Annotated in this window: 55 protein-coding genes (1 of these 55 running past the window's edge); 30 read left to right on the forward strand and 25 right to left on the reverse strand. The window is 69.4% G+C overall.

Annotation, left to right across the window (positions count from 1 at the left end):
• The coding region (locus ACFDTH_RS01705) for a MotA/TolQ/ExbB proton channel family protein (RefSeq protein WP_375285771.1) at nt 1–646 on the reverse strand (646 nt) is incomplete at its 3' end.
• Nucleotides 647–734: 88 nt separating this feature from the next.
• On the reverse strand, nt 735–1,406 hold the full coding sequence (locus tag ACFDTH_RS01710; RefSeq protein WP_375285772.1) for an energy transducer TonB: 672 nt from the start codon (nt 1,404–1,406) through the stop codon (nt 735–737).
• Between the two features lie 224 nt (nt 1,407–1,630).
• Between ACFDTH_RS01710 and ACFDTH_RS01715 the strand changes: the two genes are divergently transcribed.
• Nucleotides 1,631–2,485: a hypothetical protein gene (locus ACFDTH_RS01715; protein ID WP_375285773.1), complete on the forward strand. Its 855-nt coding sequence runs from the start codon at nt 1,631–1,633 to the stop codon at nt 2,483–2,485.
• A 7-nt stretch (nt 2,486–2,492) separates the two neighbouring features.
• Here ACFDTH_RS01715 and ACFDTH_RS01720 read toward each other — a convergent pair whose 3' ends face one another.
• Complete coding sequence (locus ACFDTH_RS01720) at nt 2,493–2,912, reverse strand: hypothetical protein (RefSeq protein WP_375285774.1); 420 nt, start codon at nt 2,910–2,912, stop codon at nt 2,493–2,495.
• Nucleotides 2,913–3,032: 120 nt separating this feature from the next.
• Between ACFDTH_RS01720 and ACFDTH_RS01725 the strand changes: the two genes are divergently transcribed.
• The 7 genes from ACFDTH_RS01725 to lexA are packed head-to-tail and all read left to right on the forward strand — an operon-like array spanning nt 3,033 to nt 8,676.
• The gene (locus tag ACFDTH_RS01725; protein WP_375285775.1) at nt 3,033–3,614 is read left to right on the forward strand and encodes an anthranilate synthase component II; all 582 of its coding nucleotides are present in this window, start codon (nt 3,033–3,035) and stop codon (nt 3,612–3,614) included.
• On the forward strand, nt 3,611–4,600 hold the full coding sequence (gene trpD / locus ACFDTH_RS01730) for an anthranilate phosphoribosyltransferase (RefSeq protein ID WP_375285776.1): 990 nt from the start codon (nt 3,611–3,613) through the stop codon (nt 4,598–4,600). The genes ACFDTH_RS01725 and trpD overlap by 4 nt, the downstream gene beginning before the upstream one ends.
• The gene (trpC, locus tag ACFDTH_RS01735) at nt 4,597–5,373 is read left to right on the forward strand and encodes an indole-3-glycerol phosphate synthase TrpC (RefSeq protein WP_375285777.1); all 777 of its coding nucleotides are present in this window, start codon (nt 4,597–4,599) and stop codon (nt 5,371–5,373) included. Before trpD ends, trpC begins: the two co-directional genes overlap by 4 nt.
• Complete coding sequence (moaC, locus tag ACFDTH_RS01740) at nt 5,370–5,855, forward strand: cyclic pyranopterin monophosphate synthase MoaC (RefSeq protein WP_375285778.1); 486 nt, start codon at nt 5,370–5,372, stop codon at nt 5,853–5,855. Before trpC ends, moaC begins: the two co-directional genes overlap by 4 nt.
• Complete coding sequence (locus tag ACFDTH_RS01745) at nt 5,848–6,780, forward strand: DUF5655 domain-containing protein (protein WP_375285779.1); 933 nt, start codon at nt 5,848–5,850, stop codon at nt 6,778–6,780. Before moaC ends, ACFDTH_RS01745 begins: the two co-directional genes overlap by 8 nt.
• Nucleotides 6,767–7,957 (forward strand): molybdopterin molybdotransferase MoeA, encoded by a 1,191-nt coding sequence (locus ACFDTH_RS01750; RefSeq protein ID WP_375285780.1) that lies wholly within the window; start codon nt 6,767–6,769, stop codon nt 7,955–7,957. Before ACFDTH_RS01745 ends, ACFDTH_RS01750 begins: the two co-directional genes overlap by 14 nt.
• Nucleotides 7,958–8,013: 56 nt before the next feature.
• A complete protein-coding gene (gene lexA, locus ACFDTH_RS01755; protein ID WP_375285781.1) occupies nt 8,014–8,676 on the forward strand; it encodes a transcriptional repressor LexA in 663 nt (220 codons plus the stop codon).
• Here the strand turns inward: lexA and ACFDTH_RS01760 are convergent.
• Nucleotides 8,648–10,876: a ComEC/Rec2 family competence protein gene (locus tag ACFDTH_RS01760; protein WP_375285782.1), complete on the reverse strand. Its 2,229-nt coding sequence runs from the start codon at nt 10,874–10,876 to the stop codon at nt 8,648–8,650. The genes lexA and ACFDTH_RS01760 overlap by 29 nt on opposite strands.
• A 26-nt stretch (nt 10,877–10,902) precedes the next feature.
• Here ACFDTH_RS01760 and gltX point away from each other — a divergent pair, with 26 nt between their 5' ends.
• Together gltX and ACFDTH_RS01770 are read left to right on the forward strand one after the other, a co-directional pair.
• The gene (gene gltX, locus ACFDTH_RS01765) at nt 10,903–12,327 is read left to right on the forward strand and encodes a glutamate--tRNA ligase (RefSeq protein ID WP_375285783.1); all 1,425 of its coding nucleotides are present in this window, start codon (nt 10,903–10,905) and stop codon (nt 12,325–12,327) included.
• Nucleotides 12,324–13,607, forward strand: a complete 1,284-nt coding sequence (locus ACFDTH_RS01770; RefSeq protein WP_375285784.1) for a citrate synthase — start codon at nt 12,324–12,326, stop codon at nt 13,605–13,607. Before gltX ends, ACFDTH_RS01770 begins: the two co-directional genes overlap by 4 nt.
• Nucleotides 13,608–13,655: 48 nt before the next feature.
• Here ACFDTH_RS01770 and ACFDTH_RS01775 read toward each other — a convergent pair whose 3' ends face one another.
• Genes ACFDTH_RS01775 through ACFDTH_RS01785 form a run of 3 tightly spaced genes read right to left on the reverse strand, consistent with a single transcriptional unit; the run spans nt 13,656 to nt 17,221 of the window.
• Entirely contained in the window at nt 13,656–14,963 is a 1,308-nt protein-coding gene (locus ACFDTH_RS01775; RefSeq protein ID WP_375285785.1) for a sensor histidine kinase, read from the reverse strand.
• Nucleotides 14,960–15,985, reverse strand: coding sequence for a hypothetical protein (locus ACFDTH_RS01780; RefSeq protein ID WP_375285786.1), 1,026 nt, complete (start codon nt 15,983–15,985; stop codon nt 14,960–14,962). The genes ACFDTH_RS01775 and ACFDTH_RS01780 overlap by 4 nt, the downstream gene beginning before the upstream one ends.
• Before the next feature lie 36 nt (nt 15,986–16,021).
• Nucleotides 16,022–17,221, reverse strand: coding sequence for a hypothetical protein (locus ACFDTH_RS01785; protein ID WP_375285787.1), 1,200 nt, complete (start codon nt 17,219–17,221; stop codon nt 16,022–16,024).
• Between the two features lie 53 nt (nt 17,222–17,274).
• Here ACFDTH_RS01785 and ACFDTH_RS01790 point away from each other — a divergent pair, with 53 nt between their 5' ends.
• From ACFDTH_RS01790 to ACFDTH_RS01820, 7 genes are all read left to right on the forward strand, one after another.
• A complete protein-coding gene (locus ACFDTH_RS01790) occupies nt 17,275–17,502 on the forward strand; it encodes a hypothetical protein (protein WP_375285788.1) in 228 nt (75 codons plus the stop codon).
• 39 nt (nt 17,503–17,541) lie between these two features.
• Nucleotides 17,542–18,171, forward strand: a complete 630-nt coding sequence (locus ACFDTH_RS01795) for a phosphoribosylanthranilate isomerase (RefSeq protein WP_375285789.1) — start codon at nt 17,542–17,544, stop codon at nt 18,169–18,171.
• Nucleotides 18,168–19,397 (forward strand): tryptophan synthase subunit beta, encoded by a 1,230-nt coding sequence (gene trpB, locus ACFDTH_RS01800; protein WP_375285790.1) that lies wholly within the window; start codon nt 18,168–18,170, stop codon nt 19,395–19,397. The genes ACFDTH_RS01795 and trpB overlap by 4 nt, the downstream gene beginning before the upstream one ends.
• A 238-nt stretch (nt 19,398–19,635) precedes the next feature.
• Nucleotides 19,636–20,421, forward strand: a complete 786-nt coding sequence (gene trpA, locus ACFDTH_RS01805; protein ID WP_375285791.1) for a tryptophan synthase subunit alpha — start codon at nt 19,636–19,638, stop codon at nt 20,419–20,421.
• Between the two features lie 2 nt (nt 20,422–20,423).
• Nucleotides 20,424–21,284, forward strand: a complete 861-nt coding sequence (gene accD / locus ACFDTH_RS01810) for an acetyl-CoA carboxylase, carboxyltransferase subunit beta (RefSeq protein ID WP_375285792.1) — start codon at nt 20,424–20,426, stop codon at nt 21,282–21,284.
• A 10-nt stretch (nt 21,285–21,294) separates the two neighbouring features.
• Nucleotides 21,295–22,638 carry a bifunctional folylpolyglutamate synthase/dihydrofolate synthase gene (locus tag ACFDTH_RS01815; RefSeq protein WP_375285793.1) on the forward strand — a complete coding sequence of 448 codons (1,344 nt, stop codon included), beginning with the start codon at nt 21,295–21,297 and terminating at the stop codon, nt 22,636–22,638.
• A 72-nt stretch (nt 22,639–22,710) separates the two neighbouring features.
• Nucleotides 22,711–23,148: a DUF6628 family protein gene (locus ACFDTH_RS01820; RefSeq protein ID WP_375285794.1), complete on the forward strand. Its 438-nt coding sequence runs from the start codon at nt 22,711–22,713 to the stop codon at nt 23,146–23,148.
• On the opposite strand, the gene ACFDTH_RS01825 is transcribed toward ACFDTH_RS01820, so the two are convergent.
• Nucleotides 23,145–24,443, reverse strand: coding sequence for an MFS transporter (locus tag ACFDTH_RS01825; RefSeq protein WP_375285795.1), 1,299 nt, complete (start codon nt 24,441–24,443; stop codon nt 23,145–23,147). The two genes, ACFDTH_RS01820 and ACFDTH_RS01825, sit on opposite strands and share 4 nt — an antisense overlap.
• A gap of 64 nt (nt 24,444–24,507) precedes the next feature.
• Between ACFDTH_RS01825 and ACFDTH_RS01830 the strand changes: the two genes are divergently transcribed.
• The gene (locus tag ACFDTH_RS01830) at nt 24,508–25,650 is read left to right on the forward strand and encodes an aromatic ring-hydroxylating dioxygenase subunit alpha (RefSeq protein WP_375285796.1); all 1,143 of its coding nucleotides are present in this window, start codon (nt 24,508–24,510) and stop codon (nt 25,648–25,650) included.
• Here the strand turns inward: ACFDTH_RS01830 and ACFDTH_RS01835 are convergent.
• A complete protein-coding gene (locus ACFDTH_RS01835; protein WP_375285797.1) occupies nt 25,647–26,075 on the reverse strand; it encodes a response regulator in 429 nt (142 codons plus the stop codon). The two genes, ACFDTH_RS01830 and ACFDTH_RS01835, sit on opposite strands and share 4 nt — an antisense overlap.
• A gap of 100 nt (nt 26,076–26,175) precedes the next feature.
• On the opposite strand from ACFDTH_RS01835, the gene ACFDTH_RS01840 reads away from it, so the two are divergent.
• Genes ACFDTH_RS01840 through ACFDTH_RS01850 form a run of 3 tightly spaced genes read left to right on the forward strand, consistent with a single transcriptional unit; the run spans nt 26,176 to nt 27,982 of the window.
• Complete coding sequence (locus ACFDTH_RS01840) at nt 26,176–27,135, forward strand: pseudouridine synthase (RefSeq protein ID WP_375285798.1); 960 nt, start codon at nt 26,176–26,178, stop codon at nt 27,133–27,135.
• Entirely contained in the window at nt 27,135–27,674 is a 540-nt protein-coding gene (rsmD, locus tag ACFDTH_RS01845; RefSeq protein WP_375285799.1) for a 16S rRNA (guanine(966)-N(2))-methyltransferase RsmD, read from the forward strand. Before ACFDTH_RS01840 ends, rsmD begins: the two co-directional genes overlap by 1 nt.
• Nucleotides 27,675–27,718: 44 nt before the next feature.
• The gene (locus ACFDTH_RS01850) at nt 27,719–27,982 is read left to right on the forward strand and encodes a hypothetical protein (RefSeq protein WP_375285800.1); all 264 of its coding nucleotides are present in this window, start codon (nt 27,719–27,721) and stop codon (nt 27,980–27,982) included.
• A gap of 4 nt (nt 27,983–27,986) precedes the next feature.
• Here the strand turns inward: ACFDTH_RS01850 and ACFDTH_RS01855 are convergent, their stop codons facing one another.
• The 5 genes from ACFDTH_RS01855 to ACFDTH_RS01875 all read right to left on the reverse strand — a co-directional run bounded on the left by ACFDTH_RS01855 (nt 27,987) and on the right by ACFDTH_RS01875 (nt 34,921).
• Complete coding sequence (locus tag ACFDTH_RS01855) at nt 27,987–29,273, reverse strand: MFS transporter (protein ID WP_375285801.1); 1,287 nt, start codon at nt 29,271–29,273, stop codon at nt 27,987–27,989.
• Nucleotides 29,274–29,479: 206 nt separating this feature from the next.
• Nucleotides 29,480–30,931, reverse strand: a complete 1,452-nt coding sequence (locus ACFDTH_RS01860; RefSeq protein ID WP_375285802.1) for a Ppx/GppA family phosphatase — start codon at nt 30,929–30,931, stop codon at nt 29,480–29,482.
• A complete protein-coding gene (locus ACFDTH_RS01865; RefSeq protein WP_375285803.1) occupies nt 30,928–33,099 on the reverse strand; it encodes an RNA degradosome polyphosphate kinase in 2,172 nt (723 codons plus the stop codon). The genes ACFDTH_RS01860 and ACFDTH_RS01865 overlap by 4 nt, the downstream gene beginning before the upstream one ends.
• On the reverse strand, nt 33,096–33,704 hold the full coding sequence (locus ACFDTH_RS01870) for a chromosomal replication initiator DnaA (RefSeq protein WP_375285804.1): 609 nt from the start codon (nt 33,702–33,704) through the stop codon (nt 33,096–33,098). The genes ACFDTH_RS01865 and ACFDTH_RS01870 overlap by 4 nt, the downstream gene beginning before the upstream one ends.
• On the reverse strand, nt 33,701–34,921 hold the full coding sequence (locus tag ACFDTH_RS01875; RefSeq protein ID WP_375285805.1) for a heavy-metal-associated domain-containing protein: 1,221 nt from the start codon (nt 34,919–34,921) through the stop codon (nt 33,701–33,703). Before ACFDTH_RS01875 ends, ACFDTH_RS01870 begins: the two co-directional genes overlap by 4 nt.
• A 64-nt stretch (nt 34,922–34,985) precedes the next feature.
• Here ACFDTH_RS01875 and purM point away from each other — a divergent pair, with 64 nt between their 5' ends.
• The 4 genes from purM (at nt 34,986) to ACFDTH_RS01895 (ending at nt 37,645) form a co-directional block, all read left to right on the forward strand.
• Nucleotides 34,986–36,068, forward strand: coding sequence for a phosphoribosylformylglycinamidine cyclo-ligase (purM, locus tag ACFDTH_RS01880; protein ID WP_375285806.1), 1,083 nt, complete (start codon nt 34,986–34,988; stop codon nt 36,066–36,068).
• A gap of 109 nt (nt 36,069–36,177) precedes the next feature.
• The gene (gene purN / locus ACFDTH_RS01885) at nt 36,178–36,699 is read left to right on the forward strand and encodes a phosphoribosylglycinamide formyltransferase (RefSeq protein ID WP_375285807.1); all 522 of its coding nucleotides are present in this window, start codon (nt 36,178–36,180) and stop codon (nt 36,697–36,699) included.
• On the forward strand, nt 36,696–37,064 hold the full coding sequence (locus tag ACFDTH_RS01890; RefSeq protein WP_375285808.1) for an MmcQ/YjbR family DNA-binding protein: 369 nt from the start codon (nt 36,696–36,698) through the stop codon (nt 37,062–37,064). Before purN ends, ACFDTH_RS01890 begins: the two co-directional genes overlap by 4 nt.
• Nucleotides 37,061–37,645, forward strand: a complete 585-nt coding sequence (locus ACFDTH_RS01895; RefSeq protein WP_375285809.1) for a hypothetical protein — start codon at nt 37,061–37,063, stop codon at nt 37,643–37,645. The genes ACFDTH_RS01890 and ACFDTH_RS01895 overlap by 4 nt, the downstream gene beginning before the upstream one ends.
• 102 nt (nt 37,646–37,747) lie before the next feature.
• Here the strand turns inward: ACFDTH_RS01895 and ndk are convergent, their stop codons facing one another.
• From ndk to ACFDTH_RS01915, 4 genes are all read right to left on the reverse strand, one after another.
• Nucleotides 37,748–38,170 carry a nucleoside-diphosphate kinase gene (gene ndk / locus ACFDTH_RS01900; protein ID WP_375285810.1) on the reverse strand — a complete coding sequence of 141 codons (423 nt, stop codon included), beginning with the start codon at nt 38,168–38,170 and terminating at the stop codon, nt 37,748–37,750.
• A 76-nt stretch (nt 38,171–38,246) separates the two neighbouring features.
• Nucleotides 38,247–38,687 (reverse strand): DNA polymerase III subunit chi, encoded by a 441-nt coding sequence (locus tag ACFDTH_RS01905; protein ID WP_375285811.1) that lies wholly within the window; start codon nt 38,685–38,687, stop codon nt 38,247–38,249.
• Between the two features lies 1 nt (nt 38,688).
• Entirely contained in the window at nt 38,689–39,012 is a 324-nt protein-coding gene (locus ACFDTH_RS01910; RefSeq protein ID WP_375285812.1) for a DMT family transporter, read from the reverse strand.
• Nucleotides 39,009–40,460 (reverse strand): leucyl aminopeptidase, encoded by a 1,452-nt coding sequence (locus ACFDTH_RS01915; protein ID WP_375285813.1) that lies wholly within the window; start codon nt 40,458–40,460, stop codon nt 39,009–39,011. The genes ACFDTH_RS01910 and ACFDTH_RS01915 overlap by 4 nt, the downstream gene beginning before the upstream one ends.
• 147 nt (nt 40,461–40,607) lie before the next feature.
• Between ACFDTH_RS01915 and ACFDTH_RS01920 the strand changes: the two genes are divergently transcribed.
• The 4 genes from ACFDTH_RS01920 (at nt 40,608) to rsmA (ending at nt 46,113) form a co-directional block, all read left to right on the forward strand.
• A complete protein-coding gene (locus ACFDTH_RS01920; protein WP_375285814.1) occupies nt 40,608–42,839 on the forward strand; it encodes an LPS-assembly protein LptD in 2,232 nt (743 codons plus the stop codon).
• Between the two features lie 85 nt (nt 42,840–42,924).
• Nucleotides 42,925–44,271, forward strand: coding sequence for a peptidylprolyl isomerase (locus tag ACFDTH_RS01925; RefSeq protein WP_375285815.1), 1,347 nt, complete (start codon nt 42,925–42,927; stop codon nt 44,269–44,271).
• Nucleotides 44,272–44,275: 4 nt separating this feature from the next.
• Nucleotides 44,276–45,265 (forward strand): 4-hydroxythreonine-4-phosphate dehydrogenase PdxA, encoded by a 990-nt coding sequence (gene pdxA / locus ACFDTH_RS01930; RefSeq protein ID WP_375285816.1) that lies wholly within the window; start codon nt 44,276–44,278, stop codon nt 45,263–45,265.
• Nucleotides 45,262–46,113: a 16S rRNA (adenine(1518)-N(6)/adenine(1519)-N(6))-dimethyltransferase RsmA gene (gene rsmA, locus ACFDTH_RS01935; protein ID WP_375285817.1), complete on the forward strand. Its 852-nt coding sequence runs from the start codon at nt 45,262–45,264 to the stop codon at nt 46,111–46,113. The genes pdxA and rsmA overlap by 4 nt, the downstream gene beginning before the upstream one ends.
• On the opposite strand, the gene ACFDTH_RS01940 is transcribed toward rsmA, so the two are convergent.
• Together ACFDTH_RS01940 and ACFDTH_RS01945 are read right to left on the reverse strand one after the other, a co-directional pair.
• Nucleotides 46,074–46,577, reverse strand: coding sequence for a tetratricopeptide repeat protein (locus tag ACFDTH_RS01940; protein WP_375285818.1), 504 nt, complete (start codon nt 46,575–46,577; stop codon nt 46,074–46,076). The two genes, rsmA and ACFDTH_RS01940, sit on opposite strands and share 40 nt — an antisense overlap.
• Before the next feature lie 34 nt (nt 46,578–46,611).
• Nucleotides 46,612–47,787: an RsmB/NOP family class I SAM-dependent RNA methyltransferase gene (locus tag ACFDTH_RS01945; RefSeq protein ID WP_375285819.1), complete on the reverse strand. Its 1,176-nt coding sequence runs from the start codon at nt 47,785–47,787 to the stop codon at nt 46,612–46,614.
• A 231-nt stretch (nt 47,788–48,018) separates the two neighbouring features.
• On the opposite strand from ACFDTH_RS01945, the gene ACFDTH_RS01950 reads away from it, so the two are divergent.
• The gene (locus ACFDTH_RS01950; protein ID WP_375285820.1) at nt 48,019–49,905 is read left to right on the forward strand and encodes an ABC transporter ATP-binding protein; all 1,887 of its coding nucleotides are present in this window, start codon (nt 48,019–48,021) and stop codon (nt 49,903–49,905) included.
• Nucleotides 49,906–50,010: 105 nt separating this feature from the next.
• On the opposite strand, the gene ACFDTH_RS01955 is transcribed toward ACFDTH_RS01950, so the two are convergent.
• The 5 genes in view from ACFDTH_RS01955 to ctaD are tightly spaced (at most 17 nt apart) and all read right to left on the reverse strand, a layout consistent with a single transcriptional unit that may run on beyond the window.
• Nucleotides 50,011–50,610, reverse strand: a complete 600-nt coding sequence (locus ACFDTH_RS01955) for an exopolysaccharide biosynthesis protein (RefSeq protein ID WP_375285821.1) — start codon at nt 50,608–50,610, stop codon at nt 50,011–50,013.
• Between the two features lie 17 nt (nt 50,611–50,627).
• Nucleotides 50,628–51,710, reverse strand: coding sequence for a c-type cytochrome (locus tag ACFDTH_RS01960; protein WP_375285822.1), 1,083 nt, complete (start codon nt 51,708–51,710; stop codon nt 50,628–50,630).
• Nucleotides 51,707–52,279, reverse strand: coding sequence for a cytochrome c oxidase assembly protein (locus tag ACFDTH_RS01965; RefSeq protein WP_375285823.1), 573 nt, complete (start codon nt 52,277–52,279; stop codon nt 51,707–51,709). Before ACFDTH_RS01965 ends, ACFDTH_RS01960 begins: the two co-directional genes overlap by 4 nt.
• Nucleotides 52,276–52,653 carry a hypothetical protein gene (locus ACFDTH_RS01970; protein WP_375285824.1) on the reverse strand — a complete coding sequence of 126 codons (378 nt, stop codon included), beginning with the start codon at nt 52,651–52,653 and terminating at the stop codon, nt 52,276–52,278. The genes ACFDTH_RS01965 and ACFDTH_RS01970 overlap by 4 nt, the downstream gene beginning before the upstream one ends.
• Nucleotides 52,650–54,938, reverse strand: partial view of a cytochrome c oxidase subunit I gene (ctaD, locus tag ACFDTH_RS01975; RefSeq protein WP_375285825.1) — the 3' portion only. 231 nt of this gene lie beyond the right edge of the window; the window shows 2,289 of its 2,520 coding nt (coding positions 232–2,520); the start codon falls outside the window, past its right edge — the gene reads right to left on this strand; its stop codon occupies nt 52,650–52,652. Before ctaD ends, ACFDTH_RS01970 begins: the two co-directional genes overlap by 4 nt.

Here is a 54,938-nt window from a genome sequence, read left to right on the forward strand (position 1 = left end):
ACAGGTCCTCCGCGATCGACTTGTTGCGGCGCTGCAGCCAGTTGTAGGCGAGCACAGCCGGAACCGCGACGACCAGGCCGAGCGCGGTCATGATCAGCGCCTCACCGACCGGACCGGCGACCGCGTCGATCGACGCCTGACCAGCCGCGCCGATCTTGATCAGCGCGCGATAGATGCCGATCACGGTGCCGAACAGGCCGATGAACGGCGCGGTCGCGCCGACCGTGGCGAGGAACGCCAGGCCCGAGTTGAGCTGCGAGTTGATCGACGCCTCCGACCGGGCGAGCGAGCCGTGCAGCCAGTCGTGCGCCTCGACCGGATCGGTCAGCTTGGTGTGCTGCTCCTGCGCGGCGAGACCGTCGTCGACGATCTGCTTGTACGCGGAGTTCTTCTCCAGCTTGGCCGAGCCCTCGCGCAGGCTGTTCGACGACCAGAAGGTGGCGCCAACGCGCTTGCCCTGCGCGATCACCTTCTGCTGCTCGAACAGCTTGGTGAACAGGATGTAGAGCGAGACGAACAGCATCAGCACGAGGATCGCGAAGACGGTCTGCGAGATGAGGCCGCCTTCCTTGAGCGCCGGGATGAGGCCGTACGGGTTTTCCCCCTTGGCCGCCGCGGGCGCCGCCGCGAGGATGGTGGTCAGCATGATCGGTTTCTTCCCTTCAGATAGGCTTCAATGACGTTTGAACTTGGAGGTCGAGCGGGTGGCCGGGGGGCGAGCCCTCCGGCAGCCATCAATCTTCCGGCAACACCCAGCGGACCGGTAGCGTGTAGGTGGACGTGATCGCGTTGCCCGCCTCGTCCTTGGCCGGAGTGAAGCGCACCCGGCTCCGGGCGATCCGACAAGTCGTACTGTCCAGATCCGAGTTGCCGCTGCCCGTAGTGATGGAGCAGTCGCTCACGCGACCATCGGTGCCGATGGTGAGACGCGCCACCACACGGCCCTGAGCGCCGGCGCGCTGCGCCGCGGGCGGATAGGCGTCCGGCCCGAAATACTGGCCCGGATTGCCCTTCGCCTTGGCCGCCTGCGAGACGCGCGGCGGGGCCGGCGGCGCGGGCGGGGCCGGGGGCGCCGGGGGCGCGACCACCGGGGTCGGGATATAGACCGGCGGGGGCGTCTGCACCGTCGCGATCGGCGGCGGCGGCGTCGGAGTCCGCACGATCGGCGGCGGCGCCACGACCGGCGGCGGCGTCATCGGCTGATCCGGCGGCGGGGGTGGCGGCTCTTCGGGAGGCGGGGGTGGCGGTTCCTCGATCTCGATCACATTGAGATCTTCCGCGGCCTTCTTGACGTACTGGTACGCCAGGCCGGTCACAAAGGCATAACCGACAGCCGCGAGGATGATCGCCACGACGACGATCGCCACCATTCGGCTGCCAGTTGTGTCACGATCAGCGTAAGCCATTCAGCAACCAAACTCCTTAAACTGCCTGGGTCCGGAAAATGCGCCCTGCCGTAGCGTCGTACGGCCAGGCCCCTCCGGAGCGGATGAATCCGCATGCCTGCCCCAGTGTGATATCGTTGCCTTACAAACGACGCAAACGCTTTGTCGGGCGCAACAAACGAACAATCGCCTTGCTTTCGATTTAATTCTGTAATCGGGTACGCTGTTGGGGTAGCGGTCACGCCATGACGTCACGCCTTAAATCGCTGCCGCTCGTGCTGTTTGCATTGGGCGCGCAGGCTCTTCCGCAAGGTGCCTCAGCCCAGTCCGAAGTGTCAGCGGCGGCAAGCCTCCCCTATGCGGATCGTGCCGATCTGGTCCTCGCCAGCCCGGTGATCGTTGATGGCATGATCCGCTCCGCGGCGAGGATAAAAGGAGCCGAGGCGGTCGGCTTGGCGCCGGGGCTGGCGCGATTCTACGTCGAGACGGACGTGCTGGCGCTGCTGCGCAGCCCGGGCGCGCTGCCGCAACGGATCGGCTATCTGCTGGACGTCGCGCCGGATGCCTCCGGCCGCCTGCCCAAGCTGCGCAAGATGCGCGTGCTGGTGTTCGCGCGACAGGTTCCCGGCAGTGCGGGACAGTTGCAACTGGTGTCGCCGGCGGGACAGCAGGCCTGGTCGCCCGCTCTTGACGCCTCGGTCCGGGCAATCGCCGCCGAGGCGGTGAGCCGTGACGCGCCCCCGCAGGTGACCGGAGTAGGCAATGCCTTCCACGTCGCCGGCTCGCTTCCCGGCGAGGGCGAGACGCAGATCTTCCTTCAGACTGCGGACAATCGACCGGTTTCGCTTTCGGTGCTGCGGCGCCCGGGCGAGCAGCCGCGGTGGGCGGTAGCGCTGAGCGAGATCGTCGACGATGCCGCCGCCCCGCCCCGGCGCGAGACCCTGCTCTGGTATCGGCTCGCCTGCGCGCTGCCTCGCGAACTGCCGTCGCGCAGCACCGCGCAGATGGAAGGCAATGACGCGGACATCGCGCGGGAGGATTACCGCTTTGTGCTCGCGCGGCTGGGTGCCTGCGAGCGAACGCTTCCGCCGATTCAGTGACCGGCGGCTATTCGCCGCCGCCGGGCACCATTGCGGCCTCTTCATCAGCCTGCCGGCGCTCGGCGGCATAGAGGCGGTTCCATAGCTGGGTGCAGCCGGTCTGGCCGCCGGTGCCGACGGGCGAGCAGGTGTTGGGCAGACCGCCCGCCACGCGGCTGACCTGGTCCACGGTCGCGGCCCGATTTACCCAGCTGCCGCGATTGGCGGGCACCTCCGCCCGGTTCCGCATCTCCTTGGGAATACGGTATTGCTCGTCCGGTTCGATCCGGCTGCACACCACCACTTCCTCCGCGGTCGATTCGGGGCATTTCTGATCGCCGGTGATGGTCACGCTGCGCACCCGATCGGGCGAGCGGCCTTCCTCGGCCTGGGCGAGCGCGGTGGCTGGCGCGAGTGCCAGCGCGGCGGCAAGGAACGGGCGGAACATGGGGCGACCTCCTGTGTGCAGGATCAACGTCCTTGCAGGCGCTTCTATCCTCCGCGTTGCAGCGGATGTCGATGCGGCAACGGTTGCGGGGCACGGCGCTTCGGCTATGGCGGGCGGCGCATGATCCTGGTCATCGACAATTACGACAGCTTCACCTGGAACCTGGTCCATTATCTTATGGAGCTGGGCGTGGAAGTGCGGGTGGAGCGCAACGACGCGATCTCGGCGGGGCAGGCGCTCTCCAGCGGCGCCGAGGCGTTCCTGATCTCTCCCGGCCCCTGCACGCCCAATGAGGCCGGCGTCAGCCTGGACTTGGTCGCCGCCTGCGCCGATGCGGGCCGGCCGCTGCTGGGCGTGTGCCTGGGACACCAGGCGATCGGCCAGCATTTCGGGGGATCGGTGGTGCGCGGCGGGCTGATGCACGGCAAGACCTCTCCGGTGGAGCATGACGGCAGCGGCGTCTTCGCCGACCTCCCCTCCCCCTTCACCGCGACGCGCTATCACAGCCTGGTAGTCGAGGACGTGCCCGATGCGCTGCGGGTCAATGCCAGCGTGGACGGGCGGGTGATGGGACTGCGCCACGCGACCCTGCCGATCCACGGCGTGCAGTTCCACCCGGAGAGCATCGCCACCGAACATGGCCATGCCCTCCTCGCCAATTTCCTGCGACTGGCGGGGATCGAGGTTCGCAAACCCGCATGACCACCTTTGCGCTTCTTCCCGATCCCGCCACGCCCTTGTCGCGCGAGAGCGCGGCGCAGGCGTTTGCAGACATCCTCGACGGGCGCACCAGCGAGGCGGCAATCGCGGACTTCCTGATCCGCCTCTCCGGCCGCGGCGAGACCTCGATCGAGATCGCCGAGGCGGCGCGGGCGCTGCGCGAACGACTGATTCCCATTGAGGCGCCGGCTGGCGCGATCGATGTATGCGGCACCGGCGGCGACGGGCACCACACGCTCAACGTCTCCACCGCGGTTAGCCTGGTGGTCGCCGCCTGCGGCGTGCCGGTCGCCAAGCACGGCAACCGCGCCGCTTCCTCGAAGGCGGGCGCCGCCGACACGCTGGAGGCACTGGGCCTCGACATGGATCGCGCCGGCGCGCGGGCGGAGGAGACGCTGGCGGAGATCGGCATCTGCTTCCTGTTCGCCGCCAACCATCACCCCGCCATGCGGCGGATCACCCCGATCCGGCGGCAGATCGGGCGGCGGACGATCTTCAACCTGATGGGGCCGCTCGCCAATCCGGCGCGAGTGACACGCCAGCTGATCGGCATCGCCCGGCCCGATTATGCGCCGGTCTATGCCGAGGCGCTGGCGCAGCTGGGCAGCGAGGCGGCGTTGGTGGTGTCGGGCGAGGAAGGGCTGGACGAGGTGTCAGGCGCCGGGCCGACAGTGGTGGAGGCGATCGGCGACGCGCACCTGCCGCGGACGATCACGCCCGAGGACGCCGGCCTGCCGCGCCAGCCCATCGAGGCGATCCGCGGCGGCGACCCGGCGTACAATGCACTGGCGCTGCGCCGGCTGCTCCGTGGCGAGGCGGGCGCCTATCGTGATGCGGTGCTGCTCAACGCCGCGGTGGCGCTGACCTTGGCGGGCGAGACGCTGACCGGGGGCGTGGGGCGGGCGGCGGAGGCGATCGATTCGGGTGCCGCCGATGCGCTGCTCGACAAGTGGATCGCCTGGGGATGACGGTCCTCGACACCATCCTCGCCACCAAGCGCGCCGAGGTGGCGGATCGCTCCGCCTGCCGGACTATGGGCGATCTCGATGTGGCGGCACGGGCGCAGTCGGCTCCGCGGGGCTTTCGCGCGGCGCTCGACCGGGCGCCCGGCTTCGGGCTTGTTGCCGAGATCAAGAAGGCGTCACCGTCGAAGGGGCTGATCCGGGCCGACTTCGATCCCCCAGCGCACGCGCGCGCTTATGCCGCGGGCGGGGCGGCGTGCCTGTCGGTGCTGACCGATGCCGATTATTTCCAGGGGCATGAGGAGTATCTGGTCGCCGCGCGCGGCGCCTGTGATCTGCCGATACTGCGCAAGGACTTCACCGTCGATCCGTGGCAGGTCGCCGAGGCGCGCGCGATCGGGGCCGATGCGGTGCTGGTGATCATGGCGGCGCTCGACGATGGCGCCGCGGCCGAGATCGAGGCGGCGGCGATCGAGCGCGGCATGGACGTGCTGGTCGAGGTGCATGACGCGGACGAGCTGGAGCGGGCGCTGCGGCTCCGGTCCCGGCTGATCGGCGTCAACAACCGCGACCTGCGCGACTTCTCGGTCGATTTCGCGCGCACCTATGAACTGGTCGGCCGCGCGCCGGCGGGATGCACCTTCGTCGCGGAGAGCGGGCTCACCTCGCGCGCTGACCTCGACGCAATGGCCGAACACGGCGTGCGTTGCTTCCTGATCGGCGAATCGCTGATGCGGCAGGCGGATGTCGAGGCGGCGACGCGGGCGCTGCTCGGGTGAGCGGGCTCACCCACATCGACGCGGCGGGTGCGGCACGGATGGTGGACGTCGGCGGCAAGGCGAGCACGGTACGCGAGGCGGTCGCCACCGGTCAGATCGCGATGTCGAAAAAGGCGGCGCGCGCGATCGCCGAAGGCGCGGTCGCCAAGGGCGACGTGCTGGCGGTGGCGCGGGTCGCCGGAATCATGGCGGCGAAACGGACCAGTGACCTGGTCCCGCTCTGCCACCCCCTCCCCCTCACCCGCGCCTCGATCGAGCTGGAGGTGGACGCGGGAGGCGTCACCGCGACCGCCACTGTCTCCACCGCCGGGCAGACCGGGGTGGAGATGGAGGCGCTGACCGCCGTTTCGGTGGCGCTGCTCACGATCTACGACATGGCCAAAGCACTCGACAAAGCCATGACGATCGGCGGCGTCCGGCTGTTGCGTAAGACGGGCGGCAAGTCCGGCGACTGGTCGGCCGAGGCTGTCGCCGGTGAGTGATCTCAAGCTGTTCCGAATTTCGGACGCGGGTGCGGACGAGCTGACGCCCCAGGCCTTGCAGGTCGAACGTTCACTCCAGCGGACGTTCGAGGCAAGCCTGCCGACGCTGCTGGGCGTACGCTTTCTCGCCACCGAATACAGCACCGGCCCGGTTCATGGCGGGCGTATCGACACGCTGGGCATCGACGAGAACAACACACCCGTCATCATCGAGTATAAGCGCGCGCTCAACGAGAACGTGATCAACCAGGGGCTGTTCTATCTCGATTGGCTGCTGGATCATCGTCGCGAGTTTCAGTGGCTGGTGCTGGAGGTGCTGGGCAAGGAGATCGCGGATGCGGTAGACTGGACCGCACCGCGGCTGGTGTGCGTGGCGGGCGATTTCACGCGGTATGACAATCATGCGGTCAAGCAGATCAATCGCTCGATCGAGCTGATCCGCTATCGTCGATTCGGCGAGGACCTGCTGGCGATCGAACTGGTTCACGTGCCGCAAAGCAAGCGCGCGGTGGCCGCCGTCGCGGACCCGCTCCCCCAGCGCTCGGATGTCATCGCCGATCCGTATCTCACCCAGCGGATCGACTATCGCCTGCAGCAGGCCACGCCCGACCTGCGCGATCTGTGGGACAGCGTGGTCGCCACGATCATGGCATTCGGCGACGATGTGCAGCACAAGGAACTGAAGCTGTACCACGCCTTCAAGCGGCTGAAGAACTTCGTGTGTCTGGAACTCTACACCTCCAACAAGGTCGTGCTGGCCTCTCTGAAGTTGGACCCTGACACCGTTGCTCTGGAACCCGGCTTCACCCGTGACATGCGCGGGGTCGGCCATTTCGGGACCGGCGACCTTCAGGTCACGATCGCCTCGGCCGAGGACATCGCACGGGCGCACCATCTGCTTCAGCGCGCGTATGAGTCGAACTGACCTCCTCCCCGTTGCCGAGGCGCAGGCGCGGCTGGTTGCGGCGGCGCGGCCGGTGAGTGTGGAAACGGTGCCGTTGGGCGAGGCGCTCGGCCGCTGGGCAGCGGCACCAGCGGTGGCGCGGCGGACGCAGCCGGCTTCGGACCTGTCGGCAATGGACGGTTATGCGATCCGCTTCGCCGATTTGCCCGGCCCGTGGACTGTGATCGGGGAGAGCGCGGCGGGCCGGGCGTTCGAAGGCCTAGTCGGCGCGGGCGAGGCAGTGCGAATCTTCACCGGTGCGGCAATGCCGGCGGGCGCCAATTCGGTGCTGGTCCAGGAGGAAGCGGCGCGTGACGGCGCGCGGCTGACGCTCGCGGGCGAGGGCCCGCCGCACCTCGGGCGCAACGTGCGGCCCCGCGGTCTGGATTTCGATGAAGGCCAGCCCCTCATCGCCGCGGGCGAGCGGCTGACGCCGGCGCGGCTCGCGGTGGCGGCGACCGGCGGCGTGTATGAGGTGCCGGTCCGGCGCCGGGTACGGGTGGCGATCGCCTCCACCGGCGACGAACTGGTCGAGCCCGGTCCGGGGTTGCCGCCCGATCGCCTGCCCGAATCGAACCGGCTACTGCTGCGGTCGCTACTTGCCGACTTGCCGGTCGAGATCGTCGACCTCGGCATCCTGCCCGACCGGCTGGAGACCATCCGCGATGCCTTCGCCAGGGTGCGCTGCGACCTGCTGGTCACCACTGGCGGCGCCTCGGTGGGCGATCACGACCTCGTCCGCCCCGCGCTGGAGGCGGCGGGCGCGACGATCGACTTCTGGCGGATCGCGCTCCGCCCCGGCAAGCCGATGATGGCGGGGCGGCTGGGCGATGCGCAGGTGCTGGGGCTGCCGGGCAATCCCGTATCTGCCTTCGTGACCACCCTGCTGTTTGTGAAGCCGGTGATCGCGGCGCTGGCCGGCGCGGCCGATCCGCTGCCGCGCACCACCCGCGGCGTGCTGGGCGAGGACCTCGCCGCCAACGGCGCACGCACCGACTACCTGCGCGCCGAACTGCGCGACGGGCGCCTCCATGCCGCTGCGATCCAGGACAGTTCGATGCTGCTGACGCTGGCGCGAGCGAACTGCCTGATCGTGCGCGAGGCCCATGCCCCACCCGCGCGGGTGGGCGATGCGGCGGAGATCCTGATGATCGCTTGACGGCAGCACGAACGTTCCGTATTGGTTCGCCGTCTGTTCGCCAGGGAGCGCCCGCCATGCTGACGCGCAAGCAACACGAGCTCATCTGCTTCATCAACGATCGCTTGGGCGAGACCGGCGTGTCGCCTTCGTTCGAGGAGATGAAGGAAGCGCTGGAGCTCAAGTCCAAGTCCGGCGTCCACCGGCTGATCTCGGCGCTGGAGGAGCGCGGCTTCCTGCGACGCCTGCCCAATCGGGCGCGCGCGCTGGAAGTGATCCGCATGCCGGAGCGGACCGAGCCCAAGCGCCCTGCCGCGCCGCGTGCCCCTGCCCGCGCCATCCCTGAACCCGCCAATGACGTGGTCGAGGTGCCGCTGCACGGCCGGATCGCCGCCGGCGTGCCGATCGAGGCGATCGAGGGCACGTCGACCTTGTCGGTGCCCGCGGCGCTGCTCGGCTCGGGCGAACATTATGCGCTGGAGGTGTCGGGCGACTCGATGGTCGAGGCGGGCATCCTCGACGGCGATTACGCGCTGATCCGCCGCCAGGAGGTCGCGCGCGACGGCGAGATCGTGGTGGCGCTGGTCGACGAGGCCGAAGCGACGCTCAAATATTTCCGCCGCGAGGGCGCGATGATCCGCCTTGATCCCGCCAACCGCGCCTATGATCCCCAGCGCTACGCCCCGGCGCAGGTGCGGGTGCAGGGCAAGCTTACCGGACTGCTCCGTCGCTACGATTGACGCGGTCGGGTCTCGGGTCGGACCGGCGTTTCCGGTCGCGTGGCCACCGATTCCGGCGGAACTGGTCTTCCGCTTCTGCTGAGCGCGCAGCCGCCACACGCCAGGGATGCGTATCCTCGGATGACAGCACCGTCCGTACCGTTCCGATGCTGAGCGTGACGGCGACACCGCCGCTTCGGGCGAGCACCAGGCGGTCGAGGCGCAGCCAGCGAGGGCGGCAGCGCTTGGGTAAGCGGCGCTCGCTGACGACGATGTCGGCCTTTTCACAGGCGCGGACCAGTTCGCCGGCCGGGACCAGATAGGCCGAGCGGGTCGCGAGGATCGTCCACCGGCGGCCGCTTTCCTCGGGCATGACCATGCACAGATCGCGGCTGCACCGCGCCTCCGGGCGCTCGGCCAACCAGCCGGGCTCGCCATCGAGCCCGCCATTCTCCGCCAGCATGTCGCGGACATAGTCGCCTGCCCGGTCGCGGAGCAGCGCCATCGTGCCGCCGGTGCGGATCGCCAGGTGCCGGCCGTCACCGGTGACCAGCAGGTCGGGCGCGGGTGTCGCCAGCGCCCAGGTCGCCCCGACCAGGATCGGCAGCAATCCGGCGACCCGCCATCGTGTTCGCCACAAGGCCAGCCACAGCCCGCCCGCGACGATCAGCGCGAAGGCCCCGCCCGGCATCGCGGGCAGAGCGGTGACCGCACCGGGCGCGGTCGCCACCCGATGCGCCAGCCAGAGCAGCAGCGCGAGGCCGCGCTCCACCAGCCACCACACCGGCCAACCGAGGCCGATCGCATCGAGCGCCAACGCCAGCGCCTCCAGCGGCATGATCACGAAGGTCGTGAACGGGATCGCGACGATGTTGGCCAGCGCGCCGTACAACCCGGCCTTGTGGAAGTGATACACCGCCACCGGCATCAGCGCGGCTTCCACCACCAGGCCGGTGAGCAGCAGCGAGCCGCCGGCGCGGGCGAGGCGCGCCACCTGCCCCTCTTCCCGCCGCTCGAAGCAGCGCCGGACGAAGGGCGCCTCGTGTAGCGCGACGATCGCGGTGATCGCGGCGAAGGACAGCTGGAAGCTTGGCCCGACCAGCGATTCGGGCCAGAGCACCAGCACCACCAAGGCGCCCACCGCCACCAGCCGCAGCGTGATCGCCTCGCGCCCCGCCGCCATCGCGCCGAGCACCAGCAAGGCGGCGATGCACGAGCGCACCGTCGGCACCTCCGAGCCGGCCAACATGGTGTAACCGACCGCCGTCAGCGCGGCGGCGCCCGCCGCAACCAGCGGCAGTCTCAGGCGCAGTGCGAGCCAGGGGCTGAGTGCCAGCACGCGGAGCACCACCATCATGGTAATCCCCACCACCGCGGTAAGGTGCAACCCGCTGACCGAGAGCAGGTGCGCGAGGCCGGCACGACGCATCGCCTCGGCATCAGGCTCGCCGATCGCACCGGTGTCGCCGGTCACCAGCGCCGCTGCGATCCCGCCGGCGCTTCCCGGCGCCTGCGCCTGGATGTGCCGGGTCAGACGCGCGCGCGTCGCCTCGGCCTGGCCGGGCGCCAGCACCTCGACCGGCGCGAAGGCACGGCCGGTGGCACCGATGCCGGCGAACCAGGCGACGCGCGCGAAATCATAGGCGCCGGGCACGGCGGGGCCGGGCGGCGGCATCAGGCGGGCGCGCAGCCGCACCTGCGCGCCGCGGGCGAGGTCGGCCGGCGCGTCCGCCTCCGCGACATTGACGCGCACCACCGGCGGTACCGGCACCGGCGCCTCGATCACCCGCACCGTACGCAGCCGCAGCCGGACCAGTTCGCGCGCGGCCAGCCGGTCGATCCGCTCGACTTGCGCCTCGATCCGCACGATCGCGGGCCGCGCCAGCACCGGTGCCCGGACCTGCTCTGCCCGCCACCAGGCCAGCGCCACGCCGGCGGTGATCGCCAGCGCCCCGCTCGCGACCGCCACACCGGCCCGGCCGCCGCGCCAGCATGCCAGCGCCAGCGCCGCCATCGCGAGGGCAAGCGCCATGACGCTGAGCCACGCGCGCGCGCTATCCAGCCCGAACCACGTCGCCACTCCCGCCCCCAGGCAGACCGGCAGCCAGAGCACCAGCTGGTCGCGTTCCGCCTCCAGCAATCGTTCGACACCGGCACGCAGTCGCGCGGGCGTTTGTAGCCGCCCGTCGAAGATGCTAGCGCGCGCGGCAAGATCGGCCATCGGCCGCAGCCTGGGAGCAAGCGCGCGTGGGCGCAACCGACAACACCGCACCGACCATCGTCACCCGATTCGCCCCCTCCCCCACCGGATTCCTGCACATCGGCGGCGCGCGCACCGCCTTGTTCAACCTGCTGTTCGCGCGGCACCACGGTGGCCGTTTCCTGTTGCGTATCGAGGATACCGATCGCGCGCGCTCCACCCAGCCGGCGATCGACGCGATCCTTTCCGGCATGCGCTGGTTGGGGCTCGACTGGGACGGTGACGCGGTATTCCAGTTCGCGCGCGCCGATCGCCATGCCGAGGTGGCGCAGGCGATGGTCGAGTCGGGTCATGCCTATCGCTGCTACATGACCGCGGAGGAGATCGACGCGATGCGCGCCGAGGCGCAGGCGGCGAAGCAGCCGCTGCGCATCCGCTCGCCCTGGCGCGACCGCACCGACCATCCCGAGGGTCAGCCCTTCGTCGTGCGCCTCCGCGCACCGACCGAAGGCGCGACCACGATCCACGACCGGGTGCAGGGCGAGGTCACCGTCCAGAATGCCGAGCTGGACGATCTGGTCCTGCTCCGCTCCGATGGCACCCCCACCTACATGCTCGCGGTGGTGGTCGACGATCACGACATGGGGGTGACGCACGTCATTCGCGGCGACGACCATCTCAACAACGCCTTCCGCCAGCTACCGATCTACCGCGCGATGGAATGGCCCGAGCCGGTCTATGCCCACATCCCGCTGATCCACGGCAGCGATGGCGCCAAGCTCTCCAAGCGGCACGGCGCGGTCGGGATCGAGGCCTATCGCGACGAGCTCGGCATCCTGCCCGAGGCGCTCGACAACTACCTGCTCCGGCTCGGCTGGGGGCATGGCGATGCGGAGATCATCAGCCGCGCGCAGGCGATCGAATGGTTCGACATCGACGCGGTCGGCAAGGGCCCGTCGCGATTCGATCTCAAGAAGCTCGAGCATTTGAACGGTCACTACATCCGCGAGGCGGACGATTCGCGGCTCGCCGCGCTGGTGTCGGAGAAGCTCGGCCTCGACGCCGCAGACCCGCATCGCGCGCTGCTCGAAGCGGCCATGCCCGCGCTCAAGCCGCGGGCCGCCAACCTTAACGAACTGACCGAGGCCACCGCCTTCCTGTTCGCCACACGACCGCTGCCGATCGCGGTCGATGCGGCCCCGCTCCTCGCTGGCGAGGCGCCGCGGCTCCTCGCCCGGCTGCACGCCGCCCTTGACGCGGTGCAGCATTGGAATACGGAGAGTCTCGAAGACGCGGTACGGCAGGTTGCCGAGGCCGAGGGCGTCAAGCTCGGCCAGGTCGCCCAGCCGCTCCGTGCCGCCCTTACCGGACGCAGAACCTCGCCCGGCATCTTCGACGTCCTGGTGTTGTTGGGACGCGACGAAAGCCTGGCCCGGATCTCCGACCAGACCGCTCTACAGGAGAACGCATGACCGACACCGCCAAGCTGACGCTGCAGGGCAAGGAATTCGACTATCCGGTGCTGTCCGGCACTGTCGGACCCGACGTGGTCGACATCCGCAAACTCTACGGCCAGACCGACGCCTTCACCTACGATCCCGGCTTCACCTCCACCGCGAGCTGCCGGTCGGAACTGACCTATATCGATGGTGACAAGGGCGTGCTGCTTCACCGCGGCTATCCGATCGGCGAGCTGGCCGAACAGTCCAGCTTCATGGAAGTCGCCTATCTGCTGCTCAACGGCGAACTGCCCAAAGCCGACGAGTTGGGCACCTTCACCAACACCATCACCCGCCACACGATGGTGCACGAGCAGCTGGCGAACTTCTATCGCGGCTTCCGGCGCGATGCGCACCCGATGGCGATCATGTGCGGCGTGGTCGGCGCGCTCTCGGCCTTCTACCACGATTCGACCGACATCCACGATCCCGAGCAGCGCACCATCGCCAGCCACCGGCTGATCGCCAAGATGCCGACGATCGCGGCGATGGCCTACAAGTACAGCGTCGGGCAGCCGTTCCTCTATCCGGACAATTCGCTGTCCTACACGGGCAACTTCCTGCGCATGACCTTCGGCGTGCCGGCCGAACCCTATGTGGTGAACCCGGTGGTCGAGAAGGCGATGGACCGAATCTTCATCCTCCACGCCGATCACGAGCAGAATGCGTCCACCTCGACCGTGCGGCTTGCCGGCTCGTCCGGCGCCAACCCATTCGCGTGCATCGCGGCAGGCATCGCGTGCCTGTGGGGCCCGGCCCATGGCGGCGCCAACGAGGCGGCGCTCAACATGCTGCGCGAGATCGGCCGGCCCGAGCGCATCCCGGAATATATCGCCCGCGCCAAGGACAAGAACGATCCGTTCCGCCTGATGGGCTTCGGCCACCGCGTGTACAAGAACTACGATCCGCGCGCGACCGTGATGCAGAAGACCGTGCGCGAGGTGTTCGAGAGCCTCAAGGTCTCCGATCCCGTGTTCGAGACCGCGCTGCGCCTGGAGGAACTGGCGCTTTCCGACGATTATTTCGCGGAGAAGAAGCTGTTCCCGAACGTGGACTTCTACTCGGGAATCATCCTATCGGCGATCGGCTTCCCGACCAGCATGTTCACCGCCCTGTTCGCGCTCGCCCGCACCGTCGGCTGGGTGGCGCAGTGGAACGAGATGATCACCGATCCCGACCAGAAGATCGGCCGCCCGCGTCAGCTCTACACGGGGCCGACCGAGCGCAGCTACGTTCCCGCCGACAAGCGCTGACGCGCAGCGCTCCAGAGACCCGGCCGCCGCGAACGGCCGGGTCGCCGGTTACCGCGACGGCAGGGAGAAGGTGAAGCGCGCGCCGGCACCGGGCGCGCTTTCCACCGTCAGGTCTCCACCCATCGCGCGGGCGAGCCGCCGGGCGATGTAGAGCCCCAGGCCGCTGCCGCTGGGCTCGGCCGGATCGATGCGGACGAACTTGTCGAAGATCCGTGCCTGGTCTTCTTCCGCAATCCCCCGCCCCTCATCGGCTACGATCGCCATCGCGCGGTCCTGCTGCCGGGACACGGATACCACCACGGTGGCGCCGCGCGGTGAGTAGCGCACCGCATTGCCGACCAGGTTCACGAGGATCTGGAGCGTGCGCCTGAACTCGCCCGTGGCGGGCACGTGCTCCTCGGGCTCAGGCCGGGCGATCCGTACCTCGGCATCGGCCGCACGCACCACCAGCAGACCCGCGGCGCGACGGGCAACGTCCGCAAGGTCGATCGGCTCCGCCGCGACCGTGAAGTCCGGCCGCTCGATTGCCTGGAGGTCTGCGAGATCGTCAATCAGCCCGAGGAGATGCCTCCCGGCGCTCGCGATGTCCGCGGCATAGTCCACATATTGCGGGTCGAGCGGGCCTTCCACCTGCGCGTTCATCGCGTCGGCGCGACCGACGATCCGCCCGATCGCCGGCCGAAGCGCCTGGTCCAGCTGGGTCACGAAGGTCTCGCTCAGCGCCGGTTCCTCGGCGTCGCGGGCGACGGCGACACCGCCGACGAAGCCGGCAAAGTCCCCGGCGGCATCATGACGCGCCAGGGCGGTGAGCAGCACCGGCGTGCCGCGCGGCTCCAGCCGCACCGGCAGGGCGCTCACATCCTCCCGGGCTGACAGCACCTGATCCAGCGATGCGCTCTCGGTGGCGAAGAGACGCGCGAGCGGCTGCGCCAGCATTGCGGATATGTCCACGCCTGCGTGCGCGGCACGCGGATCGATCATGGTAAGGCGGAGGTGTGGATCCGCTTCCCACGTCCAGTCGGCCGCGCCGGGGGGCAGCATGCGCGTCCGTCCACCCCGTCGCTCGCCGGCGGCCCGCTCCTGCATGTCGGAAAGGTCAAGCGCGATCCCGCGTTCGTCAGGTCGCCCGCGAACCCAGCAGTCGAGGTCCGCATCGCCATCGGCCAGCGTCACCCGCCGCGCCACCGGGATGCCCAGGCGGCGGACCAGCCGCGCCACGGTAGCGAGCGGCGGCAGCGCGAGCAGCGCCCCGCGCTCCCCGCCGGCCTGCGCGTTGAGCGCCAGGAACTCCGCATCGCCGTCGACCAGGCGGCCCTCCGCGTCCAGCCGCGCGGCGAGGATCGGCGACCCGCTCACGACTGCGCCGAACGGGCCAGGTTGCGCTGCGCGCTGCGAAACTCAGGGGGCAGCCGGAGCGAACTCATGGCCGCCTCCGCGGCATCCGGATCGATCCCCATGATCGTGTCCAGCTGCTCGGCAAAGGCTTCCACGTCGCGCCGGGGATCGCCTTCGCACAGCAGCAGCCCGATTCGTGCGATCGTCGCGCGATCGAGACCCAATGCGCGCAGCACCACCCACAGGCGGTCGCCCGACGGATCGAGGGCGATCATCAGCGCGTCGGCGGGGGCGAGGCGCGCGGCATGCGTCAGCGCGGCGACGAACAGCACCGGCCGCGCATCCGCCAAGGCCTCGATCAGCAGACCGCCCAACTCTTCCGGCCGCGCATCGATGGCGACGACCAGGCGGTGAGCCAGCGCCCGCACCGTGGTCGCCTCGTCATGCGCAGCCAGGCTGCGGGTAGCGCCCTCGACCAGCGCGCGCGCGCCTTCGGGAGACCGCTCGTGCAGCGCCGCGGCCACCCACCATGCGAGCCGGGCATGGACGGCGGCGGGCAATGCATCCGCGCCGTCGGATCGCGCGCGATTGATCGCGGCAAGCAGCGCGGATGCGGCGGACGCCACCACGCCGTCCCGCACCGAGCACAGCCGCACCAGCAGGTCCGACCGTTCGGACTGCGGCACGCCGACCGCGAGCGCCGCGGCCATCACGTCCAGCCGCGCCACGCCGATCAGGTGCTCGCCAAGGTCATGATCGCGCAGCAGCCCGGATTCGACCAATCGGTCATGGACCCCGCCGGGCGGCGCTGTCCCGGTCTGGCGCGCGGCATAGGCGAGGATCGCCTGCTCGATCCCCTCGACCGCGCCGGCAAGCAGCGTCGCCATCCGCACGCGAACACGGTCGTCCAGCCGGTCGTCCTCGCCCAGGAAGAAGTCCGCGATTGCGGCCTCGATGCGGAACGCGTCCTGCGCCAGCGCGCGCGCAAGACGCGTGGACAGGGCGTCGGAGGGGCGAGCCTGGCTTTCCGGAACGGACGACATCGCGACGCGCCTAGCGCACGCCTTCTTAAAACGCCGCTAAATCCCGCCGCGCCGCCGCTCGATCATCGCCGCCAGCGTCACCGCCGCATATCCGCCTGCGATCATCAGCGCCACGCTCGGTGCCTGCGCCAGCGCTCCCAACGCCACCAGCACCAGCGCCCCGCCAGTGCCGCCATGCCAAAGCGGCGGCGCCTCATCGCGTGTCGCCTGTTCGGCCAGCGCCACCGCTACCGACAGGGCAACTGCCGTCACCAATCCGGCATCGCCTGCGGTTGCCTGATCCACGCCATGACCGAGCACCAGGAAAGCGAGGATCGGCACGCCCAGAATCATCGCTTCCAACCCGGCATCGAGCACCGGTTCGTCGCGCATCTCCGCCAGGACGCGCCCGGCCGAGGCGCCGATCACCGCAACCAGCGCGGCCGTCAGCCCCAGCACCGGCTGGCCGGACCAGAGCGCGAGCAGCCCGCCCAACCCGGCCGCCGCCACGCCCGCGGCGAGCGGCACCGTGCCGATCCCGCGCCCGAGCATCAGCGACAGCGCCGGCCGGGCGAGCGGCGCGACGATCCAGCGATCGAACCAGCCGCTGCGCGCCGTCAGGCTGCGGTCCATCATCACGCGGTTCAGCGCCTCGAGCGCGCCGGCATTGCGCTGGACGCCGTGGCCGGCGCTCTCCGCCGGGCGGAGCGGCACCCGCGCCGCACCGGCCTGGGCAAGCGAGCGCAGCAGGGTGGACTGCACGTCATAGTCACGCGGCATCGCGGCCACCTCGGCCAGCCGGTCGGGAATCAGCCGAGCGATACCTGCCCAGGACAGTCCTTCACCGACCCGCTCCAGCCCCGGCGCGGACAGGCCGGGTTCGAGCACCAGCAGCGCGTCGCCATCACCGTCGGCCAGTCGCGCCACCGCGGACTCGCCCGTGACCAGCCCGTCGGCGATCATGAGGATACGGGCGAGCGGATGCATCTTGGCGACCGCCTCGCCGGCGGTACGAACCGCGTCCACCGTGCAGCCGCGCCGGCCGATCCGCGCGACCGCGCCCAGCAGTTCGGGCGTCAGCCGCCCGACAACCACCACCACCTGGGAGGCTCCGGCCTGCTGGAGCAGGCGCGCCTGATATTCGAGCAGCGTGACACCACCAAAGGGCAAGGTCGCGGCAAGCGCGCTTGCGCCGTCCTCGGCGTCTTGGATCGCGAACAGCAGGCCGGCGAGCATCGCGATGCTGTTAGGGATCAAGGCGGTGAATGCAAAGGCCGGGATATCCGGCTCCGCCCGGCCGTTCCAACGCCATGGACGACGGACACGAATTGGTTGCCGCAGTACGGAGCGCCGCGCAGGCGCACAGCCTCACCTGGGAAGCGATGGTGCCGGACCAGTTCACCGTGAACCTCGGCGCCGAAGCCGCGGAAGAGGCGGCCTATGCCGAGATGGCCCGCCGCAAGCGCGCGCTGCGCGATCATATCTGCGACACCTACGGCATCTCGATCCGGGAGTTAACCAGCCTCGCCTTGCCCTGAACGGTTGCAAAGCGCGCGGCCCGGCGCAACACGCGCGCGATGCTCGTCAAGATCTGCGGCCTGTCCACGCCTGAGACGGTCGATGCGGCGGTGCGCCACGGCGCCAGCCATGTCGGCTTCGTTTTTTTCCCGCCCTCGCCGCGCGATCTCGCGCCGGAGCAGGCGGCGGCGCTGGCGCAGCGCCTTCCCGCGCATGTCCGCAGCGTCGGCGTCTTCGTCGATCCCGAGCCCGCATTGGTCGAACGCGCGATCACGGCGGCGCGGCTCTCCGCAATCCAGCTCCACCGCACCACGGCGGAGAAGACGGCGCATCTGCGCAGCCGCATCGGCGTGGAGACCTGGGCCGCCATCGCCGTGAAGACGCGCGCGGACCTGGACGCAGCGCAAGCTTTCGCCGATGCCGCCGATCGCCTGGTCTATGACGCCAAGACCCCTGATGGCGCGGCGCTTCCCGGCGGCATGGGCCTGCGCTTCGACTGGGCACTGCTCGATGGCGCGCGCCACCCCCTTCCCTGGGCGCTCTCGGGCGGGCTGGACATGGACAATGTCGCCAAGGCGATCCGCCGTACCGGCGCGCCGATGGTGGACGTCTCCTCAGGCGTGGAAGGCGCGCCGGGCGTCAAGGACGTGGACAAGATCGCCGCTTTCCTTCAGTCCGCGCGCCGATGAACGCCCCCAACACCTATCGCGCTTTCCCGGACGAGCGCGGCCATTTCGGCGAATTCGGCGGCCGCTACGTCGCCGAGACGCTGATGCCGCTGATCCTCGATCTGGAGCGCGAATATCGCGCCGCCAAGGCGGACCCGACCTTTCAGGCGCAGTTCGACGACCTGCTGGAACATTACGTCGGCCGCCCCTCTCCGCTCTATTATGCCGAGCGGCTGACCGAAGCGCTGCGCGAGAACGCGCCCGACGGAATGGGCGCACAGATCTGGTTCAAGCGCGACGAGCTCAACCACACCGGCGCGCACAAGATCAACAATTGCATCGGCCAGATCCTGCTGGCGATGCGGATGGGCAAGACGCGGATCATCGCCGAAACCGGCGCGGGCCAGCACGGCGTCGCCACCGCCACCGTCTGCGCGCGCTTCGGCCTGCCCTGCGTGATCTACATGGGCGCCAAGGATGTCGAGCGGCAGGCGCCGAATGTCTTTCGCATGAAGCTGTTAGGGGCGGAAGTTCGTGCGGTGACGTCGGGCGCGAACACGCTCAAGGACGCGATGAACGAGGCGCTGCGCGACTGGGTCGCCAACGTTCACGACACGTTCTACATCATCGGCACCGCCGCCGGGCCGCACCCCTATCCCGAGCTGGTCCGCGACTTTCAGAGCGTGATCGGCCGCGAGGCGCGCGAACAGATGCTCAGCCGAACCGGCCGCCTTCCCGACCTGCTGGTCGCGGCGATCGGCGGCGGCTCCAACGCGATCGGGCTGTTCCACCCCTTCCTCGACGATGCCGACGTGGCGATGCTAGGCGTCGAGGCGGCGGGTGAAGGGCTCGACCGCAAGCATGCCGCGTCGCTCGCGGGCGGCTTTCCCGGCGTGCTCCACGGCAACCGCACCTATCTGCTCCAGGACGAGGACGGCCAGATCGCGGAGGCGCATTCGATCAGCGCCGGCCTCGACTATCCGGGCATCGGCCCCGAGCATTCGTGGCTCAAGGAGATCGGCCGCGTCGATTACACCGCCGTCACCGATGCCGAGGCCCTCGACGCCTTCCAGCTGCTGTGCCGGACCGAGGGGATCATCCCCGCGTTGGAGCCTTCGCACGCGATCGCAGCCGTGACCCGCAAGGCCCGAGAAATGCGGCAGGACCAGGTGATCCTCGCCAACCTGTGCGGGCGCGGCGACAAGGACATCTTCACCGTCGCCGACGCGCTGGGGGTGGCGATATGATGTTCAGAGGAGGCGGCGATATCCAGCAGCCGCAAGTGGCATGGCGACGATCTACCGCTTGGGAGGCGTTCCAGACTGGCTGCTGCGTCTTCACAATCACAGCCGCAATTCACGTGTTCTACCATCTCTTTGTGGGGGGTGAGGCGACGTATGGACGCGCATTCTTCTATGCGTCGTGCGCCGGTGTTGGCTACGGCATCGCTAGTCTAGTCTTTAAGTCTCGCATGGTTGTTCTTCGATGACACGTCTCGGCGCCGCTTTCCCGGCTAACCGGGCCGCCCTCGTCACCTTCGTCACCGCCGGTGACGGCGACACAGCCGCGATCCTCGATGCGCTCGTCGCCGGCGGCGCCGACGTGATCGAGCTCGGCATGCCCTTCACCGATCCGATGGCGGACGGTCCCGCCATCCAGGCGGCCAACATCCGCAGCCTCGAAGCGGGGACCACAACCGCGGATATCCTCGGGATCGCCAAGGGTTTTCGCGCCCGTCACCCGGGCGTGCCGCTGGTGCTGATGGGCTATGCCAATCCGATGCTCCGCCGCGGTCCCGACTGGTTCGCCGCCGCCGCGCGCGACGCGGGCGTCGATGGCGTGATCTGCGTCGACGTGCCGCCCGAGGAGGACGATGCGCTCGGCCCGGCGCTGCGCGGCGCGGGCATCGCGCCGATCCGTCTCGCCACGCCCACCACCGATGCGGCGCGCCTGCCGGCCGTGCTCGCCAACGCGGGCGGGTTCCTCTATTACGTCTCCGTCGCCGGGATCACCGGCCTCCAGCAGGCCGCGCAGGCCTCGATCGAGGACGCGGTCGCCCGGCTCAAGGCCGCCACCGACTTGCCCGTCGCGGTCGGCTTCGGCGTGCGCACCCCGGATCAGGCCGCGGCGATCGCGCGCGTGGCGGACGGCGTCGTGGTCGGCTCCGCGATCGTCGAGTTGGTCGGCGCCCACGGCGCCGATGCGCCCGAAAAGGTGCGCACCTATGTTGCAACCCTCGCGGCCGCGATCCGCGCCGCCCGGAAGGACTGACGATGACCTGGCTTTCCAGTGTCCGCAACGCTTTATCTCTGGTCGTTCCGATCAAGAAGGAGGTTCCCGACAACCTCTGGCACAAGTGCCGCGGCTGCGGGCAGATGATCTTCTCGCGCGAGCTTGAGGAGAATCTGTACGTTTGCCCGAAGTGCGACCACCACGAACGCATCGGTCCCAAGCAGCGCTTCGACCAGCTGTTCGACGAGGGGAGCATCACCCTCCTCCCACCGCCGCGCGTGCCCGAGGATCCGCTGAAGTTCCGCGATTCGAAGCGCTACGCCGATCGCCTCAAGGCGGCGCGCACCGCCACCGAGGAGCAGGACGCCTTCACCAACGCCCGCGGCACGATCGACGGCCATGCGGTGGTGATCGGCGTGCAGGATTTCGCCTTCATGGGCGGATCGATGGGCCAGGCGGTGGGCGAGGCGTTCGTCGCCGGCGTCGAGGCGGCGATCGCCGCGCGCTGCCCGTACATCGTCTTCACCGCGAGCGGCGGCGCGCGCATGCAGGAAGGCATCCTCAGCCTGATGCAGATGCCGCGCTCCACCGTGGCGATCCAGATGCTCCACGACGCCGGCCTGCCCTATATCGTCGTCCTCACCGATCCCACGTCGGGCGGGGTGATGGCGGCCTATGCGATGCTGGGCGACGTGCAGATCGCCGAGCCGCGCGCCACCCTCGCCTTCACCGGCCGCCGCGTGATCGAGAACACCATCCGCGAGAAGCTGCCCGACGATTTCCAGACCAGCGAATATTATCTGGAGCACGGCCTGATCGACATGGTCGTCCACCGCCGCGACCTGCGCGCCCGACTGGCGACGGTGATCGGATATTTGTGCGCGGAGAAGGCCGCGGCCTGAGCCGGCGGCGATGCCCGACCATGCCGTGTCCGCGCACCCCGGGGTGCAGGCGCAGCTCGACCGCCTCTGGTCGCTGTCGCCCGGCGCTGACGTGCTCGGGCTGGAGCGGATCACCCGCCTGCTCGCGCGGCTCGGTGATCCGCATCACCACCTGGCGCCGGTGTTCCACGTCGCCGGCACCAACGGGAAGGGCTCGACCTGTGCCTTCCTGCGCGCGATGCTGGAGGCGGCGGGGCACCGCGTCCATGTCTACACCAGCCCGCACCTCGTCCGCTTCAACGAGCGGATCCGCCTCGCCGGCACGCTGATCGATGACGACGCGCTCGCCGCCTTGCTTTCGGAAGTGCTCGACGCCGGCGGGGACCTTGGCGCCAGCTTCTTCGAGGTCACCACCGCCGCCGCCTTCCTCGCCTTCTCGCGCGTGCCCGCCGACGCCTGCGTGATCGAGGTCGGGCTCGGCGGGCGGCTCGATGCGACCAACGTCCTTGCCTCGCCGGTCGCCTGCGGCATCGCGGCGTTGGGGATCGATCACGAGGCGTTCCTGCTTGCGGAAGAAGCGGGCACGCCGAAGGCGCCGCTCGACCGGATCGGCTTCGAAAAGGCCGGGATCGCCAAGCCGGGCGTGCCGCTGGTCATTCAGGCCTATCCGCCCAGCGTCATCGCAACGATCGAGGCGGTCGCGGCCGAACGCGAAGCGCCCATCGTGGCGCGCGGCAGCGATTGGGACGTCGCCGGATCGGGCGACATACTCGTCTACACCGACGCGAACGGCAGGCTCGATCTACCCCTTCCGCGGCTGCCCGGCGCGCATCAGACGGCGAACGCCGGGCTGGCGGTGGCGATACTCCGCAGACAGGAGGTGCTCCGTATACCGGAAGCAGCCTTCGCCGAGGGCATGACGAGTGCCGCCTGGCCTGCGCGGCTCCAGCGGCTCTCCCCGGGCCCGCTCACCGTTCCGCTGCCGCCCGGCGTTGCCGTATGGCTCGATGGCGGGCACAATCCCTCCGCGGGCGAAGCGATCGCCCACGCGCTGCCGCACATCGCAGGCGAGCGGCTGGCAGTGGTGCTGGGCATGCTTGCCAACAAGGACGCTGCCGGATTCCTCGCGCCGTTTGCCGGATCGATCAAGACGCTGATCGCGGTACCGGTTAGCAGCCACGTGTATCATGCTCCCCAAAGCCTCGCGGAACTGGCCAGTTCGCTTGGAGTGGCGCGCACGGGCGAAGCGGATGCTTTCGACACGGCCTTGGCCGACCTCGCCAGGGCGGAGGAGCCGCCTTCGACCGTCCTGATCGCCGGCTCTCTCTACCTGGCCGGTGAGGTGCTGCGTGCGAACGACGAACCGCCGGACTGACCCATAATTCTGCGATTGACTTGCAATAGCGCGTCCGCGACGATGCTCCTCGCCAACAGGAGTCGTTCCCGCATGACCACGCAGCCCAAGCAGCTCGCCGCCATCGGTACCCTGCCCCATGCGCTGCCCGCCTGCGCCAATGCCCGGCTCGCGCTGTTCGCGCTCCGGCGGATCGGCGCCAACGGACTGGCCGACGCCGGCGCGGCACACGCGATGTTCACCGCCTTTGGCGAGGGCTTCCGCCGCCCGCTGATCCTGCTCCGCGCGCTGATGGCGGACATCGCCGCTTCCGCCGGCGGCACGATCGCGATCGCGCCCTGCTGCTGCTCGCGCATGACCACCGCCGAAGCGGCGCTGCTCACCATATTGTCGCGGGTCGAGACCGCGCCTGAGGCGGCGCGGCTGCTGATGGCGGACCTGCTCGGCCAGCGCCGGGTGGACGGCGTGCTCGCCAGCGCCGCCGCGGTCGCCGCCGCCTTCGCCGACGAAGGCCGGCCGGTCGCTGCCTAGCGCTCCGTTCCGGCGCTGCCGATCGACCGGTCGACCAGGCCCGAGCGCATCATCCACCAGAACAGCGCCACGCCGGGCAGCGCAAGCAATGTGGTGAGCAGGTAGAAGTTCACATATCCCACCGAATCGATCATCGCACCCGCGGTGGTGCCGGTGACCACGCGCCCCACCACGCTGGCCGCTGCCGAGATCAGCGCATATTGCGCTGCGGTGAAGCGCAGGTCGGTGAGCGCCGAGAAATAGGCCACCACCACCACGCCGCCGAAGCCGCTCGCCAGATTCTCGAAGCCGATCGCGCCCGCCATGCCGATGTTCGAGTGGCCCGCTGCCGCGAGGCCCGCAAAGCTGAGATTGGAGATCGCCATCAGCACCAGCGCGAGCAACACCGAACGCTTCATGCCCAGTCGCGCATAGAGCACGCCGCCGATGAAGATGCCGGCGAGATACGCGAGGAAGCCGAGCCACACATCGTAGAAGGCGATCTCGTCATTGCTGAAGCCAAGATCGTCGAACAGCAGCCGGAAGGTCAGGTTCGCCAGCGTGTCGCCGATCTTGTGGACGAGGATGAAGACGAGGACGATCAGCGCGCCCTCGCGCGCGAAGAACTGGACGAAGGGTCCCCAAACTGCACGCATTGCGGTGGCGAGGCCGCGGCGCGCGGCGGGTTCACGGTGGCGGTGCGGCTCGCCGATCACCAGCCCGGCGATCATCGCCGGCAGCGCAAAGCTCGCGCAGGCGAGATAGGCGATCTCCCAGCCAATCCGCGCAGCGATCACCAGGGCCAGGGCGCCGGCCGTGGCCGATCCGATCCGCCAGCCATATTGGCTCATGCCCGAGCCGACGCCGAGCTGGCGCGGTTCCAGGATCTCGATGCGATAGCCATCGATCACGATGTCGAAGGTCGCACCCGCGATGCCAACCAGAATCGCGGCGAGCGCGGTGGCGCGCAGGTCCGCTGCGGGATCGACCATGGCAAGGTTCGCCACTGCCGCGATCACCAGCACGCCGGCCACCAGCAACCAGGAGACGCGCTGCCCGAGCCGCGACAGCAGCGGGACCGGCACCCCATCGACTATCCAGGCCCACAGCCATTTCAGATTGTAGACCAGAAAGGCGAGACTGAACGCGGTGACCGTCTTCTTGTCGATGCCGTCTTGCGCCAGGCGCGTCGTCAGCGTCGCCCCGATCATGGCGAATGGAAAACCGGAGGAAATGCCAAGCGCCAGCGAGGCGAGCGGCGCGCGCTCCAGATACGGCCGCAGCCCGTCGCGCAAGCTCAGCGCCGCCTGATCCATCTCGTCCCTTGCTCCCGGCCCCATTTGCGTGGACACTAGCCGCAAATCACGGAGAGGATAGCCCATGAACGTCATGGCACCACCGCGCCTCGCGCCCACGCAGGGGCAGCTGGAGCTCGCCGCACGGCTGGCCGAGGGCGGCACCGCCCGCGAACCGCGAATCAGCTATGTGGAGGCCGCCGCCTACACCTCGGCTGATCGGCATGCCGCCGAGCAGGCGCGCGTCTTCACGCAGGTGCCGCTGGTGATCGCCCCCTCCGCGCTGCTGCCCGAGCCAGGGATGGCGGTGCCGCACGACGGCTTCGGCAAGCCGCTGCTGATCACGCGCGACAAGACGGGCAAGGCGCACGTCTTCCTCAACGTCTGCCGTCATCGCGGCACCCGGCTGGTCGAGGGCGGCGAGCCGGTCTGCCAGCCGCGGCTCGTCTGCCCCTATCACGCCTGGGCCTATGCGCTGGATGGTCGCCTCGCCGGGCTGCCGCGCGGCGAGACCTTCCCCGGACTCGACAAGGCGGACTATACGCTGGCCGAGCTGCCCAGCCTGGAGGCGGGCGGGCTGATCTGGTTCAGCTTCTCCCAGGACGCGGACTTCGGCCATGCCGCCACGCTGGGCAGCGACTTCGACGCCTTTGGCCTCGCAGGGCTCCACCTGTTCCGCCGCCGCACCCACGATGTCGCGTCCAACTGGAAGCTGGTGATGGACGCCTTCCTGGAGAGCTATCACGTCTCGCGCCTGCACGCCGCCACGATCGGCCCGTTCTTCAAGGACGGGGTCGCCACCGCAGACACGATCGGCCCGCACCAGCGCTCCGCGGTCGGGCGGGACGTCGACGAGGCGGCGGTGCGTGCAGGCGACTGGCCGACGCTCCGCTCGGCGATCACCTATACCTATCAGATGTTTCCCGGCACCGTGCTGATCGTCAGCCCGGACTATGTGAATCTGATGGTGCTCATGCCCCAGGCGCACGATCGCGTGCTGGTGGAGGATTTCATGCTGATTCCCGAGCCGCCGCAGACCGACAAGGCGCTGCGACATTGGGAGAAGAGCTGGGCGCTGCTCGACGGCGGCGTCTTTGGCGCCGAAGATTTCCGCGCCGCCGCGCTCGGGCAGGAGGGGCTGCAATCGGGCGCGGTCGATCGGGTCACGCTCGGCACGCTGGAGGCCGGCATCCGTGCCTTCCACGACGAGGTGGAAGCGCGACTCTAGCCGCCGAACAGGCGGAACCCGTCCGGCAGGCGCCGCGGCGTGCGCCCGCCGAGACGCGCATCGATTGCGGTGATCGCCGCCAGCAGGTCGCGCTGGGCGAACGGCTTCGACAGGCACCCGGCTGCCAGCGCCTCCGCCTCGGGCGGGCACCCACCGGTGACGAACAGCACCGGAATGCCGCGCCCATGCGCCGCGCGCGCCACCTCCACCCCGCTGCCATCGGCGAGGTCGACATCTGCGAGGACCAGGTCGATCGCCTGCCCGTCGCCTACCAGCGCCACCGCCTCGGTGACCCGATCCACGGTGGCGACCACCTCATAGCCCTCGTCGGACAGCAGGTGCTCGGTATCGAAGGCAATCAGCGGCTCATCCTCGACGATGAGGAGCCGCGTGATCCGTCGTGTCTTCTTCCCGAACAGCGCCATGGTCGTCAGCGGCCTCGTTACGCCTTCGTGCCTAAACGCCCGCCCTGCCCTTCGGTCGCAAAGTTTTCTTTACAGGGCACAACGCGCTTATAGGCGGGCGATGGCCGTTCCCACCCACCGTATCGCCAAGCTGCTTGCCCGCGCCGGCGTCGCCTCCCGTCGCGAGATCGAGCGCATGATCGCCGAGGGCCGCGTCGCGCTGCGCGGCACCCCGATCGACACGCCCGCCACGCTGCTGCCCTCGCTCGACGGCGTCACCGTCGACGGCAATCCCGTGGCGGAGCCCGAGCCTGCGCGGCTGTTCCTCTACCACAAGCCATCCGGCCTGCTCACCACCGAGCGTGACCCGCGCGGCCGCCCGACGATCTACGACCGGTTGCCGACGGCGCTGCCGCGCGTGATGCCGGTCGGTCGGCTCGATCTCTCCACCGAAGGGCTGCTGCTGCTCACCACCGACGGCGGGCTCAAGCGGACGCTGGAACTGCCCGCCACCGGCGTGGAGCGCAGCTATCGCGCGCGCGCCTATGGCGCGGTGTCGCAGGAAGCGCTGGAGAGTCTGGTCGAGGGGATCGAGATCGACGGCGTCCGCTACGGCTCCATCGACGCCAACCTGGAGCGGCGCACCGGCGCCAACACGTGGATCGAGCTGACGCTGACCGAGGGCAAGAATCGCGAGGTGCGCCGCGTGCTGGAGCATCTCGGCCTCAAGGTCAGCCGGCTGATCCGCACGCGCTACGGCCCCTTCCACCTCGGCGACATGCCGGCGGGCGAGGTGGTCGAGGTGCGCCGCCATGATGTCGAGTCGCTCGCCGCCAACCCGCGCCGCAAGGACCTGCCCCAGCCGCGTCGCCGCGCGCCGGCTCCAGCCAAGCCGATTGTAGAGAAACCAGCGCCGGTGAAGGCGGCAGCGCCGAAAGCGGCGGGGAAGCCGAAACGCCCGGAAGGCAAGGTCGTCCGCAAGCGTGCCGACGGCAGCCTGGCCGTCCGCGGTGGCGAGCGCCGCGCCGCGCGCGCCAAAGCGTTTCGCGGCGACGCGCCGCGCACGCCCGGCAAGCGCTGATGCGGATCATCGCCGGGCAGTGGCGCGGTCGGCCGCTCGCCGCGCCCAAGGGGGAGGCGACCCGACCGACCGCCGACCGGGTGCGCGAGGCCTTGTTCTCGATGCTGGCGAACCGCGTCGGCAGCTTCGAGGGTCTGGCGGTGGCGGACCTGTTCGCCGGCTCGGGCGCGCTGGGGCTGGAGGCGCTGTCGCGCGGCGCCGCCTCCTGCCAGTTCGTCGAACAGGATCGGGCGGCGCTCGACGCGCTCAAGGCGAACATCGCCAAGCTCGGCGCGGCGGGAACCAGCGTGCGCCCGATCTCGGTGATGGCGCTCGGTCCCGTGCCGGCACCGGTCGACCTGATCCTGATGGATCCGCCTTATGGCACCGGCGCCGGCGCGGTGGCGCTCGATCGCCTCGCGCGGCTCGGCTGGATCGGCCCGGCGACCTGGGTAAGCATCGAGACCGCGCGTGACGAGCCGGTCGAGGTCGCCGGCTTCTTCGCCGAGCCGCCGCGCATCCATGGCGCCGCCCGGCTCACCCTGCTCCGTCGCGACTGACCCGATCGCCTCGGCCATGCGTTGAGCGGGCGAGGAGATCAGCGATGCCCGACAAAGACCTGCCGCCCGACAACGGCCTCCGCTCCCCCGGCACCCGGCCGGACGACACACCGACGCCCGATGCGGCCGGCACCGGGCCGGGCTATTCCGGCCAGGAATATGACCAGCCCGGCCAACGCGCCTGGCGCGAGGCCGATGGCGAGAGGCGCCTACCTGTGGATGGAGTGATCGGCTCGGGTGTCGGCGCGGGCGGTGGTGCGGCCGGCGAAGACCTCGACGAGGATGCGGCAGGTGGGAGTGGCAGCTAGCCGTTCACGGCTCCAGCACCGCCGCCTGCACACCCGCCCGTGGCCGTGACGCCAGCAGCGCCACCAGGCTCAGCCCCGCCGCGGCGCTGCCGTAAAGCCCCACCGCCCACAGGCCGAACCCTTGCGCCAGCGCCTGCGCGGCGAGCGGGGTAAGCCCGCCCCCGATCACCCCGGCGACGTTGAACGCCATCGACGCGCCGGTGTAGCGCACCCGCGCCGGGAACAGACCGGGCAGCCAGGCGCCCAGCGGCCCGTAGACGAACCCCATCAGCAGCAGGCTGAGCGCCAGATAGGCAAACACCAGCGCCAGCGACCCCGATCCCATCATCGGCTGCATCAGCCCGCCCGCCAGCACCACGCCCACGCAGCCGCCGGCGAGCACGCGCCGCTCGTCCCAGCGCGCGTCCGCCATCCAGGCCGAAACGTAGATGCCCACCGCCATGAACAGGATCGCGCCCAGCTGCGCCTGAAGCATCTGCTGCATCGAGAAGCCCAGCGTCTTGGTGCCGAAGCCCAGCGCGAAAGCGGTCGCGACATAATAGAGCGCGAAACAGGCGACCGCGCCGATCGTGCCGACCAGCGTGGCGCCCAGATGCCGGCGGAACAGCTCGGCCAGCGGCACCGCGGGCGGCAGCGCTTCCTTCAGCGAGGCGGCGAACTCGGGCGTCTCGGCGAGCTTGAGGCGGATCCACAGCCCCAGCCCGACCAGCAGCGCGCTGACCAGAAACGGGATACGCCAGCCCCAATCGCGGAACTGTTCGGGCGTCAGCCACACCCCAAGCAGCAGGAACAGCCCGTTGGCGGCGATGAACCCCGCCGGCGCCCCCATCTGCGGGGCGCAGCCATAGCGGGCGCGCCAGCCGGGCGGTGCATGCTCCACCGCCAGCAGCGCCGCGCCGCCCCATTCTCCGCCCAGGCCGAAGCCCTGGCCGAAGCGCAGCACGCACAAAGCGAACGGCGCCCAGAAGCCCGCCTGCGCATAGGTGGGCAGAAAGGCGATCAGCGTGGTGGAAAGCCCCATGGTCAGCAGGCTGGCGACCAGGGTGGACTTGCGGCCGATCCGGTCGCCGAAATGGCCGAAGAAGGCCGCGCCGATCGGCCGCGCGAAGAACGCCACCGCCAGCGTCGCGAAGCTCGCCAGCTGGCGCATGCTCTCCGCCTCGCCCGCAAAGAACAGCTCGCCGAACACCAGGCTGGCGGCGGTGGCGTAGATGTAGAAGTCGTAGAACTCGACACCCGTGCCGACGAAGCTGGCGAGGAGGACGCGGGTGTGGCTGGTGCGGCTGGTCATCCGCCCGCCCTAGTCCCGGCGCGGGCGATCCGACAATGTTTCGGCTGCGACATACTTTGCTGCGATCGGCGTAACATGCCCGCAAGATTGGTCCGCCACAGCCGCCCGGTCGCCGCTCCCCTGTCGGCGATCGTGTGCCGGGTGCCTCCCCCCTTCGCGCCCGGCCCCCGGACTACGGGGCGGCTCATTGGAGCCGCCCCGCCTTTTCAGCCGAGCGCCGCTACCTGCCCGAGTGCCTGGGCGAGCGCCGTATGCCGTTTCGCCACCGCCTCGCCGTAGAGCGGGCGGTCCGCCTCGGAGAGATGCAGCCGCAGCGCCTTGCCATCGCTGCTCAGCCGCGAGCGCTGGAGCGGCCCGGCCAGCCCCCCGCTCAGCCGCTGGCCCAGCCGCATCGCCAGGCCCCAGGCGACCGCGCGATCGAGCTGCGCCCGATCCGCCAGCGCGTTCAACGGCACGGGCGTGGTGATGTCGCCGCCCAGGCTGGTCCACAAGGCCTGCGCCAGCCGGGCGCGACCCGCGGCGTCGATCGCCACCCAATTGCCGTGCAGCGCAATCTCGACGCCCCGTTCGGCGCGGAAATCCGGGTTGGCGCGCCAGCCCACGTCGGCGAGGTGGCAGGCGGCCTCACGCAGCCGCGCCGCTTCGGCCGGCTCGCCTTCGAACAGCGGCGCGATCCATTCGTCCAGCAGCGCGCCATGTTCGGGGAAGCGCCCCGCGCGCTCGCCCTCGCTGCGCGTCGCCACCAGCAGCGGATCCTCGCGCCGCTCCGCCTCGTCGAGCGCCGCGTAGAGCAGTCCTTCCCGCAGCCCGAAGGCGGAGACGATCGTGCCGCTCGATTTCAGCTCGCGCACCAGCAAACCCAGCAGCGCCGCGGCATTGCCCAGCGTCGGGATGCGGCCGGACGAGATCCCCGGCACCGCCTTCAGCCGGCTCTTGGAGACGTGCGCGAGCGTGCGGCCGAGCCGGATGATCGTCTCGCCCGACATGGCATATTGGTGGATGATCGGCAGTGGATAGCCGATCACGTCCATGTCCAGCCGCGCGAGCGCACGCCACGAACCGCCGACCAGGTACAGAGGCAGGTCCTTGCCCCGCCCGCTCCATCCCGCCTCGGCCAGCATCCGCGCCACCGTGCGGGCGAGCCGACCGGTGCCGTCGCGCAACGCCTGGAGGCGCAGCACGCCCAGCGGAAACGAGACGCGATCGGTGATTGCGCCCGCCACCACGCGCACCAGCTCCAGGCTGCCGCCGCCCAGGTCGCCGACGATGCCATCCGCGTCGGGGATGCCGGACAGCACGCCCATGCCCGATGCGGTCGCCTCCTGCTCGCCCGACAGCAGCTCGACCGTCAGGCTTGACCGTTCGGCCAGCTCGATCAGCTCTGCCCCGTTGCTCGCATCGCGCACCGCCGCGGTCGCCACGGTGCGGACGCGATCGGCCTTCATCTCGCGCGCCAGGCCGGCGAAGCGCGCCAGCGCGGTGCCGGCGCTCGCCATCGCCTCGGCGTCGATCGTGCCGCTCTCGGCCAGCGAACGGCCTAGGCCCGCCAGCACCTTCTCGTTGAACAGGATCGCGGGCAGCCGCCGCGGCCCCTGGTAGACGACGAGGCGGATCGAGTTGGACCCGATGTCGATGATCGCGGTGCGCGGTTCGCTCACCCGCGGCGCCTCACGGAAAGGCGCGGAACTGCCCTTCCTGCATCAAGCGCGGCGCCGCGGCCGGACAGCGACGGGTTGGTCATGAAATAGCGATGCAGGTTGAACGGCGTCTCGCCGGGCTGATCGCGGATGTAGCTGCCATCCGGCTGGAGCTCCCAGCTCTGCTCGTCGTCCAGCAGGTTGGCGACCATCACCTGGTCCAGCACCTGCTCGTGCACCGTCGGATTGTCGATCGGCAGCAGATATTCGACGCGGCGGTCGAAGTTGCGCGGCATCCAGTCGGCCGAGGAGATCAGCACCACCGCGCCGTCGTTGGGCAAGTCCCGCCCGTTGCCGAACACCGCGATCCGGCTGTGCTCTAGGAAGCGGCCGATCACCGACTTTACCCGGATGTTCTCTGACATGCCGGGCACGCCGGGGCGCAGGCAGCAGATGCCCCGGATGATCAGGTCCACCTCCACGCCCGCGCCGCTCGCTTCGTACAGCTTCTCGATGATGAGCGGATCGACCAGGCTGTTCATCTTGGCCCACACCGCCGCCGGCTCTCCCGCGCGCGCGAAGCCGATCTCGCGGTCGATCAGCTCGATCAGGCGCGCGCGCAAGTCGCGCGGGCTCAGCGTCACCAGCTCCATGTCCTCCGGCTCGACATAGCCGGTGATGTAGTTGAACATCCGCGCCGCATCCCGGCCGGCGCGCGGGTCGGCGGTGAAGAAGCTCAGGTCCGTGTAGATGCGCGCGGTGATCGGGTGGTAGTTACCCGTGCCGAAATGGCAGTAGGTGCGGAACTGCCCGCCCTCGCGCCGCACCACCATCGCCACCTTGGCGTGGGTCTTCCAGTCGATGAAGCCATAGACCACCTGGACGCCCGCGCGCTCCAGTGCGCTCGCCCATTGCAGGTTCTGCTCCTCGTCGAAGCGCGCCTTGAGCTCCACCACTGCGGTGACCGACTTGCCCGCCTCCGCCGCGGCGATCAGCGCGTTGATCACCGCGGACTGCTTGCCCGCGCGATACAGCGTCTGCTTAATCGCCACCACGTCCGGGTCCGCCGCTGCCTGCTTCAAGAAGGCTAGCACCACGTCGAACGTCTCGTACGGGTGATGGACAACGATGTCCTTGGCACTGATCGCCGCGAAGCAATCGCCGCCGAACTCGCGGATCCGCTCGGGGAAGCGCGCGGCGAAGGGCGGGAACTTCAGGTCCGGCCGGTCCTCGTCGATCAGCAGCGACAGGTCCGCGATGCCCAGGAACGAGCCCGATTCGGTGGTGATCGCGTCGCTGCCCAGCTCCTCGCGCAGCACCTCGGCCAGCGCGTCGGGCATGCCCGTCTCCAGCTCCAGCCGGATCACCCGCCCGCGCCGCCGCCGCTTGATCGCATTGGCGAAGTAGCGGACCAGATCCTCCGCTTCTTCCTCGATCTCGATGTCGCTGTCGCGCAGGACTCGGAACTCGGCAGCGCCTTTCACCTCATAGCCGGGAAACAGCAGCCCCGAGAAGCGCTTCACGATCGATTCGACCGCCACATAGCGCGCGCGCGCGCCTGGCATCCGGACGAAGCGCGCCATCGGCGAGGGCAGCATCACCAGTTCGCGGATCGGCTCCCCATCCGAGCGGCGAACCAGGTCGAACATCACCGCCAGGCCCTTGTTGGGCATGAACGGGAACGGATGCGCGGGATCCAGCGCCTGCGGCGTCAACACCGGAAACAGCTGTTCCTTGAAAAAGGTCTCCAGCCAGCCGAGTTCCTCGGCGGAGAGCACCGCATCGACCTTGCTCGATCCCAGCACCTGGATGCCGGTATCGGCGAGCATGTGGCGAAGGTCGCGCCAGACCGATTCCTGGCTGGCGAGTAGGGCATCGGCGGCGGCGGTGATCGCGGCGAGCTGCTGGCTCGGAGTCAGCCCGTCCTGGGAGCGCGCTTCCACATCCTGGAGCAACTGCCCCTTCAACCCGGCGACACGGACCATGTAGAATTCGTCGATGTTCGATCCCGAGATCGACAGGAAGCGCAGCCGCTCCAGCAGCGGGTGCGCCGGGTTGCACGCCTCCTCCAGCACGCGCCGGTTGAAGGCGAGCCAGGAAAGCTCACGATTGAAGTAACGGTCGCCGGACGTCTTCTCGAACAGGTCGTCGTCGGCATCGATGCGGGCAAGATGGGCTGGGCGGGTCATGGTTCCTCGATCAACGCAGCGCGGGCCAGGACGGTCCGGGCGAGCGACACCGTCAGCCGTCGACGGCGGCCGAGCGCCTCCGCCTCCAGCGCATCTATCACGCGGATGACGGCGACGTGACTCCGCTCGATATGGCGGACCAGCCAGGCGATCAGGTCGTCGCGCGCGTCGAGCCCGCGCTTCAGGAAGCCGCGGCGCAACAGCGCCTCGACCAGCGCGTCGTCAGGAGCGCCGATCCGCGCCACCGGGCTGGCGCCGAGCCGCGAGCGTAGGTCGGGCAGGCGCACCGCCCATTCGGGCGGCGCCGCCTGCGCCACGATCACCAGCGGACGCCTGCCCTCTTGCGCCGCGTTCCAGGCGTGGAACAGCTCGCTTTCCGGCCGCGTGTCCGCATCGTCGAGCATTGCGCCGCCGCTCTTCGCCGCGAAAATCCGGGCGAGCAGGCTGCGGCCGGACTTGCGCGGGCCGACCAGCAGCGCGCTGCGCACCGGCCAGGTCGCCCAATGCTCCAGCAGCTGCACCGCCCCCGCGTTGGAGGCGGTCACCAGAAAGTCGTCGTCGCACGGGTCGTCTGGCCACACGAAGGGCAGCGCGATCTGGGTCATCCCGCGGTCGTGTTGTCCGCCTGGATGTCGGGCGGCAACAACTGCGGCGCACGGCGAATGCGCAGGGCAGTGCCACTGCCGAACACCTGCCAGCCGCGCGCCTCCAGCGCCTGGCGGAACGCTTCGGGCGGGCCGCCGTAGCTCACCGACATGATCGAGGTGCCGCCCAGCGCCAGGCTGTTGGTGGTGGCGCCGGAGACTCCCGGCACGCCACGCACCGCCGACTCGGTATTGGTCACCGCCGCCGCGCCGGGCGAGTCGAACTGGACCAGGATGGTGACCACCGCCGCGGTGCTCTCGGTCGCCAGCGTGTCCTCCGGCAGCGTTTCTTCGGTCTCTGTCGCCGCGGCCGGCGTCCAGGTCAGCCCCTTGTCGGTCGCCAGATAGCCGCTGCGCAGCGCCTGCTGGTACAGGTCGTCGATCCGCTGGACGCCGGTGTCGAGCAGTTGCGGCAGCCCGGCGGCCGAGGCGACGCGAAGCTTGAAGCTGCCCAGCATCCGGTTGTCGGGCCCGTGCCGCGCCTCGAACTCCGCCACCACCGGCCCGCCGGGCCATTGCCGCGCCAGCCGCACGGTCGGGATCAGCACGTCGACGCCGCCATATTGGCCCAGGACATGCCGCCACCATCCGCGCCCCGGCCGGCCGGTCTGCCCCAGGTTGAGCAGCAAGGCGTCCGGCCCGGTGCCGGTCGGCCGGATATAGTCGATCGTGCTGTTGCCGGTGCGGTAGCGCGCCCAGGCCTCCTGCCAGGCGGTGCGCGTCTCGAATACGCTGCCCGCTCCGCCTGACCATTGCAGCGGCAGCACCACCATGGCCGGCGAACGCGTCGAATAGCTGGCGATGCCGAGCAGCGCGCTCGCTCTGGTGCGATCGAACAGCACACCCAGCCGCGCGATATAGCGCGTCGGCGAAATTTGCTCGTTCTGGACGACGATGCCGGAGACGATCGCATCCAGCGTCCCGTCCGAAACGGCTGCGCCGCCGCCGCCCAGCCGTTTCGACAGCGCCGCCCAGGCCTTGCGCTGCGCGATCCGCCAGCCGCCCAGCCGCGCCGCGTCCGCGGTCTTGCCCGCGACATCGACGGTGATGTCGCTCACCTCATAGTCGCCCGAACTGTCGACCGGCGCGACGCCGCGGTCGCCGCCCTCGATCTGGGCGAACACGGTCCCCGCCACGCCGAGCGCGATCAGAAGGGCGATGGGGGCACGCAGACGCATAGGCGGCGCCTTTTGGCGAACCGCCCGTGGAAATCCAAGCGCGATATGTCTAGGCGCGGCTTCGATGAGCTACACTTACGAGCAGGCCGGCGTCTCGATCGCCGCAGGCAACGCGCTGGTCCGCGCCATCGCCCCCCTCGCCCGCGCGACGCGGCGGCCCGGCGCCGATGCCGAGCTGGGCGGCTTCGGCGGGGTGTTCGACCTCAAGGCGGCCGGCTTCACCGATCCGCTGCTGGTCGCCGCCAACGACGGCGTCGGCACCAAGCTGAAGCTGGCGATCGAATGGGATCGCCACGACGGCGTCGGCATCGATCTGGTCGCCATGTGCGCCAACGACCTGGTCGTGCAGGGCGCCGAGCCTTTGTTCTTCCTGGACTATTATGCTTCGGGCAAGCTCGACGCCGCCGTCGCCGAGCGCGTCGTCGCCTCGATCGCCGAGGGCTGCCGCCAGGCGGGTTGCGCGCTGATTGGCGGCGAGACCGCGGAGATGCCCGGCATGTACGCCGATGGCGATTACGACCTTGCCGGCTTCTGCGTCGGCGCGGTTGAGCGCGACCAGCTCCTCACCGGTGCCGGCATCGGCGCGGGCGACGTGATCCTCGGCCTCGCCTCCAATGGCATCCATTCGAACGGCTTCAGCCTGGTCCGCCGCCTCGCCGCGGATCATGGCTGGAAGCTCGACCGCCCTGCCCTGTTCGATCCCGACCGGCTGCTGATCGACCATCTGATGGCGCCCACCCGCATCTATGTCGCCAGCCTGCTGCCCCTGCTGCGCGCCGGCCGAATCAAGGGGCTCGCCCACATCACCGGCGGCGGGCTGCTGGAGAACATCCCGCGCGTGCTGCCGGACGAGGCGCATGCGGTGGTGGATGCCGACGCCTGGCCGCAGCCGCGACTGATGGCCTTCCTCCAGGCGCAGGGCGGGATCGAGCCCGGCGAGATGGCGCGCACCTTCAACTGCGGCATCGGCATGGCGCTGGTCGTCGCTGCCGATATGGCGGACGCAATCGCTGCGGACCTCGCGGCGGCGGGCGAGACGGTGTTCCGCATCGGCATCGTCGAAGCCGGCCAGCGCGGCTGCACCGTGCGCGGCCTGTCCGAAACCTGGAGCGCACGCGAACCGTGGTCGGCGACTCACAACCAATAACGTGTCCCCGCGAAGGCGGGGACAGAGCCTGGGCTCCCGTTTTCGCGGGAGCACAACGGGGTGCATCGTGAAGAATGTAGCAGTCCTGATCTCCGGCCGTGGTTCGAACATGATGGCGCTCGTTGAGGCTGCAAAAGGTCCGGACACGCCTTTCAAGATCAGCTTGGTCGCCTCCGATCGGCCGGACGCCGCCGGCCTCGCCTGGGCGCGCGAGCGAGGCCTCGCCACCTTCGCGCTCTCGCCCAAGGGGATCGGCAAGCCCGCCTATGAAGCCGAGCTCGACGCCGCGCTCCGCGATGCCGGCACCGATCGGATCGCCCTCGCGGGCTACATGCGGCTGCTGTCGGACGATTTCGTCGCGCGCTGGCGCGGGCGGATCGTCAACATCCACCCCTCGCTGCTCCCCAACTACAAGGGCCTCGACACCCACGCCCGCGCCATCGCCGCCAGCGATGCGGAGGCGGGCGCCTCGGTCCACATCGTCACCGAGGAGCTCGACGCCGGCGAGGTGCTCGGCCAGGCGCGCGTGCCGATCCTGCCGGGCGACACGCCCGAGACGCTCGCCGCGCGCGTCCTCGCCGAGGAGCATCGGCTCTACCCCCGCGTTCTGTCCGAATGGTGCGCCCGATGACCCCCGATGCAGCCCTCGCCCGGGTCCGCGAGACCGCGCTGGCACTGCCCGGCACTGCCGAGCGGCTGAGCCACGGGTCGCCCGGCTTCCATATCGAGGGCGGCAAGTTCTTCGCCTATTTCTGGCACGACCACCACGGCGACGGCGAGACCAGCGTGATGGTCAAGACCAGCGGCAGCGACGAGCAGGCGATGCTGATCGAGGGCGATCCCGAGACCTACTATCGACCGCCTTATCTCGGCCCGTCCGGCTGGGTGGCGATCCGTGTCGCGGGCGATCCCGACTGGGATCTCGTCGGCGACCGGATCGCGAGGAGCTGGGAACTGGTCGCCCCGCGGCGCCTGCTGGAGGCAGGCGGGCGATGAGCGAATCGGCAGATCAGGCGCGCACCCGCCGCCGCTGGATCACCTTGGCCGAGTTCGTCGCGGTCGCCGGCCTGCTGATCGGCGCGCTGACGCTCTATCTCAACTGGTCGGACCGGCAGGAGGAACGTGCCGACAGGGCGCAGGCGACCGCCGCCGAGGGCAAGGCCAAGGCGCGCGTGACGCTCGTCGGAACGGTGAAGCCGGGCGGGGAAAGCATCTCGCTTGCCGATCCGGCACACGTCTTCAGCGCGGCGACCATCCGTTTCCCCGCTGCTCTGGGGATCCGCCCCGTCGATCTGATGCCGGGTCCGACGATCCAGGCCGGGTCGTTCTCCAACAGACTGCTGGAGTTGACTGACAAGGGCACCGACGAGCGTCAGGGCCGTCTTCCGGTGTTGATCACCGTAACTTGGTGGGACGGCGACGCCCGGCACAGCGACACCGCGCGCTACGATATCCTGTGGGCCACCGAGGGGCGCCTGCTGCGCGGCCGGGTGCTGCGCCTCACCGGCTTCGCACTGGCCGACCGCAGCGCCTCGCCCGCCGCGCTGGAGCGCGCCTGGGCGAGGCAGAAGCCTTAGCGCAGGCGTATCCAGCCGCCGTTCGTGCTGAGCGAAGTCGAAGCATATGGCTAAGCAGGGGGCTTAGCCTTCGACTTCGCTCAGGCCGAACGGAGCTTAGGATCAGCCGACGATCTCTTCGTCCTTGAAGAAGAACGCGATCTCGGTGGCGGCATTCTCTTCCGAATCCGAACCGTGCACCGAGTTCGCCTCGATCGACTCGGCCAGTTCCTTGCGGATCGTGCCGGCATCGGCGTTCTCGGGGTTGGTCGCGCCCATCACGTCGCGGTTCCGCTTCACCGCATCCTCGCCTTCCAGCACCTGCACCACCACCGGGCCGGAGGTCATGAAGGTGACCAGGTCGTTGAAGAACGGCCGCTCCTTGTGGACGCCGTAGAAGCCCTCGGCCTGCTCGCGGGTCATGCGGATGCGCTTGGAGGCGATCACGCGCAGGCCGGCGTCCTCAAGCATCTTGGTGACCGCACCGGTCAGGTTGCGGCGGGTCGCATCGGGCTTGATGATCGAAAAGGTACGGGTCGCGGCCATGGCGGTCACGGGCTCCTGGATAAAGATTGCGGGAAAACTGCGCGGCGCCCTTAGGCGGATGGGGCCGGCTTGGCAACTATGCGGCCTGCTCCCAACGCCCCGCCTCATTCTGCTTCCAGTAACGCCGGCTCACGCCCTCGCGCTCCGCCAACCCCTTCCAGGCGGCCCGCGCGGCGCGGATCACCTCCTCGTCGAAGAAGTGGAAGACCCGGTCGAAATCAAGCGCATCGTCGCGCCACACGCCGTCCGCCAAAGCGATGTGCTTCGCGCCATTGGCGGCGTTCACCTCGCCGGCGAGCAGGATCGGCTGATGCGCGTCCGCGTCGCTGCCGATCTGCGCATGGGGCACGAAGCTTTCGGGGGCGAAGGTCCACAACAGCCGGTCAAGCGCCGCGCGCCGCCGCTCGTCCGCGTCGACCACGAGCAGCCGGTTGCCGCCGGCGAGCACCTTCTCGGCGATCTGCGGCAGCACGCGTTCCAGAGGCATGACGGTCAGGTGATAGAAGTCGACCTGCATCTCACGCTCGCGTCGAGATCTGGAGCACCACCGCTGCGCCGAGGATCAGCGCGACGCAGGCCAGTTGGACCGCGCCGAGCCGTTCGCCGAACACGGTCCACCCCAGCAGCGCCGCCGCGACGATGCCGACGCCCGACCAAATCGCATAGACCACGCCCACCGGCAGCGCGCGCATGGCCGGCGCAAGCATCCAGAAGCAGGCGGAGTAGCAGAGAATGGACAGGCTGCCCCATTGCCACTTCTCGAACCCGTGCGACAGCTTGAGCAGGAAGGTGCCCGTCACCTCCAGCCCGATCGCCACCGCCAGGAACGCCCAGGGACTCACTTCTCCAGGGCGTCCGCCACGAAGCGGTCGAGCAGGCGCACGCCATAGCCGGTCGCGCCCTTGGCCCAGGTCGGCCCGTCCTTGTCGCTCCACACCATCCCCGCGATGTCGAGGTGCGCCCATTTCACGCCCTCGTCCACGAAGCGCTTCAGGAACTGCGCCGCGGTGATCGAACCGGCGCCGCGCGGGCCGACATTCTTGATGTCGGCGATCTGGCTGTCGATCAGACGGTCATAGGCGTCCGCGAGCGGGAAGCGCCAAAGCTTGTCGCCGACGGTTTCGCCCGCGGCGCTCAGCTGCCCCGCCAGCCCATCGTCGTTGGAAAACAGCCCGCCATATTCGTTGCCCAGGCTGACGATCATCGCCCCGGTCAGCGTGGCGAGATCGACCACCGTCTTCACCTTGTGCGTGCGCTGCACCCAGGTGATGCAGTCGCACAGCACCAGCCGGCCTTCCGCATCGGTGTTGATCACTTCGATGGTCTGCCCATCCATGGAGGTGACCACGTCGCCGGGGCGCTGGGCGTTGCCATCGGGCATGTTCTCGACGAGGCCCATCACGCCGATCACGTTGGCCTTGGCCTTGCGCTGAGCGAGCGCCTTCATCGCGCCCGCGACAGCGCCCGCGCCGCCCATGTCCCACTTCATGTCCTCCATGCCGGCGGCGGGCTTGATCGAGATGCCGCCGGTGTCGAAGGTCACACCCTTGCCGACCAGCGCCACCGCAGGCTCGCCCTCGCCTGCGCCGTTCCACTTGAGTGCCAGAATGCGGGCCTCGCGCCGCGACCCCTGGCTGACGCCGAGCAGAGCGCCCATGCCCAGCTCGCCCATCGCCGTTTCGTCCAGCACAGTGGCTTCAAGGCCGAGGCCCTCCACTTCGGCCAGCACGCGCTTCACAAAGGTCTCGGGATAGAGCAGGTTGGCAGGCAACGTGACGAGCGTGCGGGTGAGCGCGAGGCCGGCGGACACCGCCTCCTCGGCCTGCCACGCTGCGTCCGTGCCCTCCGGCGCGCCGACCACGGTCACCGTCTCCAGCGTCGGCTTCTGCTTGTCGGGAAGCTTGGTGCGGTAGGTGTCAAAGCGCCACGCGCGCTGGAGCGCGGCGGCGGCGAGCCGGGCAGCGGCATCGCCGTCAACGGAGGTGCCGGTCAGGTCCACGCTGACCTCCGTCACGCCCGAGGTCAGCAGCCGCGCGGTGAGCGCGCCGCCCGCCTTTTCACAGGCGGCGACATCGCCCTCGCCGATTCCGAGCAGCAGCACGCGGGTGCCGTCCGCCTGGTACAGCTCGGCGACGCTGCCCGCCTCGCCCTCGAAGCGCTGCCCTGCGCTTGCCGCACGGGCCAGCGCGGCGGCGTCCTCGTCCAGCCCGGCCGGCGCGCCGCCCTTCGCCACGGGATAGGCGACCACGCGGGCGTCGGCGGGGCGATCGGAGGCGAAAACGATGTTCATGGGATTGTCCTGCTGTTTTCCCGACCTCTAGGCCCCTTGTCTTCGATCGGCAAAGCCGCCGATTGCTCCACAGCGACGGGGGTGCGATAGGCGCGGTCATGCCCGTTGCAGCGATGCGGCGGCGAAAAGGGGTTTGCGACGAGCGTGATGCGTTCCTTCCTGCTGGCCAGCTGTGCCGTGCCGCTCGCCTGCATCGCGGGCGGGGCCGCCGCGCAGACGCTCCAGGACCGCGAGGTCGCCCCGCCCACCGTGGCCGAAGCGCCGGCCCCCGCGTCCGACGATCAGGTGCGCTTCACCGCCGACCAGCTCGAATATGATCTGGAGGGCGATGTCGTGGTCGCCTCGGGCGAAGTTCGGATGAGCCGGCAGGGCGAACGGCTGCGCGCGGACAAGGTCACCTGGGATCGCAACACGGGCAAGGTCGTCGCGACCGGCAACATCGCCGTCACCAATCCCGACGGCGATATCGCTTATGGCGACCAGATCGAGCTGACCGATTCGCTCAAGGACGGGCTGGTCGAAAACATGCTGGTCGTCCTCAACCAGGGTGGCCGGATCGCGGCGGTTCGGGGCACACGTGCGGAGAATGGGACCGTGTCGCTGCTGCAAGCTGCGTACACGCCGTGTGCGGTAGTCGATACGGAGGGCTGCCCGAAGGAGCCGAGCTGGAAGATCACGGCGGTCCGCGTGACGTATCGGCCCGACCGCAAGCGGGTCTACTATGACGGCGCAAGATTCAACCTGTTCGGCCTCCCTTCGCTGCCGCTACCGCGCCTTTCGCACCCGGTGGGCGGGGGCAGCGACAGCGGGTTGCTGAGCCCGTCGTTCCGGATCGGCCGGGTCAACGGCCTGGAAGCGGCGGTGCCCTATTACTGGGCGATCGGCGAGAATCGCGGGCTAACTGTGACGCCGCACGTCTTCACCAGCGTGCTGCCGATGCTGGAGGCGAACTACCGTCAACTCGACACCACCGGCGCGTTCAGCATTACCGGCTATGCGACGGCAAGCCGACGCAGCGATGACGTCAACTCGGGGGTCACCGACACCACGCAGGCGTTTCGTGGCTATATCGACGGTATTGGCCGTTTCCAGCTTTCGCCGGAGTGGAGTCTCTCCACCTCGCTCCGGTTGGTCACCGATCGCACTTTCCTTCGCCGCTACGACATCTCCAGCGACGACCGCATCCGCAGCACCGTGGCGCTGGAGCGGGTGGATGCGGACAGCTATTTCTCGCTGGCCGGCTGGGCGGTGCAGACGCTGCGCCAGAACGACCGGCAAGGCCTGCAACCCGTGGCGCTGCCCGAGTTCGACTATCGCCGCATTTTCCGGAACATCGCGTTCGGCGGCAACCTGCAAGTCCAGGCGAACACGCTGGCAATCTCGCGCCATGCCGGGCAGGACACGCAGCGCGCATTCGCGGCGGCGAAATACGACGTCTCCGCGCTGACCCGCTGGGGACAGGAGGTCACCCTCACAGCCTATGCGCGCGCGGACGCGTACAACACCAACGACCCACTTGCGACCGACACCCCCAGCTATCGCGGGCTCGATGGCTTCCGCTCGCGTGCGATCGGCGCCCTCGCCGTAGACGTGCGCTGGCCGCTGATCGGCGAAGCGTTCGGCGGCGTGCAGCGGCTGACGCCGCGCTTCCAGATCGTCGCCTCCCCGCGGATCGAGAATCTCGACATCCCCAATGAGGATGCGCGCGCGGTCGACCTGGAGGATTCGAACCTGTTCGCACTCAATCGGTTCGCAGGGTACGACCGGTTCGAAGATTCGAGCCGGGCGACCTATGGCGCCGAATGGAACCTGGACCTGCCGGGCCTCGCCATCTCCACCATCGTCGGCCAGAGCTACCGCCTCAACGAGCGGCCCTCCATCCTGCCGGACGGCACCGGGCTGAGCGACCGCTTCTCCGACATCGTCGGACGCACACAGGTGCGCTATCGCGACTTCGTCGCGTTCACCTATCGCTACCGCTTCGACAAGGACAGCATGGCGGTGCGGCGGTCGGAGGTGGATGCGACCGTCGGTTCGCATACCACCTACGCTCTGGCCGGCTATCTTCGCCTCAATCGCAACATCAAAGGACTGGAGGATCTCCGCGACCGTGAGGAGATCCGTCTCGCCGGGCGCGTCCAGCTTGCGCGCTTCTGGTCCGTGTTCGGGTCGACGATCATCGACCTGACCGACAACAGCGAGGATATCTTCTCGATCGCGGACGGCTTCGATCCGCTGCGGCACCGCGTCGGCGTCGAATATGAGGACGATTGCCTCCGTCTCGGCCTCGCCTGGAAGCGTGAATACACATCCCTAGGCGACGCCCGCCGCGGCGACAGCTTCCTGTTGACGCTGGCGCTAACCAACCTGGGTCGCTAAGCCGCGGTTCAGCGAGGTTCGGCGACACGTGCGGCAGTGCGCATCGGTCGCACGTTGGGAACGGCGGAGCAGAGTGGTTCAATCGATGATGAAGACGGCATGGCGTCGCTGGACCGGCGCGGCCGTGGCGGTGACGATGGCGGCGGGTGCGATCGCGCAGGACACGGTGCGCGATGGCGAGGTTCCCCAGACGAACCTGAACATCCCGGAAAACCTACAGGTCTTCGGCAAGGTCGATCCGAACGTCCGCAAGGCGACCGCGATCGTCAACGATTCGGTGATCACCGCAACCGACGTCGACCAGCGCGTTGCGCTGGTCGCCGCCGCCAATAACGTGCAGATCGCGGGCGAGGAGCGTGATCGGCTGCGCCTTCAGGTCCTCCGGCAGCTGATCGACGAGACGCTGCAGATCCAGCAGGCGAAGACCGCCGACGTCACGATCACCGACGCGGAGATCAATCAGAGCCTGGCCCGCGTGTCGGCCAACTTCAAGCAGACGCCGGCGCAGTTCAATGCCTTCTTGCGCGAACGTGGCTCGTCCGAGCGTTCGCTCCGCCGTCAGATTGAGGGTGAGCTCGCCTGGTCGCGCTATCTGCGCCGCCGCATCGAGCCCAACGTCAACGTCGGCATGGAAGAAGTGAAGGCGATCATCGATCGCCTGGAGGCGGCAAAGGGCACGGACGAATATCATCTGAGCGAGATCTTCCTGGCCGCAACTCCTGATCGCGCGCAGCAGGTCTTCGCCAACGCCCGCCAGCTGATCGAGCAAATCCAGCGCGGTCAGGCGCCGTTCTCCTATTACGCTCGCAACTTCTCCGAAGCGTCGACGAAGGCGGTCGGGGGCGATCTCGACTGGATTCGGCTAGCGCAGTTGCCCGAGGCACTCGGCCAAGCGGCACAGGAGATGCAGGTGGGCCAGGTTGCGGGGCCGATCGAGGTTCCGGGCGGGTTCTCCATCCTGTACCTTCAGGACAAGCGGCAGGTGCTCACCGCCGATCCGCGCGATGCGCGGCTTAGCCTGAAGCAAATCACCGTGAACTTCCCCAAGGGTTACACGCAGGCACAGGCAAGCGCGCGAACGGGCGAGTTCGCCAAGACCCTTCAGAGCCTCCAGGGATGCGGCTCGGTCGAGAAGGTCGCGGCCGGCATCGGAGCGGAGGTGGTCGCCAACGACACCATCCGCATCCGCGACCTGCCGCCGCAGCTCCAGACCATCCTTCTAAATCTCCAGGTCGGTGAAGCGACGCCGCCCTTCGGTTCCCCCGGTGAGGGCGTGCGCGCGCTGGTGCTTTGCGGCCGCGACGACGCCCGGAGCGGCAGTCTGCCCGGTGCCGAGCAAATTCAGAGCCAAATCGAGCAGCAGCGCGTCAACTTGCGTGCCCAGCAAGCTCTGCGCGACCTTCGCCGCGATGCGGTGATCGAGTATCGCTAGACCCATGGCGCCCATCGCGGTCTCGCTTGGCGATCCGGCAGGGATCGGGCCCGAGATCGTCGCCAAGGCCTGGGCCGCCCGCGACGGACATGTGCTGCCGCCGTTCGTTGCGGTTGGTGATGCGCGTGCAATCGAGAGGGTGTCGGCGGGACCGCTCAGGCGAGTCGACTCGATGGACGAGGCCGCCCTTGTCTTCGCCGACGCGCTACCCGTGCTACACATCGATCAGGGCGGAGACATCACGCCGGGCGTGCCTGACGTCGATGGCGCTCGTTCTGCCCTTCATGCCCTGGAGGTGGCGGTCGGGCTGGCCCGGTCCGCCGCGGCCGCAGCGCTGGTGACCGGGCCCGTGTCCAAGGCCCAGCTCTACGGCGTGGGGTTCACGCACCCGGGCCAGACCGAGTTCGTCGCCGAGCGTTGTGGGATCGCCCGCGACAACGCGGTGATGATGTTGGCGGGACCGACGTTACGCGTCGTGCCGCTGACAACGCACGTTCCGCTGGCGCAGGTGCCCGGCCTGCTGACCATCGAGCTGATTGTGGCCAAGGCGCTAGCCACCGCGCGCGGCCTGCGTCGCGATTTCGGGATCGCTTCTCCCCGTCTCGCTTTCGCGGGGCTAAACCCCCATGCCGGTGAGGGCGGCGCCCTCGGACGCGAGGAGATCGACGTGATCGCGCCTGCGATCGCTCAACTCAAGGAACAGGGCGTCGATGCGACGGGTCCGTTCGCGGCGGACACGATGTTCCATCCGCGTGCCCGTGCGGGCTATGACGCGGCACTCTGCCCATATCACGACCAGGCATTGGTGCCGCTCAAGACGCTGCACTTCGACGAAGGGGTGAACATGACCTTGGGGCTCCCGGTCGTGCGCACCTCGCCCGATCACGGCACCGCCTTTGCGCTCGCCGGCCGCGATGCGGCCCATCCTGGCGCGATGATCGCCGCCATCGCCATGGCCGGGGAGGCCGCGCGCCGGCGAGCCGCCGCAGCGTGATCGCACCGCTGGAGCCGCTGCCGCCTCTGCGCGAAGTGATCGCGCGCCACGGGCTCGCCGCGTCCAAGGCGCTGGGTCAGAACTTCCTGCTCGATGCGCAGCTGCTCGCGCGCATCGCCGCGATCCCGGGCGACCTGACCGACGTGCCGGTGCTGGAGATCGGCCCGGGCCCGGGAGGCCTGACCCGCGCGCTGCTCGCCGCGGGCGCGCGGGTGACGGCGGTGGAGCGCGACCGGCGCTGCATCCCGGCGCTCGCGGAACTGGAAGGAGCCTATCCGGGGCGCCTTACCGTAATTGAGGGCGACGCGCTCGCGATCGATCTCGCCGCCTTGACGGAGCGCCCGCACATTGTCTCCAACCTGCCCTATAACGTTGGAACCGCTCTGCTGGTCGGCTGGCTGACGACGTCCTGGCCGCCGTGGTGGCAAAGCCTGACTTTGATGTTTCAACGCGAAGTGGCCGATCGGATCGTCGCACCTGCGGGCTCGGATGCTTATGGCCGGCTTTCGGTACTTGCGCAGTGGCGCGCCTCGGCGCGCATCGCGATGCCGGTCCACCGCTCCGCCTTTACCCCGCCGCCGAAGGTGATGTCGGCGGTGGTGGCGATCACGCCGCAGCCGCAACCGGAAGCCATTGATCCGCCGGTGCTGGAGGCGCTGACCGCCGCAGCTTTCGGTCAGCGCCGCAAGATGCTGCGCCAGGGCCTCAAGGGCGTCCCAGGCGCGATCGAGGCGCTGGCGGCGGTGAGGATCGATCCCACGCGCAGGCCGGAGACGGTGAGCGTGGCGGAATGGATTGCGCTGGCGCGCTATTCGTCGGCGGTGGGGCGCTTGGGCGGCACCGCCTGAGCGGTGGTGATCGGCGGGCCCTTGGCGATCACCGCAGAAAGCTGCGTGGCCGGGGCACAGGCAGTGCGGCACAGCTGTCGTATCTTGGCGAGATTGGCGCGCGCCTGGGTCACCGCGCCCTTCTGCACCAGAGCCGCGCCCTGACCCTGGAGCGCCTGCACGTCCCCCGGATCGAGCACTAGCGCCTCGCGGTACAGCCGGATCGCCTTGCCCGGCAAGCCGCGGGCCTGTGCCATCTCCGCCATCAGCACGAACGCCTGCCGGTTGCGCGGATCCACCGCCACCGCGGTTTCCAGCAGGTCCGTGGCACCTTCGAGGTTGCCCGTGGCACGCGCGGCCTTCGCCTGAGCCAACAGTTCCAGCGACTGCCCGTCGATCGATGCGACGGGCTTTTGCCCGCTCAGCGATGCCGAGACCGAGAGCAGCGCCAGTGAGACGGCGACGGCAACGGTCGAATAACGCATGATCGGCTCCAGCTTGGGCACAATGAGGTGACAGCTAGCACGGGGCGCGCAGGCGTGCGACGAAAAAACCGTCGGTGCCGTCGTGACTTGGCGTGAGACGCAGACCGGCACCGCGCGGCTGGCCGCACGGCAGCGACAGGGGCTCGGCGGACCAGCCGGGATGCGCGGCGAGGAAGTGATCGACCTGGTCTGCCCCTTCTGCATCGAGCAGCGAGCAGACGATGTGGACGAGCGCGCCACCGGGGCGGACCAGCGCGGCACCGACGTTCAGCACCTGCGCCTGCATCGACACATAGCGGTCGAGCCGCTCTGGGGTGAGCCGCCAGCGCGCCTCCGGATTGCGGCGCCAGGTGCCGGTGCCCGAACAGGGTGCATCGACCAGGACAACATCGGCGGCGGCGCGCCAGTCCGCCAGGGCTTCGAGCTCGCGACCAAGATCGAGCAGGCGGGTCTCGGCAATGGTGACGCCGGCACGTTCAGCGCGGGGGGGAAGCCGGGACAGGCGTGCGCGGTCGATGTCGCTGGCGAGGATGCGGCCACGGTTCTCCATGGCGGCGGCGAGCGCGAGGGTCTTGCCGCCGCCGCCCGCGCACAGATCGACGACCGTCATGCCCGACTTCGCCTCGGCCGCCAGCGTCACTGCCTGGCTGCCCGCATCCTGCACCTCGACCTGGCCGGCGAGCGCGGCGACATCGCTGCCGTGCGGCAGGCGCAGTGCATCGGGCAGGCCAGCGATTGGCTGCGCTGCCGGCAGTAGCGCAGCGATCTCCGCAGGCTCGGCAAGCCGTCGGTTGATCCGGAGATCGAGCGGCGCGCGGAAGACCAGTGCCGCCGCCTCGTCTTCGCCCAGCCCGGACGCGGCAAGCCGATCCAGCAACCACCCCGGCGCCGCCCCCGCTGGTGCGGCCGGTTCGTCGGGATCGATCGCCGCCGGACCGTGACGCGATCCATCGAACGTAGCAGCGAGCACGGTATCGTCTTGGGCCAGCGCCAACACCGCAGCACGCCCGGAGGCAGGCACCTCCCCTGCCCGGCGGATCGCGGCGAACACCAGCTCACGCACTGCGCGGCGATCCTTGGACCCGGCATAGCGGCGCTCGGCGAAATAGCGCTGGACGATCGTGTCCGCCGCCGCCCCGCCGCTGCGCGCGGCCGCGATCACGGCATCGACGATCTCGATCGCGGCCTGGGTACGCGCAGCCGGAGTCATCGGCGGAGTGAAGACGAATTGAGGCGGTTGAGGCGCAAAGCGGTATTGCAGCGCGGTAAGAAAGCGGCGGAGGCTGTGCGAAGCGGGACGAGGCGAGGCATGGCGCGCTCATGCACCCGTTCGGGGCGTGTAGGACAGCGGCAAATCCGCTGCGGGATCGTTTCGCAGGCGGCACCAAATCGTCGGCCGGGAGTTGGCAGCCCGATCGCCGACGCGCGAAAAAGAGCAACCATGCCCTATCTGACGAGCCCGTTCCGGTTCCTGGTACATTATGTCGCGGCGCGGCCGTGGATCTTCCTGTTCCTGGGCCTGCTGATCGCAGGCGCCTCGGTCAGCTCGATCGGCGTGCAATATGCCATGAAGCTGCTGATCGATTCGATGACGGGCGCAGTGCGGGTGCGCAGCGAGGTCTATACCGCGCTGGGCATCTTCATCGGGCTGGTGATCTGCGAAAGCGGCCTTCAGCGGGCCGCCGCGCTGACCCTGGGGCATGCCACGGTGGTGTCGGGCGTCGGCATCCGGCTCGACATGGTGAACCACCTCACCGAGCACCAAATGCCCTTCTTTCAGACGCAGCGCGCGGGCGCGCTGGGGCATCGCATCTCGGGCCTCGCCGGCATCTTCGGCGCGATCATCCACCGGCTCCTTCAGGAAGTGACGCCGCCGCTGATCGTGTTCACCGGCGCGATGATGATCTTCGTGACGATCGACGTGGCGATGGCGGTTGCGCTGGGGACGATCTTCGTGCTGGTGACGGTCGGCCTGGTGCTGCTGGGCTTCCGCGGCCATGTTCACCACCGCGACTTCGCCGAACGCGCCGGCACGGTGGGCGGCGAGCTGATCGACCTGATCGGCAACATCTGGGTGGTGAAGGCCTTTGCCGCCAAGCAGCGCGAGTTGGAGCGGCTGCGCGACTTCCTGCACCATGAGGCAGACGCGCAAAGGCGCGGCTGGTTTTTCGTGGAGCGAATGCGCGGGCTGCACGATGCGGCGCTGGCGATCATGGTGGGTGGCACGCTGCTGTGGGCGATCGGGCGCTGGTCCACCGGCACGATCACCACCGGCGACGTGGTGATCATCAGCACCATGACCTTCCGCATCCTCCACGGCTCGCGCGATCTGGCGATGGCGTTGATCGATACCAGCCAGCAGGTGAGCTACCTGCGCGAGACGCTGGACATCATCGGCGTGCCGCAGACGTTGCAGGACGTGCCCGATGCGGCGAGACTGCGCGTCGGCGAGGGCAAGGTGGAGATGCGCCACGTCACCTTCGGCTATGACGCGCGCCACCCCGTGCTCCACGATTTCTCGCTGCACGTGCCGGCCGGGCAGAAGCTGGGCGTGGTCGGCCCGTCTGGCGCGGGCAAGTCCTCTCTGCTCCAGCTGATCCAGCGGCTGCACGATCCGCAATCGGGCGAGGTGCTGATCGACAGCCAGCGGGTCGACCTTGTCACCCAGGAAAGCCTGCGCGACGCGCTGGCGGTGGTGCCGCAGGAGGTGCTGCTGTTCCATCGATCGGTGATGGAGAACATCCGCTTCGCGCATCCCGAGGCGAGCGACGAAGACGTGCACCGGGCGGCCGAAGCGGCGGGTTGCGATGAATTCATCCGCCGCCTGCCGCATGGCTATGACAGCATCGTCGGCGAGCGCGGCACCAGTCTGTCGGGCGGGCAGCGCCAGCGCATCGGCATCGCGCGCGCCTTCCTAAAGAACGCGCGCATCGTGCTGCTCGACGAGGCGACTTCGGCGCTCGATTCGGAATCGGAGCTGGAGGTGCAGGCGGGGCTGGACGCGCTGATAGAGAACCGCACGGTGATCGCTGTGGCGCACCGGCTGTCGACGATCGTCAATTTCGATCGCGTGATCGTGGTGGAGGACGGCCGGCTGGTGGAGGATGGCCGGCCGCAGGAATTGCTCCGCCGCAAGGACGGCGCGTTCCGCCAGCTGTGGCTGCGCCAAGTGGAGGGGCTGGACCGCCCGACCGGGTTCGGCTTCGACCTGTCGTCGGCGACTCCGTATCTGCGCCAGATGTCGGAGCGCGGCGGTGCCTTCCGCCGGATGGTGCGGGCGCGGCTACCCTGGTCCGACGACGACGAGCCGGGATCTCGTGCTGCGTAGGATCTCACCTCCCGTTCGTGCTGAGCGAAGTCGAAGCACCTTGGTTAGCGTCGCGCCTGCCCTTCGACTTCGCTCAGGGCGAACGGCGGTTGGGCGAAGAGGACACTAACCGCCCGACTTGCTGCCGCCAGCAAGCCCCAGCCCTACCGCCACCGCCACGCCGGCGAGCACCGTCGCGATCACCATCAGCAGGCCGTCGCGCACCAGCAGCGCCAGCCCGAACGCGGCGATCGCCGCCATTGGTGCGGTGGTGGCGAGGGGGAACAGCTCCAGCGGCGGGACGGTGAAGGCGAGCAGGATGACGAGCGCCGCCGCCACCCGCACGAACGGCCCCTTGGTGAGCGCCGGCAGGCGACCGTGGAACCAGCGATCAAGGAAGCGCGCCACCCCGCGCAGCTTCTCCGTCGTCTTGCGCGCCTTGCCGGCGGAGAGCGAGCGGCGGGCGAGGATGCCGGGCAGCCACAAGGTCCGACCGCCGAACAGCAGCTGCACCGCAGTGATGACGATCACCACCGCCAGCAGCGTCGGCAGTCCAGGGATGCTGCCAACCGGCGAGATGTCGATCAGCGCGGGGACCATCAGGAAGGGCCCGTGCGCACGGGTACCCATCGCCTCGGCGACATGGCCGAGCGACACGTCGCCCTCGTTGGCGATCTCGTCGATCCGGTCGAGGATCTCGCCGACGTTCTTGGGTTCTTCTGCCATCGCACGGCCAACCCCGTTCAGCGCGGGGCGGTTCCGGCCGGGTGTGGCGCCGCCTCGAAGTAGCCGGCGAGCGGGTCGATCATTTCCTTGGGGATGCGGCGCGCAATCGTCGGCATGACGTCGCGGGACTTCTTGGCCTCGACGACATATTCGGACCCGCGCCAACGCTCGAGGCGGGCGGCGAGATAGGCGGCGCGCTGCCCGTGCAGGATCGGCGCGGCGCCGGCGCGGCGTGGATCATGGCACGAAAGGCAGGCGGGCAGTTCCCAATCGGGCAGGCCGCGTTCGGCGAGGAAGCGCGCGCGCTCGCGATTGGGATCGGGCCTCGCTTGCGGGCTGCTGATCGGCATCGCGGCGAAATGCCGGGCGAGCGCGATCATCTCCTCCGGCCGGAGCTGCGCCGCTGCCTGGCGCATCACCGCGCTGGAACGACGGTTGGTCTGGTAGCGGCGGAGCGCGTCGAGCAGATAGGCCGGCTTCTGCCCGGCGAGGATGGGGATATCGGCCTGGCCGCGCCCCATGCCGTCGGCACCGTGGCAGCCGGTGCACTTCGCCACCGTGCCCGGCGCGAGCCCCTGCACCGGACGGTCCGGGCCCTGCACCAGCGCGCGGTATCGCTCGGGTGTCATACTGGGCAGCGCGCGGAGGAAGGCGACCATGCGGCGAATCTCGTCCGGCCGGTCACGCGCCGCCCAAAAGGGCATGCCGGTGAACTTCACGCCGTGGTCGAGGATGTAAAACAGCTGCGCGTCCGTCCACTTGGGGGCGTTCAGCTGGAGGTTGGGCGCATGCGGCGTGGCGGCGCGCATCACCGGCAGCGGCAGCACGCCCGGCGCGCCATGACAGGCGGCGCAGCTCTGCGCGAAATGGCCGGCGGCGCTGACCAGCCCGCCGTCCTCGCGCTCCAGATCGGGCGCTTGCAGGATCGTGTGGGTGCGGACGGAATTCTCCATCGCCCAGTGCAGCCCCCAGTCGGTGATCCGCCAATGGCCCGAGGAGGCGCCGATCGGGATCACGCCAGACCAGGTGAGGAGCAGGCCGAGCAGCGCCGCACCGATCAGCGTGAGCAGCGCGCGCAGCCAGGTGATGCGGATGTTCATGCCGGCCGCTCCCGCAGGAGGGTCGAGAGCATCGCCAGCCCGCCGGCGAGATAGCTGCCCGCGCCGATCATCAGCATCACGACGCCGCCGAGCTGCTGGTCGGCGAGGCCATGGCCGTGCGCATAGAGCGGCCGCGGGGCGAGGCCGACGAGCGCGCCGAGCAGGGTCATGTGCATCGAGGTGAGCAAGAGTGCGCCGATCCCCGCCGCGCGCCGGTTCGCTCCCGCCCCCAGCACCGCCGCCCACAGCAGCAGGCCGGCGAAAAGGAACATCGCCTGCTCCAGCACGAAGGCGGCGGGGACCGTCTCGGCAAAGGCGCGCGCGGCGGGCAGGTGCCAGCCCCAGACCACCGCCAGCTCCACCACCATCATCGCCATCGGCGTCACCGCCCGCGGCCAACGGCGGGCGGGATCGAGCCGCGTACCGCCCTGCCCCCAGGCGAGCAGCGGCGCCGCGACCGCGACCGCGATCATGTGCCCCGCCATATGCCCGGTCATCCCCCCTGCCCCCGCCGCGGCCCAGCCGAGCGGCAGCAGCGCAAGGCCGGCGAGAAGGCTCGCGCGCCTCACCGGCAATCCGTGATGAAGATCACCGGCAGAGCGGTGAACACCACGCCGACGAAGCTAAGGCCGGCGAGCAGCCCGGTGGCATAGGCGAGGAATCGGGTGCGATCAACGCGCGTGCCTTCCTCGTGCGGCGGCGGGTCGCCCGGCGTGCGCGCCTGGACGATGGCGACCAGCCCGGCGGCGACGATCACCACCAGGGCCAGCGCGGTGCCGCCCCAGTAGATCGCCGGATACCAGGCGAAGCCGCCCGCCTTTGCGCACTGGATCGCCGCCCACAGGTAGGAGAACAGGAAATGCACCGCCCAGCTGGTCGGGGGAACGATCAGCGTCCACAAGGTGACGTCGCGGGCGCGAAGATGGCCGGTGATCCGCCTCATGCCACCTCCGGGAACAGGCCGATCGTCGGGCAGGCGACCAGCACGGTGAACAGCATGAAATGCTGATAGACGGTGACGTTCCGCAAGTCCGCGTCATGGCCGGGCGTCATCCGGCCGGCGAGGCTGCGCGCGAGCGTGTAGCCGAGCGCGATCGCGGCTACCGCGGCATGCGCGGCGGTCCAGCCGGCGAGCGCCCAGACGATCGCGGGATAGGCATGCTCCTTGGGGTCCATGCCCGCCTGCCACGGTCCGGCGATCACCGCCCAGCCCCCCGCTAGCACCAGCGAAATCCCGCCGACGAGCAGCGCGCGGGTGGCGCCGACCATGCCGCGCCGGTTGAGCTCGCGAGCCGCCACCGTCACCGCCCAGCTTGCTGCGGTGAGCGCCAGCGCCAGCATCGGCCACCACACGCCCGGGCCGTCGAGACCGGGACCGCTGGGCGGGAAATCGGGCTTGGCGGTCCAGAAGAAGTAATAGCCGAAAACCAGGCCCGAGAAAGCGGTCGCATCCGCCATCATAGTGATGAACATCGCCCACCAGCCCGGCGCCTTTGAGCCCGATATGTAGAGCGGCAGTTCGAGGCCATGGCCGATCGGCTTGCAGCGTTTCTCCGGGATTTCGGCGGTGGTCCACAACCAGCGCAGCACCAGCGCCAGCGTGACCGCCCCGCTCGCCACCGCCGACCAGTAGAGGTGGAATGTGGTGAAGATGAACACGCCGCCGAGCGCAAAGGCGGTGAGCATCGGGATGAAACTCGGCGTGCCGAGCCGGATCACCGACACCGGTCGCGCGTCGAGCACGGTGGTGACCAGGGTCTCGCGCCGCCCCTCCTCCGCATCGGGCAGGAAGAAGCGGCCCTCATCCACCTTGCGGACGAAGTCCTTCTGATCCCAGATCGGATAGCGGCTCTCGATCAGCGGGATCGAGCGCACGCCCCAATTCTCGTCCTGCGGTCCGGCGAGCCATTCCAGCGTGCCGGCGCCCCAGGGGTTGCGCGGTGCCTTCCCGCGCCAGGGCGACAGCAAAGTGTCGAGAACCACCAGCGCGACGCCGGCGGCGAACAGGAAGGCGCCCAACGTCGAAGTGAGATTGAGCCCGCCCACGCCCAGCTCGGCCGGATAGGTGAACACGCGGCGCGGCATGCCCTCCAGCCCGGTCAGGTGCATCGGAAAGAAGGTGAGGTTCGCGCCGACGAATAGGATCCAGAAGGCGGTGCGGCCGATCCGGTCGGACAGTTTCTTTCCGGTCACCAGCGGCCAATAATAGTAAAGCCCGGCGAACAAGGGCATCAGCGTGCCGCCGATCAGCACATAGTGGAGATGCGCGACGACGAAATAGGTGTCGTGCGCCTGCCAGTCGAACGGCGCGATCGCCACCATCACGCCGGTGAGACCGCCGATGACGAAGATCGCGAGGCTCCCAGTGGCGTACAGCAGCGGCGTCGACCAGGTGATCCGGCCGGCCCAGAGCGTGGCGATGAAGGCGAAGATCTGGACGCCGGTGGGGATCACCACCGCCTCCGACGCGGCGGAGAAGAACGCGAGGCTGATCTTGGGCAACCCCGTGGTGAACATGTGGTGAACCCACAGGCCGAAGCTGAGGAAGGCGGTGCCCACCGCCGCCAGCACGATCCACGGATAGCCGATCAGGTGACGCCGCGCGAAGGTGGGGATCAGCATCGCGAACAAGGCGATCGATGGCAGGAAGACGATGTACACTTCCGGGTGGCCGAAGATCCAGAACAGGTGCTGCCACAGCAGCGGGTCGCCGCCCTTGCTTGCGTCGAAGAACGGCCAGCCGAGCAGCCGCTCCAGCTCGAAGAGCAGGTCTCCGGCGATCAGCGGCGGGAAGGCGAACAGGATCATCACCGCCACCACCAGGATGTACCAGGCGTAGAGCGGCATCAGGTTGAGCCGCATGCCGGGCGGACGGCATTTGAGCACGCCGACGATCAGCTCCACCGCCGCCGCCACCGACGACACCTCGATGAACGACAGGCCGAGCATCCAGATGTCCGCGCCGACGCCGCTGAGGTCGGTGCGGGTGGTGAGCGGCGGGTACATGAACCAGCCGCCGTCGGGCGCGGCATCGAAGAAGATCGAGCCGGCGACGAACACGCCACCAAGCAGAAAGCTCCAATAGCCGAAGGCGGAGAGGCGCGGGAACGGCAGGTCGCGCGCGCCGAGCAGCTGCGGGAGGATGACGATCGACACCGCCTCAAACATCGGCACCGCGAACAGGAACATCATCATCGACCCGTGCAGCGTGAACAGCTGGTTGAAGGT

This window comes from Sphingomonas sp., assembly GCF_042096255.1.
GTDB lineage: Bacteria > Pseudomonadota > Alphaproteobacteria > Sphingomonadales > Sphingomonadaceae > Sphingomonas.

Excerpts from the sequence above, each read along its gene's own strand:
- ACFDTH_RS01710 (WP_375285772.1), bottom strand. The coding sequence starts at position 1,406 with ATGGCTTACGCTGATCGTGACACAACTGGCAGCCGAATGGTGGCGATC.
- ACFDTH_RS01715 (WP_375285773.1), top strand. The coding sequence starts at position 1,631 with ATGACGTCACGCCTTAAATCGCTGCCGCTCGTGCTGTTTGCATTGGGC.
- ACFDTH_RS01720 (WP_375285774.1), bottom strand. The coding sequence starts at position 2,912 with ATGTTCCGCCCGTTCCTTGCCGCCGCGCTGGCACTCGCGCCAGCCACC.
- ACFDTH_RS01725 (WP_375285775.1), top strand. The coding sequence starts at position 3,033 with ATGATCCTGGTCATCGACAATTACGACAGCTTCACCTGGAACCTGGTC.
- trpD (WP_375285776.1), top strand. The coding sequence starts at position 3,611 with ATGACCACCTTTGCGCTTCTTCCCGATCCCGCCACGCCCTTGTCGCGC.
- trpC (WP_375285777.1), top strand. The coding sequence starts at position 4,597 with ATGACGGTCCTCGACACCATCCTCGCCACCAAGCGCGCCGAGGTGGCG.
- ACFDTH_RS01750 (WP_375285780.1), top strand. The coding sequence starts at position 6,767 with ATGAGTCGAACTGACCTCCTCCCCGTTGCCGAGGCGCAGGCGCGGCTG.
- lexA (WP_375285781.1), top strand. The coding sequence starts at position 8,014 with ATGCTGACGCGCAAGCAACACGAGCTCATCTGCTTCATCAACGATCGC.
- ACFDTH_RS01760 (WP_375285782.1), bottom strand. The coding sequence starts at position 10,876 with ATGGCCGATCTTGCCGCGCGCGCTAGCATCTTCGACGGGCGGCTACAA.
- ACFDTH_RS01770 (WP_375285784.1), top strand. The coding sequence starts at position 12,324 with ATGACCGACACCGCCAAGCTGACGCTGCAGGGCAAGGAATTCGACTAT.
- ACFDTH_RS01780 (WP_375285786.1), bottom strand. The coding sequence starts at position 15,985 with ATGTCGTCCGTTCCGGAAAGCCAGGCTCGCCCCTCCGACGCCCTGTCC.
- ACFDTH_RS01790 (WP_375285788.1), top strand. The coding sequence starts at position 17,275 with ATGGACGACGGACACGAATTGGTTGCCGCAGTACGGAGCGCCGCGCAG.
- ACFDTH_RS01795 (WP_375285789.1), top strand. The coding sequence starts at position 17,542 with ATGCTCGTCAAGATCTGCGGCCTGTCCACGCCTGAGACGGTCGATGCG.
- trpB (WP_375285790.1), top strand. The coding sequence starts at position 18,168 with ATGAACGCCCCCAACACCTATCGCGCTTTCCCGGACGAGCGCGGCCAT.
- trpA (WP_375285791.1), top strand. The coding sequence starts at position 19,636 with ATGACACGTCTCGGCGCCGCTTTCCCGGCTAACCGGGCCGCCCTCGTC.
- accD (WP_375285792.1), top strand. The coding sequence starts at position 20,424 with ATGACCTGGCTTTCCAGTGTCCGCAACGCTTTATCTCTGGTCGTTCCG.
- ACFDTH_RS01815 (WP_375285793.1), top strand. The coding sequence starts at position 21,295 with ATGCCCGACCATGCCGTGTCCGCGCACCCCGGGGTGCAGGCGCAGCTC.
- ACFDTH_RS01820 (WP_375285794.1), top strand. The coding sequence starts at position 22,711 with ATGACCACGCAGCCCAAGCAGCTCGCCGCCATCGGTACCCTGCCCCAT.
- ACFDTH_RS01825 (WP_375285795.1), bottom strand. The coding sequence starts at position 24,443 with ATGGATCAGGCGGCGCTGAGCTTGCGCGACGGGCTGCGGCCGTATCTG.
- ACFDTH_RS01830 (WP_375285796.1), top strand. The coding sequence starts at position 24,508 with ATGAACGTCATGGCACCACCGCGCCTCGCGCCCACGCAGGGGCAGCTG.
- ACFDTH_RS01835 (WP_375285797.1), bottom strand. The coding sequence starts at position 26,075 with ATGGCGCTGTTCGGGAAGAAGACACGACGGATCACGCGGCTCCTCATC.
- ACFDTH_RS01840 (WP_375285798.1), top strand. The coding sequence starts at position 26,176 with ATGGCCGTTCCCACCCACCGTATCGCCAAGCTGCTTGCCCGCGCCGGC.
- rsmD (WP_375285799.1), top strand. The coding sequence starts at position 27,135 with ATGCGGATCATCGCCGGGCAGTGGCGCGGTCGGCCGCTCGCCGCGCCC.
- ACFDTH_RS01850 (WP_375285800.1), top strand. The coding sequence starts at position 27,719 with ATGCCCGACAAAGACCTGCCGCCCGACAACGGCCTCCGCTCCCCCGGC.
- ACFDTH_RS01855 (WP_375285801.1), bottom strand. The coding sequence starts at position 29,273 with ATGACCAGCCGCACCAGCCACACCCGCGTCCTCCTCGCCAGCTTCGTC.
- ACFDTH_RS01865 (WP_375285803.1), bottom strand. The coding sequence starts at position 33,099 with ATGACCCGCCCAGCCCATCTTGCCCGCATCGATGCCGACGACGACCTG.
- ACFDTH_RS01870 (WP_375285804.1), bottom strand. The coding sequence starts at position 33,704 with ATGACCCAGATCGCGCTGCCCTTCGTGTGGCCAGACGACCCGTGCGAC.
- ACFDTH_RS01875 (WP_375285805.1), bottom strand. The coding sequence starts at position 34,921 with ATGCGTCTGCGTGCCCCCATCGCCCTTCTGATCGCGCTCGGCGTGGCG.
- purM (WP_375285806.1), top strand. The coding sequence starts at position 34,986 with ATGAGCTACACTTACGAGCAGGCCGGCGTCTCGATCGCCGCAGGCAAC.
- purN (WP_375285807.1), top strand. The coding sequence starts at position 36,178 with ATGATGGCGCTCGTTGAGGCTGCAAAAGGTCCGGACACGCCTTTCAAG.
- ACFDTH_RS01890 (WP_375285808.1), top strand. The coding sequence starts at position 36,696 with ATGACCCCCGATGCAGCCCTCGCCCGGGTCCGCGAGACCGCGCTGGCA.
- ACFDTH_RS01895 (WP_375285809.1), top strand. The coding sequence starts at position 37,061 with ATGAGCGAATCGGCAGATCAGGCGCGCACCCGCCGCCGCTGGATCACC.
- ndk (WP_375285810.1), bottom strand. The coding sequence starts at position 38,170 with ATGGCCGCGACCCGTACCTTTTCGATCATCAAGCCCGATGCGACCCGC.
- ACFDTH_RS01905 (WP_375285811.1), bottom strand. The coding sequence starts at position 38,687 with ATGCAGGTCGACTTCTATCACCTGACCGTCATGCCTCTGGAACGCGTG.
- ACFDTH_RS01915 (WP_375285813.1), bottom strand. The coding sequence starts at position 40,460 with ATGAACATCGTTTTCGCCTCCGATCGCCCCGCCGACGCCCGCGTGGTC.
- ACFDTH_RS01920 (WP_375285814.1), top strand. The coding sequence starts at position 40,608 with ATGCGTTCCTTCCTGCTGGCCAGCTGTGCCGTGCCGCTCGCCTGCATC.
- ACFDTH_RS01925 (WP_375285815.1), top strand. The coding sequence starts at position 42,925 with ATGATGAAGACGGCATGGCGTCGCTGGACCGGCGCGGCCGTGGCGGTG.
- pdxA (WP_375285816.1), top strand. The coding sequence starts at position 44,276 with ATGGCGCCCATCGCGGTCTCGCTTGGCGATCCGGCAGGGATCGGGCCC.
- ACFDTH_RS01940 (WP_375285818.1), bottom strand. The coding sequence starts at position 46,577 with ATGCGTTATTCGACCGTTGCCGTCGCCGTCTCACTGGCGCTGCTCTCG.
- ACFDTH_RS01945 (WP_375285819.1), bottom strand. The coding sequence starts at position 47,787 with ATGACTCCGGCTGCGCGTACCCAGGCCGCGATCGAGATCGTCGATGCC.
- ACFDTH_RS01950 (WP_375285820.1), top strand. The coding sequence starts at position 48,019 with ATGCCCTATCTGACGAGCCCGTTCCGGTTCCTGGTACATTATGTCGCG.
- ACFDTH_RS01955 (WP_375285821.1), bottom strand. The coding sequence starts at position 50,610 with ATGGCAGAAGAACCCAAGAACGTCGGCGAGATCCTCGACCGGATCGAC.
- ACFDTH_RS01960 (WP_375285822.1), bottom strand. The coding sequence starts at position 51,710 with ATGAACATCCGCATCACCTGGCTGCGCGCGCTGCTCACGCTGATCGGT.
- ACFDTH_RS01970 (WP_375285824.1), bottom strand. The coding sequence starts at position 52,653 with ATGAGGCGGATCACCGGCCATCTTCGCGCCCGCGACGTCACCTTGTGG.